This window comes from Klebsiella sp. GW_Kp182 (genome assembly GCF_040062275.1).
Lineage (GTDB): Bacteria > Pseudomonadota > Gammaproteobacteria > Enterobacterales > Enterobacteriaceae > Klebsiella > Klebsiella michiganensis.
The window spans coordinates 1-42,314 of sequence record NZ_JBEAFQ010000079.1; the positions used below are offsets into that span (position 1 = coordinate 1).

35 protein-coding genes and 1 pseudogene are annotated in these 42,314 nt (G+C 40.7%); 10 read left to right on the forward strand and 26 right to left on the reverse strand.

The annotated features are described in order from the left end of the window. The 7 genes and pseudogenes from ABLU88_RS28390 to ABLU88_RS28420 form a co-directional block, all read right to left on the reverse strand. Nucleotides 1–826: pseudogene (locus ABLU88_RS28390) on the reverse strand (hypothetical protein); the annotation flags it as partial. A gap of 62 nt (nucleotides 827–888) precedes the next feature. Further along, nucleotides 889–1,965, reverse strand: a complete 1,077-nt coding sequence (locus ABLU88_RS28395; protein ID WP_072046275.1) for a DUF3150 domain-containing protein — start codon at nucleotides 1,963–1,965, stop codon at nucleotides 889–891. A 91-nt stretch (nucleotides 1,966–2,056) separates the two neighbouring features. After that, nucleotides 2,057–3,109, reverse strand: a complete 1,053-nt coding sequence (locus tag ABLU88_RS28400) for an AAA family ATPase (RefSeq protein WP_348838857.1) — start codon at nucleotides 3,107–3,109, stop codon at nucleotides 2,057–2,059. Nucleotides 3,110–3,136: 27 nt separating this feature from the next. Beyond that, entirely contained in the window at nucleotides 3,137–3,958 is an 822-nt protein-coding gene (locus tag ABLU88_RS28405; protein ID WP_348838859.1) for a hypothetical protein, read from the reverse strand. A 61-nt stretch (nucleotides 3,959–4,019) separates the two neighbouring features. Beyond that, entirely contained in the window at nucleotides 4,020–4,373 is a 354-nt protein-coding gene (locus ABLU88_RS28410) for a hypothetical protein (protein ID WP_072046272.1), read from the reverse strand. Nucleotides 4,374–4,517: 144 nt separating this feature from the next. Then, nucleotides 4,518–5,495 (reverse strand): hypothetical protein, encoded by a 978-nt coding sequence (locus ABLU88_RS28415; protein WP_348838862.1) that lies wholly within the window; start codon nucleotides 5,493–5,495, stop codon nucleotides 4,518–4,520. 332 nt (nucleotides 5,496–5,827) lie between these two features. Next, a complete protein-coding gene (locus ABLU88_RS28420; protein ID WP_348838865.1) occupies nucleotides 5,828–7,627 on the reverse strand; it encodes an ATP-dependent helicase in 1,800 nt (599 codons plus the stop codon). 281 nt (nucleotides 7,628–7,908) lie between these two features. Between ABLU88_RS28420 and ABLU88_RS28425 the strand changes: the two genes are divergently transcribed. After that, a complete protein-coding gene (locus ABLU88_RS28425) occupies nucleotides 7,909–8,760 on the forward strand; it encodes a hypothetical protein (protein WP_117268378.1) in 852 nt (283 codons plus the stop codon). Nucleotides 8,761–8,789: 29 nt separating this feature from the next. Here the strand turns inward: ABLU88_RS28425 and traN are convergent, their stop codons facing one another. From traN to ABLU88_RS28465, 8 genes are all read right to left on the reverse strand, one after another. Beyond that, nucleotides 8,790–11,972, reverse strand: a complete 3,183-nt coding sequence (traN, locus tag ABLU88_RS28430; RefSeq protein WP_348838868.1) for a conjugal transfer protein TraN — start codon at nucleotides 11,970–11,972, stop codon at nucleotides 8,790–8,792. Between the two features lie 9 nt (nucleotides 11,973–11,981). Beyond that, on the reverse strand, nucleotides 11,982–13,019 hold the full coding sequence (gene trhU / locus ABLU88_RS28435) for an IncHI-type conjugal transfer protein TrhU (RefSeq protein WP_004026524.1): 1,038 nt from the start codon (nucleotides 13,017–13,019) through the stop codon (nucleotides 11,982–11,984). Continuing rightward, nucleotides 13,016–14,377 carry a TrbC family F-type conjugative pilus assembly protein gene (locus tag ABLU88_RS28440; protein WP_348838871.1) on the reverse strand — a complete coding sequence of 454 codons (1,362 nt, stop codon included), beginning with the start codon at nucleotides 14,375–14,377 and terminating at the stop codon, nucleotides 13,016–13,018. Before ABLU88_RS28440 ends, trhU begins: the two co-directional genes overlap by 4 nt. Further along, nucleotides 14,364–14,888 (reverse strand): signal peptidase I, encoded by a 525-nt coding sequence (gene lepB, locus ABLU88_RS28445; protein ID WP_348838874.1) that lies wholly within the window; start codon nucleotides 14,886–14,888, stop codon nucleotides 14,364–14,366. Before lepB ends, ABLU88_RS28440 begins: the two co-directional genes overlap by 14 nt. A 137-nt stretch (nucleotides 14,889–15,025) precedes the next feature. Then, a complete protein-coding gene (locus ABLU88_RS28450; protein WP_348838877.1) occupies nucleotides 15,026–19,267 on the reverse strand; it encodes an Ig-like domain-containing protein in 4,242 nt (1,413 codons plus the stop codon). Between the two features lie 127 nt (nucleotides 19,268–19,394). Next, nucleotides 19,395–19,931, reverse strand: a complete 537-nt coding sequence (locus ABLU88_RS28455) for a hypothetical protein (protein ID WP_032720870.1) — start codon at nucleotides 19,929–19,931, stop codon at nucleotides 19,395–19,397. Beyond that, complete coding sequence (locus tag ABLU88_RS28460) at nucleotides 19,919–20,212, reverse strand: hypothetical protein (protein ID WP_128206184.1); 294 nt, start codon at nucleotides 20,210–20,212, stop codon at nucleotides 19,919–19,921. Before ABLU88_RS28460 ends, ABLU88_RS28455 begins: the two co-directional genes overlap by 13 nt. A gap of 85 nt (nucleotides 20,213–20,297) precedes the next feature. After that, nucleotides 20,298–20,756: a hypothetical protein gene (locus ABLU88_RS28465; protein WP_032720872.1), complete on the reverse strand. Its 459-nt coding sequence runs from the start codon at nucleotides 20,754–20,756 to the stop codon at nucleotides 20,298–20,300. A gap of 685 nt (nucleotides 20,757–21,441) precedes the next feature. On the opposite strand from ABLU88_RS28465, the gene ABLU88_RS28470 reads away from it, so the two are divergent. From ABLU88_RS28470 to ABLU88_RS28485, 4 genes are read left to right on the forward strand one after another with little or no spacing between them, the layout of a single operon-like run. Next, complete coding sequence (locus ABLU88_RS28470) at nucleotides 21,442–22,245, forward strand: metallophosphoesterase (RefSeq protein WP_232692276.1); 804 nt, start codon at nucleotides 21,442–21,444, stop codon at nucleotides 22,243–22,245. Nucleotides 22,246–22,291: 46 nt separating this feature from the next. Continuing rightward, entirely contained in the window at nucleotides 22,292–22,951 is a 660-nt protein-coding gene (locus ABLU88_RS28475; RefSeq protein ID WP_348838881.1) for a hypothetical protein, read from the forward strand. Continuing rightward, nucleotides 22,938–23,438 (forward strand): hypothetical protein, encoded by a 501-nt coding sequence (locus ABLU88_RS28480; RefSeq protein WP_099745299.1) that lies wholly within the window; start codon nucleotides 22,938–22,940, stop codon nucleotides 23,436–23,438. The genes ABLU88_RS28475 and ABLU88_RS28480 overlap by 14 nt, the downstream gene beginning before the upstream one ends. Beyond that, nucleotides 23,410–23,826: a trhZ gene (locus tag ABLU88_RS28485; RefSeq protein ID WP_224459619.1), complete on the forward strand. Its 417-nt coding sequence runs from the start codon at nucleotides 23,410–23,412 to the stop codon at nucleotides 23,824–23,826. The genes ABLU88_RS28480 and ABLU88_RS28485 overlap by 29 nt, the downstream gene beginning before the upstream one ends. A gap of 26 nt (nucleotides 23,827–23,852) precedes the next feature. Here the strand turns inward: ABLU88_RS28485 and ABLU88_RS28490 are convergent, their stop codons facing one another. The 10 genes from ABLU88_RS28490 to ABLU88_RS28535 all read right to left on the reverse strand — a co-directional run bounded on the left by ABLU88_RS28490 (nucleotide 23,853) and on the right by ABLU88_RS28535 (nucleotide 33,352). Next, nucleotides 23,853–26,570, reverse strand: a complete 2,718-nt coding sequence (locus tag ABLU88_RS28490; protein ID WP_348838885.1) for a TraC family protein — start codon at nucleotides 26,568–26,570, stop codon at nucleotides 23,853–23,855. 44 nt (nucleotides 26,571–26,614) lie between these two features. Beyond that, nucleotides 26,615–27,352, reverse strand: a complete 738-nt coding sequence (locus ABLU88_RS28495; RefSeq protein ID WP_072046241.1) for a TraV family lipoprotein — start codon at nucleotides 27,350–27,352, stop codon at nucleotides 26,615–26,617. A 9-nt stretch (nucleotides 27,353–27,361) separates the two neighbouring features. After that, the gene (locus tag ABLU88_RS28500) at nucleotides 27,362–28,213 is read right to left on the reverse strand and encodes a DsbC family protein (RefSeq protein ID WP_116987719.1); all 852 of its coding nucleotides are present in this window, start codon (nucleotides 28,211–28,213) and stop codon (nucleotides 27,362–27,364) included. Between the two features lie 2 nt (nucleotides 28,214–28,215). Beyond that, nucleotides 28,216–28,680, reverse strand: coding sequence for a hypothetical protein (locus ABLU88_RS28505; RefSeq protein WP_099745302.1), 465 nt, complete (start codon nucleotides 28,678–28,680; stop codon nucleotides 28,216–28,218). 2 nt (nucleotides 28,681–28,682) lie between these two features. Beyond that, entirely contained in the window at nucleotides 28,683–30,056 is a 1,374-nt protein-coding gene (locus tag ABLU88_RS28510; RefSeq protein WP_348838888.1) for a TrbI/VirB10 family protein, read from the reverse strand. Further along, entirely contained in the window at nucleotides 30,016–30,534 is a 519-nt protein-coding gene (locus tag ABLU88_RS28515) for a hypothetical protein (protein WP_348838890.1), read from the reverse strand. Before ABLU88_RS28515 ends, ABLU88_RS28510 begins: the two co-directional genes overlap by 41 nt. Beyond that, nucleotides 30,531–31,700 carry a type-F conjugative transfer system secretin TraK gene (locus tag ABLU88_RS28520; RefSeq protein WP_348838892.1) on the reverse strand — a complete coding sequence of 390 codons (1,170 nt, stop codon included), beginning with the start codon at nucleotides 31,698–31,700 and terminating at the stop codon, nucleotides 30,531–30,533. The genes ABLU88_RS28515 and ABLU88_RS28520 overlap by 4 nt, the downstream gene beginning before the upstream one ends. Nucleotide 31,701: 1 nt before the next feature. Then, nucleotides 31,702–32,562, reverse strand: coding sequence for a TraE/TraK family type IV conjugative transfer system protein (locus ABLU88_RS28525; protein WP_348838894.1), 861 nt, complete (start codon nucleotides 32,560–32,562; stop codon nucleotides 31,702–31,704). Nucleotides 32,563–32,580: 18 nt separating this feature from the next. After that, entirely contained in the window at nucleotides 32,581–32,883 is a 303-nt protein-coding gene (locus tag ABLU88_RS28530) for a type IV conjugative transfer system protein TraL (RefSeq protein WP_117032865.1), read from the reverse strand. A 100-nt stretch (nucleotides 32,884–32,983) separates the two neighbouring features. Continuing rightward, on the reverse strand, nucleotides 32,984–33,352 hold the full coding sequence (locus ABLU88_RS28535; protein ID WP_072046247.1) for a pili assembly chaperone: 369 nt from the start codon (nucleotides 33,350–33,352) through the stop codon (nucleotides 32,984–32,986). Between the two features lie 1,265 nt (nucleotides 33,353–34,617). Between ABLU88_RS28535 and ABLU88_RS28540 the strand changes: the two genes are divergently transcribed. The 5 genes from ABLU88_RS28540 to ABLU88_RS28560 all read left to right on the forward strand — a co-directional run bounded on the left by ABLU88_RS28540 (nucleotide 34,618) and on the right by ABLU88_RS28560 (nucleotide 40,895). Beyond that, a complete protein-coding gene (locus ABLU88_RS28540) occupies nucleotides 34,618–35,286 on the forward strand; it encodes a hypothetical protein (protein ID WP_348838898.1) in 669 nt (222 codons plus the stop codon). A gap of 54 nt (nucleotides 35,287–35,340) precedes the next feature. Continuing rightward, nucleotides 35,341–36,105 (forward strand): hypothetical protein, encoded by a 765-nt coding sequence (locus ABLU88_RS28545; RefSeq protein WP_348838900.1) that lies wholly within the window; start codon nucleotides 35,341–35,343, stop codon nucleotides 36,103–36,105. A 127-nt stretch (nucleotides 36,106–36,232) separates the two neighbouring features. Further along, nucleotides 36,233–37,411 carry a DNA-binding protein gene (locus ABLU88_RS28550; RefSeq protein WP_348838902.1) on the forward strand — a complete coding sequence of 393 codons (1,179 nt, stop codon included), beginning with the start codon at nucleotides 36,233–36,235 and terminating at the stop codon, nucleotides 37,409–37,411. A 425-nt stretch (nucleotides 37,412–37,836) separates the two neighbouring features. Beyond that, the gene (locus tag ABLU88_RS28555) at nucleotides 37,837–38,295 is read left to right on the forward strand and encodes a hypothetical protein (protein WP_224459621.1); all 459 of its coding nucleotides are present in this window, start codon (nucleotides 37,837–37,839) and stop codon (nucleotides 38,293–38,295) included. 161 nt (nucleotides 38,296–38,456) lie between these two features. Next, nucleotides 38,457–40,895, forward strand: a complete 2,439-nt coding sequence (locus tag ABLU88_RS28560; protein ID WP_117268240.1) for an Ig-like domain-containing protein — start codon at nucleotides 38,457–38,459, stop codon at nucleotides 40,893–40,895. Between the two features lie 1,203 nt (nucleotides 40,896–42,098). Here the strand turns inward: ABLU88_RS28560 and ABLU88_RS28565 are convergent. Then, the coding region (locus tag ABLU88_RS28565) for a hypothetical protein (RefSeq protein WP_348838905.1) at nucleotides 42,099–42,314 on the reverse strand (216 nt) is incomplete at its 5' end.

Sequence of the window (42,314 nt, forward strand, 5' to 3'; positions counted from 1 at the left end):
AGTCGTCAGAGTCGTCAGAGTCGTCAGAGTCGTCAGAGTCGTCAGAGTCGTCAGATTTGCTTTGTTCTTCTTTATCTTTTAGATCATCACGTAACTTTTCTAGTTCTTCATATAGTTTCAATCCTAACTCACAAGCCCTAAGAGTTGAATCAACCCCAGTCGCTTCTAGAATTAAAGAATCAAAACGGTCTTTCATGTTGAAAAGAACAGTATCAGCAAGAGCAAAAAAATCATTCAATATATCAGGAATACCTTCTTGCCCAAGCTGATTAACACGAAGCTTGTTTAAAATATACATTTCAATATATGAAACGATATTAGAACCATCACCAGTCATATGCCCATCATTAACCATAAATGAATACATTTCAGCTAGCATTGCTTTTGAAAGTGGAAACTGTTTTCCAGTTTTCTCTTCCATCTGAATGTCCTCAAAGAGGTTAATAGATCGATGTAGCCTCTTTAGTTTTATTTCCGCTCTTCTCTCTTCATCTTTTGAAGAGAAACTAGCGATACCATCAGGCATTATACATTCGAAACCTGGAAGTTTTGATAAGTATTCATTTTCAAAAGTTACAGTAGTTTCAAGTTCTGTATAACGATTATGACCACCTTCATGACAGATCCAGCCGCTACATAGCTTCCAGTATTTGTCATTACTAAAGTCACCGTTTGGTAAAAAAATATTTTTAGTCCTCATGTTAATGCGTGGTGTTGCATGTGGACCCAAAAAAATTACATTGAGTTCAGGATCAGCACCAATCACACGAGCAAGATTATCTACAGCTAACTTACTACGAATAGAATTGTTTAGTTTAATAGTCATAAAACACCCATAGAATTAAATGGGCGCACCCAAGTGGGTTTGCCCACAAGGGATTAGAAGTTTCAAAAATTAAATGGAGTCGAGAAAATTACTTTTTTCTGGACTGCATCATTATTTGAGACCGGAGTTAACGGAGAAGTAGAGGTCTTAGCATGCATACCATTACTAGCAAAAGGATCAACGAATAGAGAACCAGTGTCATTAGCCAAATTGTCATCTAAATCGTTAAAACGATTTTTAATGTCGGCGATAAAACCAGTTACCAGATCGTCACCATCCATAATTTTATTCAAACGATTTGTATCACTTAACAGCAATAACCATTCGCGGAACAAACTCATGTGAAGGGGGGAATCCAAATTACCAGAAGGAAGATGGTTTAGTACGCTTTGGATAGAATCAGCAATTTTAGTTGCACGATCATCCAAAAACATAAAACTCACAACCTTATCTTTCAAATTTGACAATTTCTCTACGAAAGTCTGGTCAATTTTAGGCTTTGTGCAGGAAGCATAGATAGATTCAGCAGTCAGAGCAATATCCTGTATTAAACCAACTGAATAGCGATCACCTAAATCCTCTCCATCAATAGACATTGGTGTGAAAGGGATTGGATGGCTAATCTGGAAAAGAAACGATCTTTCGAAGTCATCTTTAGTCATACGTAATTTTTCAATTAAGTCTGCTAGTTTAGGACTTCTGTCTTTTTCCATCTGAATGTATTCCTCATAACGTTCTAGAGCATTCTGAATACCTTCCTTAAAATATTCTCGGACGGCCTCGACTTCAATTAAATACTCTTCCAGCTTAGATGTTGGGAGTATATTCATGGAGCTGAACGGAATGCAGTATTTACGTTTAAGATTACTCAATCTTGTATGAACAGCGCTTTTAAAGTTTAAAGCTTTAGTAGAAATCCATTGGACCTCGACCTTACTCACACTCGATTGGTCAGATACTTCATCTTCATCAAGAAACTGTCGTATTTCATTTGTTCTACGGCGACCCTGACAACCTTCGACATCTACCTTAATAATAACGGCACCATCTTGTAATTCAGGATTGCGGTCGATGAAACTCTTTACAGTGTTACTGATTTGAGTGGTATCAGCAATAGCAGCGATTTTGATATTAGCCATGATATTTCTCCAGTATGCACCGGAAAAATATCTCCCAAAGGGAAAATATTTCCCGGTGGGGGGGTAGGTATAATTAAAATAAACGTATCAATTACAATTGTGAAATTGAACGTGATACTTCTTCCGGGAAAAGTTGCTCAAGCAAAATTTCAGCTTTACTACATGCTTCAGAAGATAACTTAGAAGTGAATGCAATTTTAAACCCAACAGAAATTTCTTCATCAAGAACTTTGGAGGTTGAAATCCATGAAATCAATTCACGAATATCCATCACCAGTTCGTCATCTTTCAGATTGTTAAGTTCAAAAGCAACTTTTGCAAACATTCTTAAACATGAAGGTTTCAAATCAGGAAAATGAGCTTCAGCTGCACAATACATAGCTTGTTCATCAGGTCTAATCATCGGCAATATTAAAAAACGCTTAATAAATGCTGAGTCTTGAGACTGTGATGAAGCGAAACGCATATCCTCTCCACTCATGTTAGTGTTAGCTGTACCAATAAATCGGGTATAGCGATTTGCATAAATCAACTCGCCACCTTCTTTACCGGTTGCCCACGGTTTACGCTCAAGCGGCATATGAAGCTTAGCTGCCGTATCTGGGTTTATTTTATCTATCTCGTCAAGAAGAATGATATGCCCATCACGATAGCCTTGCACAAGGTCACTATAAACATACCGTGTATTTCCATTTTCTAGCGTTCTCATACCTTCAAGATCATCAATAGATAATTCATTATTGATTTGTTTGATGGTGATAGGCCAGTTCAGCATATGGCTGATATATAATGCTAACTCCGTTTTACCAGATCCAGATTCCCCTTGCAGGCAGATGCCAGCAGTTACTTCATTATTTAAAAGTAACTTCACCATACGGCGAAGAGTGACTGGGTTTGGACGATATTTACTGTTTAACGGAGCACGAAAAGGAGTAACTCTTTTGAAAATAGGTATAAAGTCATTCTCTCCAAAGCAGTCAACATTAAAGTGTTCGTTTGCACGGACAATAATGTATTCTTCTCCATCTTGGTATTCTATAGCCTTGGTTAACTCTTCAGGTTTGAAATATTTAATTTCTAAGTCAGAGTTAACATTCAAAGTTAGAACATTAGCATTGTTGTTAGCAGCAGTAGCGGGTGTCATATATAACTCCATTGGATATTTATGAAATTAAAAGTTTTTGATAATGGCTTTCGAAGTGCTGAAAAGTAATCCGTAATCAAATCCGTATACATGAGATATTACCTTGCATGCATCAGAATATAACCACTCAATATAATCAACAGCTTCGGTTTTAAGTACATAAGAATCGGTATTCTGATCCAATGTCCAGGCACCATTTTCACTTATATTTTCAAGGATAATCATTTGCTCATCGAAAATCTTTTTAAAGAGTTTCAATCTGTCAGCTATCGACCATTTAATGATCAATGATCTCCTTGTTTCACAGTATCTATCATCTAAAAAATCTGACCATTTTATCGGTCCTATAATAGGATGAGAAAATGTTAAGTTATCAGTTTCTAAAGATTTAATAAGTTTTTGTCTTGATTCTCTTGAGCATATCTCTAGAAGAAGTCGTGACTTAATAAAACCAATAATTTCATCTGGGTCATATCCAAACCGATGACACACAATTTGAAATTGTTTAGTACAATACCAATCTAACTCCAATTTTAGTTTTGGGGTTAAATATCGAAACCCATTGGCATCGATTTTATAAACCATCGATTGGTCTATATGGTATTGAACGGTTATAAAAGATGATTCCATTATCTTATAGAAGAACGTACATATATGTTCATCTGTCCAAATGAAATCGTCTAGCTCCTGGTAATCAGGGTTCAAAACATTGTTACCATGAACTTCATCGATTGAGTTTGATTCCACAGGTATATATACCTTTTCTTTAATTTCTTCATCCTCAAAGAAGAATCTGAAACTTAGTTGGTTTTCATTCCCAATCTTTCTTAATTTATTACTTAAATGCATGATAGGGTTCTCCATAGGAGAAACCCAAATGGGATTTCTCCCAATAGGGGGTTAAAAATTATTAACGTGTTAAAAACCTTGAACCGCCGAAACCTTCAATAGGCTTAGGAGCTCGGTGAATCAATTTCTGGGCCTGGACTCTTACAACTGTCAATTCACCAGAGTGAACTTTATCCGTAACCAGACAACCAGCTATCATCAGGTTATCGCCTCGAATAATCTCTTTAAACTCCTTATCATACAGGTCTTGAGGTATTTTCACTTGAATCGATGAAACTACCATTTCTATTTTACCACTTCTTTCCATTTCCTGTTTGTTATCAAGTATTAGCATAATAGTGTCATATTCATTACGAATAATAACCTTATTAACTTCACCGGAAATGCAAACAGTATTAATGTGATTTGTAAACATGTTAGGCCTCTTTCAAAAAATAAAAAGAGACCCAAAAGGAGTCTCTTTTTCTCCTTATGGATGTGTGATTAAACAAAAATTTGAAGATCATACCTTTTTATAAAGTACAACTTTTATAGTTGAACTCCATGAATAAGATAGGTATCAATTATAACTAATGAAATTCATAATAGTGGAGATTCCGAAATAGAGAATAGCAACACAAGCAGCACCTTTCAGTACTCTTGATACAGTATTATCATATTTCTGTCCAAAAGTATTATTTTCTCCAGCTTTAATTTCTTGAGCTTGATTTTTTTCCATAGCTGCTTTAGCTTTCAATTCATCATCTTTCAATGATGCTTCAAGTTTAAGCAGTCGTGGCATTAAATCTGCAACTACAAAATCAAAACCATTTACTTTGTGAATCATCATCTCGTTAAACGATAAGTCATAGTGTTTGTCTTGAAGCCCGAATTCACTCATCAAAGGCTTCAATTTACCATAAAGGTCATTGAGGTCCTCATGACGAGATTCAACGGTCTCAACAAAGTGCTGACGCTTATAAAAAACATGCACCTCATCAATAACAAGATCAAGCCATTGACTTACTTTAACAGCACCCAGCTTGGTCAGTTTATCTTTACCGAAGTGAAGAGACTCTGAAGTTACAATGGAGCTGATATTCAACTCAACAAGCTTTTCATCAAGAGATGATAAAAAAGCTTCGAGCGTTTTTTCACGTGGGATGTCGGGAAATTCTTCAAGAAGTTGTTCAGCCTCATCGAGGTTGATCTCATTAATGAAGACATCACCAACATTCACGCTGTAAATTACAGAACGTTCACAACCAACTAAATGCTTCAGTTTAGAACTTTCTTCAAGCGCCTTTAACTCAATTACACGGCTGACAGATTCTGTCATATACCAGATGTAACTCTTATCGTTATCGGTGCCTTTTTCTATTTTACAAATATCACTGCCAGTATTCGATGGTGGAATTTCTTCACCATAAAACGCTTTGGAATGAGCCATCAAAATTGAAGATTTATCAATTTTTCCAGCAGCCGGGCGTGATGGTTTGGCTGTGGTAGATTTTTTAGCACGAGTAGCAGTTGTAGCATTAGCTGTAGCAGTAGTCATTTTATATACCTTTAAGTTTATGATTAATTCATTAGAACCGTATGTCAGTTCTGTTTGAAATTGGCGAATGCCGTCATTTATCACCCTGAAGCAACAAACCGCCTGAGTTTATACTTTTCTGGCATTAGAAAGTCCGTAGAAAGTTACTTTTGAAAAAGCAAATCAGCTACGAGTTGTTGGAACACAGATGTGAGTTATCGCACCAGCGCCATTCTTTTGGAAAGAGGCTCTGGTGTCGAAACTCAAAATTGAGCTACCCATTTATGGATATCTTAGAAGGGATAAAGGTATTAAAAGTAAAGCTATTAAGAAATTTATACATCAACCTTGTATCATTGTAAACACATATCTTCACTTCCATCAATGATTGGTATTTCTTCAGATAACTCAACTACTTTCGGGAACGACTCAGTGATAAACTCTGATGGTTTTCCATGCCAGGTAATGTAAAGCTCAAGCTCTGCCCTTGTCATCCCAACAAAAAATAAACGGCGCTCCTCTTCTATTCCTTCATCACCGATAACTTTCGGTGAGGGTATTTGGTCGTGATTGCAGTTGATGATTAGAACTTTTTTCCATTCCAGTCCTTTGGAACCATGGAGCGTGCAGAGACAGATTCCGCTTTGCTCTGTTTCACTAGATTCCACTTTGTTACCCATGGTCATGCCAGCTGCAATATTTAGCATCTTAAGCCATCCATCTTTCATTGCCCAACGGTAACATGACATTAAAGAAATCCGCGTTACTGACGGATCACCTTTCGTATTGGACATCTTGTATCCGGCCATTTCTAACCATTCTTTAATTTTTTTAAAACGGTTTTCAATTTCTTCTTTGACTCGTGTATCAGTCATCATCGGTGTCATGTGCTTGTGTAGGGTTTTGGTAAGGACTGATGCATCAGGAGGTAAATCAGTTTGTTGAAAAGTAACTTTTTTGGAACTCATATGCTTCCACACAGTGTCCAAAACTTGTTCATCCTCATTGAGGAAAGATAGAACTCGTTTCATCAGACCGATGTTACCTGGCTGTCGAAAAAAGGAGAAAAGATGGAGAATGTTGCTTGGCTCTAATCCCTCCCAGAAGGATTTCCCCCCTATCCTCGTAACCGGAACTTCAAGATAACTTTCCATTTTGTCGAGTGTCGTGTTGTTTCGGCTTAAAATCGCCCAATCATAAGGGTTTTTCTCCACCAGCTCCTTGATCACATCAAATTGGTCGTCTGCGTTATCCGATCTTATAAAAGTTACTTTTCCTTTATCCCCATTTCTGCCTGACACGAGACTCTTTTCATAGCGGGCTTTGTTCTTTCTGATCACTGTATCAGCAAATTTAAGGATCAATGGTGCACACCTAAAACATTTGGTGAGGTGAAAAACGTTAGGATTATATGCTTTATCAAACTGACGAAAGATCTTAACTCCACCTGCATCTCTGAAACTGTATATTGTCTGGTCATCATCGCCAACTATTGTGGTGTTTATGCCCCTCTTTGCGTGCTCAGATATCCAGGTAAATTGAATACCATCTGTGTCCTGTACTTCATCAACAATCAGATGAGTAATACTTAAAGGCCTCATCTTATCGGCACTCAACATGCCCACTACATACTTTGAAAGTGAGTTAAAATCTGCAACATTATCCTTTTTGCAAAAGCTCATGTACTCGTTGTAGAACGCCACCTGGTCGCGTGTATATTTTATCCTGATAATGTCCGGGTTAAGCTCCCGGCCAATGCCGTCGATGAATGGCATTATGTCGTTCACACTTTCATGGTAGTTAAGATGTTTTTGTACACGGGATACCATCGCCATTTGTTTGTGTCCGATTAGAAGCCCTCCTTTCCAACCGGTCTGGTTTACCATTTTTTTTATAAAACCATGAAAGGTATCGACCTCAATACGGTTAATAAATCTCGGCTCTATCATTTTCTGGAGGCTATTTTTTAAAGAGTCTGTGGCCGCTCGGGTAAAGGTCACAAGGGATACTCTGGCCAAAGGATGACGTTGAAAAATGGCTTTTGTCCCCTCCTTCATAGTGAAAGATTTGCCACTACCAGGGCAAGCAATCACCATCGTGTTTTTATCCATATTCCGTATAACACGTTCTTGTTCTTCAGTACTTGATGACATCTTAACTCCCTCATGTTCCTGCATAAATCATGTCACATTCAGGATTTTTTTTTTGGAAATATAGGCTTTTTTGAGTTTTTTTTCATGTTTTTAAATCAATAACATTACATGCCCTTGTTTTTATCGGATGTTTATGAATTACCCATGAAACCTATGGTTGCTGTCATTACTTAAACTTTCATGGGTTTTTGTCTGGTATTTTTAATGGATTCTAAAATACCCCCTTGCACAGGAGTTTTATTATGAAATAATCGGTTTAAACAAACCACTGGGATGGATAAATGAAAAGAACCCTGACAGCTGTACTGGCCTGCTCTCTCCTTGCAGGATGCGCGACACAACCATCAAGTCCAGAAAACCGTATGTTCACCAAGATGCACGAAGTATACTGGCATGCTGATCCTCAGAAATCTGTTGCTGTTAATGCGTATTCTCTTGCCGGTGTACAAGTCAACGTAGAAGAGGCTGAGAATGCGTCTGGAGGCGTCGATGAGGGTATGGCTTCGAAAATGCTTCTGAACACTGCGACAGGTGCTATCACTGGTGGTCTCAAGGCAGGGATTGGAATGTTCACAGCTTCATTGTATAGCGAAGGTGATGCGGAATATATTCAGGTCATGCAATATGTGGTCTTTGTACCTAACGAAAAAAACTTACCGATCAACGATGATTCATTGGTAAAAGCGGGTGCTAAAACTATCATTGAGTCATTAAAAGATAAACCTCAAATCGGTGGCGCTACCTATGAAGCTCAAATGAAAGCATTGAGCGAATGTAAGATTAGCAAAGCTATTGTTGGTATGTGGGATAGTTGCGAGACAGCAAAAAATATACCTGGTTCTGGTAGCAATAAAACGCGCTTTTTCGATTTCCAGGTTATTAGACCTGCTACTGGTGATGAATTGAAAGAGATGAAACTGAATAAAGGCAATTATTCAGTGATTCGTTATATTGACTTTTTCCCTTTAGGGCTTGAATTTGATACAACCAATTTCCCGGGATTTACTTTGATGCCACAAACACCTAAAACAGCACCTGGTTATGCAAGTGTATCGATAAATGGGGGCGAGTATTATTTTATCAAAGGCAATATGGGGCATAAAGCATTCCCATTGAAAAAAGCAGTTAAATAAAAAAGGCCGGGTTTACCCGGCCTTTTGATTTAGTTTATTACATTACCTGTCGTAGGGTCCGAATATACAGACCCTACTTCACATATAGCAGGTCTTGGTAGATATGAACAGTCAACATTCTCTGCTTTAAGTGCCTGTACATTCTCCTCTCTTGCTTTTGTCATATTGACACTACCGCCCATTGAATCTAAAGCTCTCTCAGAGGGTAACTGAGCATTATCATTTTTATAAGGCCCCATATTGGCTACAGAGTTTTCTGTGAATGCCGCGTATTCATCAGGGACTTCTCCCGCTACAACTGCTGATTCAATATATTCAGTCATATCTATTTTATCCCAGTCAAGTTGCTGCACCTGTGAGATAGTTAATCCCACACAACCACTTTCTACTGGATTAATTCCTAACTGTGGATATGCCTGTTGCATTATTACTCTTGACAATAAAGAATTATAACAGCACATGTCGGTTGCTTTCTTAATGCACTTCTTAGTGAAACCAACGTTGAGATATTTAACACAACGATCTGTATCAATAACGAAACATGCACCTTGGTTTTTGTGAATTGATGCTTCCATTTCTTTTTGGTCACATGCCAATAGCATCTCTAATAACATTTTAGTTATTTGATATGCTGTATATATCCATCCGATTACGTTCAGGGCCAGCATAAAGTTTGTCACTGTCGATGAGAATACAGCTTGACCAGCCGCACTTCTGGTTTGATCAAAAACGAAGTCTCTTACAGCATCTGGCAACATATCGTAGGCCTTATTCATTAGCTGTTGCTTAATTGCAGCAAGGCCTCCTGTCTGTAAGCCGTCTTTCGTAAGCTCAGTAGCGGCCGCAGATCCTCCTCCTTCAATTGTGGAGGAGCCAATAAGTTTCGAGACGTTTCCTGCTATTGATTCATAAGCAGAAGTTAGTGGTTCTGTCACACGTTGCCACATTTGGCCCACGCTTGAAGATACACCGGAGGTCCATTGTCCGACAGCGTTCGTCATCGATGCCCACGTACCTGACTCACCACCAGTCCAGGTTGTCAGCTTGGCTGAAATTTTTTCCCAGTTTGTATTTCTGAGCATTGTCCCGGCTAAGATAATTGCCTCTAGTTTCCCAGCTGCACCTTGAGGAGCTTCACAACAATCTGTTTTTGCCAACCCGTTTACAAAGCCTACAGAACGGCCACACCATTGCTTCTCTCCGGAGAACACAATGCAACTGTTGGGGTCGTTAGGGTCACTACACATAGCATCACCCTGCATGTTCTGAACCATGCTGCTATAGGCTGCGACCTTACCGAAATCACTGTTTTGTTCATTCGCACCGGTATTACAAGTACCTCCTGAACATGGGATCATACCAACGCAGGTGTTTGCTTCGTTTGTTACTGTCACAGTCCTTGTGATTCCTTCATCACAGGTCCACTTTTGTTCGTACATGTAACACTGATTAGTAGCAGAATCGAACCATCCCTCAGCGCATGTTTGGTTGGACATAGTGCATGCAGAGTTTGTCGAGTATTTTGAACATGCATCAGGCATATTCTTTATCTGGTCATAGTTGTAACAAACCTCATTGCCATTCTCATCTTTAAGAATATTTCCTGATGCATCATACTGACATAATTTTTCTTTCCCTAAAGGATCGCAAAAATATCCTTCTAAATTAGTTTTCCAGGTTAAGTTACCTTGGTCTCCTTCATATAAAGGTGATGCATATTGCAATATCGATTGTGGTAAACGCTTAGTGCCTACATCAAGATCGGCAAAACGATCAAACCTGCAAAATGAACCTGTTTGTTTAACAACATCGTAGCAGCCTGGTGGGTCCTGTATATGTTTATCTTCAAGCTTGATATTTTCAAAAATTAGTTCTACTTCAAAGTACCCTTCACCGTTACCCCCGACCCATACAGTCGATGACATTTCAACTTCGTGGTCACTTTCTTTGTACACGGATTCTGAAACTTGGCTCGTTATATCAATAGGTTCACTTAATTTATTCGATTTATTTCTTTCCATACCATTACGTGGGGGGCCATAGCCAGGTTCGCGATATTCACCATCGATATGAGCAAAAATCTGCTTACCATCAAGATTGACTTGCATGTGGTCATCCCACTCAGCATTTACTATACTTGCTGATTTTAAGATAGCGTCCTGGTGGAAATGAAGGGTCATGCTGTTGTCATAAACACCAGCAGACCAGTAATCATTACCACGCTTCCCGAACCATACACGTATGCAATTATCGCCACATACGCTTAGGTCACCATTACCACCAGAGATGTAAACTGGTACACTAAAGTCGCGAGTAATAGTGCAACTACCATAATTATCTTTTTTAGGTGCATTGCAGTAATATTCCTTATAATCAGGAATATGTTTTTCTTTTGTTGTGGTAGTTGTCTGTGTTGAACAGTTTTGCAGCCATTGACCCGTTCCAGCTGCAGCGTTCGCTATTTCATTTCTGCCACTTGTAAACATTGGATCATTTGGCGAAATATTAGGAGCTGGATTGGATTTTGTTGCAGCCACCAGCGAACGATATGCTTGCCCATCATAACTATTTGCTGTGAATAATTGACTCTTACGAGTTTTTATATCGTTTATGAACCCTTTCTCGTCACCATAACTATCACCAGCATTAAACTGAACATCAGCATTATTTTGCTCAGAACTGTACATTTCAGCTGTATTGGTGCCAGTGATTGCGCCTCCTGGATTGGGGTTGTTACTTATTGTTATACTTCCATCTTCATTACGTGAAAGTAACTTTCCACCGTTTTCAGACCCTTTTATGTTTATACCATTACCGCTCATGTTGGGTAGCGATACCGTACCAGCTATGTCCGAACCATCGGTTTTGGCATAATTCAAAACATCATCATTTGTGAATGTTTTTCCACCATATTTACTCAGTTCCATTGACGAACTGTTGGTACTATCAAAACCATTTATTTTGTCGGTATAAGAAGGGTTTTCACTATTCTTATATTTTTCTAAAATGTCCTCTGTGGTTACTGTTGAAGTTCTGTTCGCTGCAGGATTAGAAAGATCAAAATTGTTTTCCAGTTGCTCATAAATTTCGTTTGCCGCATATACTTTCGGTGCCATCACAATATTGATAAGCGTGACATAATACGCCCAACTGAGCGTATTAGTTACGATTGACACAGCTACGGCTAAGGAAACAGCCCTTTTAAATATCATCTTGACCCCTTAACCCAGCCACCTTACGCAGCAATCGTTATAACGCCAAAGCATGTATACATAGTTATTTACACCTATACGTTTTCGTCCGCCCTTCCGTGTCGACCAGTCATGAACAGAATCACCAAGTCTATGACAACATTCCGGTCCTTCTGCTTCCGGAACGGGATACAGCATCGATAGCCTGTACTGTGATCTAGGCATGAAATAACTGAACCTGCGTTCGCACATAGCATCCTGGCCCATGGTTTTCATCAACATTCCTTGCCTGTGCAACTTGGTAATCATTCGTTGAGTTAATAATGAGGAAACCCGGACTGAATCGTCATTCGCAAAAACATGGCCGGTTAGCGGATAGAGGTTACCATCACAACCTGCACAAAAGTGGGCACTCAGATTGTCAGCCCCAGCAGTAACCTTCACACAGTCAGCTGCGCACCACATTGAAGCAATAGGATTTGCGAAAACAACTGCCTCAGGATTCAATACGAGTGTAAGCAGGTCATTTTCCCAGAGTGGATCAACTTCGCTAATGTAGGTAAGAGACGGGTCAATATAAGGCTCAGCGGTACAATCCCCCATAATGAGGAGCTTAAGCATCACTAGGATCGGAAACTCCCATAAGTGAACATCATAAAACCCTGCCTCATTACCCCCTTTGGGCCTGTTAGTTGCTCCTTTCCCCATATCGAAGCTTGAAGACTGAAGACTAACCCCTTCAAGGAATGGCGAACACCATGGTGACTGTACAACCTCTACTATTTTTACTGGTTGGAAAAACGACAGTTGCCATCCTACCTCTGGGACCCCATTTTGATCTGTGCAATAACATACGGGTTGTGACGGTGCAGCCCCTTCTGGTGAGGAGCCTACTCCCATAATGCGCATTGGAAAAATACAGCTCCAACAGATGTTTTTAATCAAACCTTTCCAAACACCGGCCGATTGACAGATTCCGCTACCCGTCTCAGCCCCAATCGCCATTCCTGGTAAAGCCAGGCTGAGCATGACAGCAGTGAATGCTGACAAAAGTAACTTTCGAATCATTGAGCCGCCTCTTTTTCTGATTGCTGATTTATACGCGTATACTCGCGTACATCTGCCTGAGCAAACTGCTGTACTTTGAAGTAGGTTCCTTCAACCGATATGATTGTAGGGGTGGACTTAATCAGGAACCGGCTAATGATTTCAGGGTTGATCTTGTACATCTGCCCATAGAACTGGCCGCGCAACTCCTCTAAATGCTTCCAGCCATCATCACGTTTGATTCGCGTAAAAATGGGCATAACTTTTCCTTCGCCGAAACGGTGACGAAACTGTATTTTGGCCCATGTCAGCTGCTCTGAATTCATTGGGTCAAAAACGATCATTGTCAGTTTCTGTGGAAATTGAGCAAGAGGATTACCCTTCTGCCCTGCAGCAGCAATGAGGTTACCTTGGTTATCTCTAATATCTTGGTTTACCTGAATAGTTGGGTCGATATACCAGATTTTATTCTCGTCAGATACCGGAAGGGACGCCATCCACTGATTTTGCCAAGTTGATTTTATAGCGTTCTTTTTAGCTGCCTCCCAGTCATATTTATTACTCCGCTCCTCAAGTTCCTGTACAATACTTTTCTCTTTTATAGGGAATGTTTGGGCGGAAACCGGGAAAGATGTTCTTTCTGGGTTTTCCTCGATCTGTTTCATGAAGTACTTGATGTTAATCGACCCACTAATTTTGTAGGTTTTATCATCTTTTCTATACACCATCGTTGGAACTTCTTTTACGCTATACTGGGTAAAACTTTCCGGATCGAGGGTGACTAAAGGTTCATTTTTTATTTTTGCTTTCGATATATAATCACGCAACACTACCTGCATCTGAATAAGATTTTCTACACCGTCCTTAAGCCCCCTGAACACCACGCGCGCATTGTTTTCTGATGCTGTTTTAATCAGGTCTATCAACACATAGTCTGGCATGCTGAATGAAGCAAATATTGTCAAACCATTATCAGTTGAAAGTTCTTCATTTTTGTTGTTATCTAATTTACGTTCGAAGTCCTGTGCAGTAATTCCCGATTTGCCAAACATTTTTTCAACGTTGGAAGACTGGGTTCGCATTGTCTCGTTTTTTGACTTGTTGATTGTGTCTGCCTCTTCAGAAAAGGCCTCTGTAGACTGATTCTTTTTTATGTCCTGCGCTATGTCACTCATTGTTTCCGCTTCACGCAGCTTACCTGTGTGTTCTATCACCGCACGTACACTGTCGGAAACAGAGCTGGGATTGTATCGAGGAGCTCCGACAATCGACTCTATGCTTTGAGTCTTTGCATGATCAATTAAGTCATCGGCATATGACAGAGATGTAGCTAACAAGCAGCTAAAAAGTAACTTTTTAATACATTCAGAAGATGGCATATGCTTTTCCTGTGATTGTCGTTTCTGGTATTGTTCCCCAAAAACGGGAATCCCATGAGTAATCGGTCTGGCCAACTACGAAAATGTGTCCAGCTGGAACCGTGATTTCACGATTCAGAAATTTCGGTTCAATATGGTATTTTTTGGCAATACGCCTTCCGTCAACCCGGAAAATACGGTCGCCGTTTTTAACGTATGTTTCTGTAATCTGGATTTTGTCCCCACCCTTACCAGCAACGATTTTTATTACCTTCTCCCCAGGTTTAATGAATCGAACATCTCTGTCCATGGTGAAGTTAATCATATCCCCAATTTCATAGCTCTTATCATATTTATCCACCATGTAATAATCAGCTGGAATACAGCCGTGCAGGAGTCCATGACCAAGAGTGAAACGGGAAAAGAACAGTTGCATTAATACCGAGATGATCACCAGGTGCAGAATCAGTGATTTATCAACTCGTAAAACACCTCTTCTATGCGGAGAAAGATATCTAAGGGACATCAACATGAGATGGGTCCTGAATGATTATTTCAGGATATTATGCCCGAAAGGAAGAGACCATTTGCTGAATAACAAGATGATTTTAATCATTTACCAAAAAAAATAGCCCCTGACTCAGGGGCTACACAAGAGAATGACTTATGTTAGTTATTCAACGTAATGAAACTTGTCGCTGAATCACCGCTGTCATCATAAGCCGTTATAGACACCACCAGCTTACCCTTATTTTGAGCTTTGGACAGTGTTGCAGTACTTCCGAACACACCACGAACCTGATCATTTACCTTCCAAACATAACTGGAAATCTTGCCGTCAGGATCACTGCATTTTGCAGTAAATGCCCAGCTCAGTTGCGTTTCAGTGTATGTCAGGTTACATGTAGGAGGCGTGTTCGGTATCACGTCAAAATCAACCACAACAACCCCTCTCTGACCCTGCGTACTGACAACGTCCATTTCCAGTTTATAACTACCTTCCATGATGTTCTCAAACGTCTGTGACCAGTAATTTTTGCCACCATCGACAGGCTTACCATTCAGCTTAAACGTTACATTGTCAATTGAGTCTGCCGAGTGGGCCAGCTTAACACTGGACCTCATGGATAGGTCCAGTGGGGCCCTCATGAACTTGTTAGAGTATTTCGGGGTAACGGTTATTTCCATCGGACTCTGTTCGTTCACGATAAAAGTGTAATCAACCCGGGCTTCATTGTTCCTGTTATCCTTCAGGACATACGTCAGCGTATGTGTACCTGATTTTGTTACCTGGAAGACTTTCGTCCCGTTATTGTCTCTGGACAGCGTCATCACATCTTTGTCGTATTGCCAGTCTTGGGTGAACTCGACCCCAGGGTAAGATACATCCACACCAGAGACTGATACGGTGAGTTCCGACGGTATCATGGTGTATTTCAGTTTTGTATTCAGGCGTGGTTCCGGGAATTTGTATACCCAAGATTTTACGCTGATTTTCCGTTTTGCTATGGTTCTGTCTTTTGCCTCCGGCATGTAGGCCTGATAGGTAAACGTTGCATACCCACGTTCATCTAACATGTCTTCGGTCAGGACGGTATCAAGAAGCCCCCCCTGTTTTACGCTGCCATCTGGGAGCACCCACTCCTCGACAACTTTAGCATCAGATGAGTACTCGATATTCGGGTTCGTGTATGTACCCTGCAAAGTAACTTTTTTACCTACCTCTACCTGCGAGTTCCCTTCAACCTTAACCGACAATTTCTTATGCTTAATGACTGTGACGCGGGCTCGGGTTTCTTTCCATGCAGATTTCCCGGCCATCTCGTCGGTTTCGGTATAGCGTACTTTTGCAAAGATATATTTGGGAACTACGGAGGACGTAATGATGTATTTTACCCCGCCCTCAGTCCATTCCTCACCATCCTCGGACCACTGAACTTCAACTGCACTACCCTGTACATCTTCATTGTTATCAGTCAGTGTCACCGGGATGCTATGCCCCTCAAGAACCTTACCAACCGATATAACAGGTTTAGGTTCCTGGTAAGCAACCACTGTAAGATTATCGGTATAAGAGACCTTGCCAGTGTATTTATTGGTCAGCTTGGCTCGGTAAAGCCACTTACCAACCTCTTTTTGTTTGATGCTTACGCTTCGAAGACCGGTCAAATCTTCAAGCGTATTCCAGGTTGATCCATTGTTACTAGACATCTGCCATTCTGTCGGACTCAGGGAGTCATAATCATCAGTACTTTTCGTTCTGAATGAGACCATTGCGGACAGAGGAACTCGGCCGACAATAAGCGATTTAGACAAACCACCCTCGAGGTCAGCACCTTTATAAACCCTGATACTAGTCGTTGAGGTCTCCCGTTTGAGTACAAAATCGTTGAACGGACTTCGTACCGTAGCCACAGCGATGATGCGGTGGCTACCCAGAGTCAGATCGTCCATGTTGAGCTCACCGGTCGCAATCCCCTCAGAGTTGACGGCCAGTTCGCCGGTCAGCGGAGTTCTCTCAGTTACCGAAACATCTTTACCGGTTTCTTCATCCGTCACCCATTTAGAAGTAACTTTGTAAACCACCACATCCCAGTTACCCATCGTGGATGCATCGTACAATGTACAGTTACAGCTGTTATTCCATTGGCCTATGTTTACCGAAACCGGTACTTTCAGGCTCGTCGCTGATTTACGCTCTGCAACTTTCATATAAGCACGAATGCTGAAGTTTGGAACAGTATAAACTTTGAGCACGCTGGATGACTTTATACTGGCTTCGTTTTCGTAGGACGCTTCGATGTTTACATTCGTTTGCGTCCATAATGGCGCTGCCGGTACTTTTATTCGTTCAGAATAAGTTACCGGCGTGTCGCCACCTGATTTATTCTTATAGGTTTTAGTTTCAGCGTCCTGGCCCTCAACCTTAGTTGTAAGGACAACGTTTGCCGGTACTGATTTTGCTAGCACCTTAGCTGCGTCCCCACCAGTGATATAAACAAGTGCTGTATCCTTACCAAGAGTCTCAACCGTTTTACTCATCTTGTAAGAAATTTCAGGTGCAAACGGTTCAACGGCTTTAACAGTTTTACGGTTATGAGTGGCAATGGCTTTAGAGCCCTTTGTATTAATTACATAGACGTTGTAGTCAAGTACGTTATCGCCAACTTTAGAGAAGTAACCTGTGAGGCCTGGAACTTTAGATTTTGAGTAAAATTCGAGACCAGATGGAACGTTGTTCCACTGAACATAACAGGCAGTTCCATAAACCGCTGTTCCGAACTGACTAAGGAACGTCTGAGCGTCTTCCTCAGTAGAAAAAATCTTACAGGTATTGCCAGATAGCTGGGTAACCAGTGAAGTGTAAGGACGGACGTAACCGTAAATCGTTGACGCAGATTCGATAGACTTCAGTGTGAAAGTCATCGGCATATAGGTGAAATCGATTGTATAGGTTTTGGATATACCATTAACGTTCTCAGCAACAACCGTCAAAGTATGGACTTTGTTAGTTTCGAGTGACGCCATCGGTTTTAACCGGTAGATCCCTTTGACGTTGGTGGGGGTGTATGAAGCCATGACATTATCAATGACAACGCTCTTGATATCGGCTACACCCTCTTCGCCCTGGAATGCAGCGATAACGATTTCATTCAGGAAGTACACCTGATCGCGCTTAACAAGCTCTGCGCCGTCCTTGAAAACGGAAACAGAAGGCTCATCAGACAGTATGAGTTTAGATTCCGGTTCGGTATAAGTGGAGTCATTACCCGCTGTATTCGAGACAGAATATGTTGCAATGTAAGAAGCGCTGGCCAGATCGCTTATATCAAAAAAATAGACAAATTTACCAGAAATTTCCTGATATCCGGCGACAGGCTGAAGTGTACGACGGGATGGGGTTGACCAAATTTTGTTAAAGTTGAGCTCCGTACCGTCATCTAAAGTAACTTTTGTCGTTGGAGAGAAACTACCGTCAGGAGCAAGCGTGAGGGACATTGCTGCTGGTTTCCACCAGTCATTGGTATCTGACCGGGCCGGAACCGAAACAGCGACAGCGATAGTCTGCGGAGCGACGTAGATATCTTTATCTCCGACCTTGAATGATCGAGCTTCTTTAGACACGTTCCAGAAAGTAGTGTCTATCGCTGGAGCGCGATAATCCCAGCTTAATCTCACCTTAGAGGTTACTGGTGGGGAGAAGTAATTATTGAACGAGTTTACGGTTACACCTACATCCCTGCTTCCGAAATCTGAACTCCCATCGCTGATGCCGACACTTCCGGTCGTTATGGAACATTTTGAGCCTCCTGCAGCAATGGCGCAGGAGGTACCAGAGCCGACAGAAGCGACCATATCGTAGTCTCGAGGTTCAACGGTGATATCAATATTTGAGAGTGTTTCGTTTTTAATGTATGACGTCAGCGTTGAACCGGAAGAACCGTTGCTCATTGACCCTTTTATAGAGGAGATCACAGGGGGAACAGGCGCAACAGTCTTGAAGTTGTACTCCCCTTCCTTGACTATGACTTTTTCACGTTCAGAACCCGAGTAGTAAACGATTTGCCAGGGTAGTTTGATCTCACCGGCGATGGCAGGAATGCCCTTCAGGGAGAAGCCATTAGCAATCGGCATGCCGGAATTATTAGGTAACCATTCAAACACACATTTCAGGCTACCAGCCGTACTTTTGACATTGGGATCAGAAGACACATCGCACCCTTCTGATACCGGAATGGCTGTAACCGTACTTTCTTTTACGAAAGCCGTATTTACTTGTGAACTGGTAGAAAATTTGACATCAGGTAATGACGTTTCTAGGGTACCGGAAACCATTATCGATTCTGCGTTTGAAAAAGCACTGAACACAGAACAGAACATCAGCAAAGAGATTTTATTAATTTTAGTCATGGAACGCTCTGTACGTAGTTATGCCATAGTTACATCTAATGTATCCTATGGACCGAGCGTATTTTCTTAATTAAGAGGAGTATCTTTTTTGAAATTCCAGGAAAACGGGAATGTACTGATAGAAAAGTTACTTTTGTAGTTGCGAATTGGCATTAAGACGCATGCACGTTAGAACCGTGTCTGATGGAACCCCTGGATTTCGGGCCAGTATGACAGACAAGAGGAAAAGACCTAAGCGAAGGCAAGCAGCTGGCTCAATACTAATTTTATGTATAAAGTTAATGCCTCGCTCATCTTTGTTGATTGCTACAACTCCCCCCTCCATCATCGCTGTGGGTTTACCGTCAAAAGTAACTTTTACGTTTTTGTATACTTGCTTATTATGGTGCTTTGTTTTTTTATCTTTCAGAACAGCCTCATGAGTAAGGCGAAGAAACGCCATGCATAGAGTGATCACTTCATCATCACTCAGCTTAGTTGAAAAGGCCTTTTGGCCAGTCCAGTCAAACGCGCCCGGCTTAGAAGCTAAAGGCCCCGCAAGGATAAGATTAACACTGCCATTTGTCTCAGAAAAATTCAGCTCAAGAGCAGCCTTGCCAGAATTAAAAACCTTTTCATTTCGGTAATTTTGATGTTGTGGATCTTCATTAATTAAATTTTCCACCAAATTTTTCCTTCGCCTTCGTTAATTAAATTTTTAATCAAACCAATGTAGGTATTCCCCCCAGATTGCTTCATCGCAAAGATATAAGCACTGGTCTCTAGCATTAGATAGTCTCCAGAGGGGGCACCAGGAGGAACCTCTGTAGAGCTAAGGCTTTTAGTGTACTCCTTTTTAACAATCGAAGGGACATTGTTAATCATTATTGTTTTTTCATCAACCACCTTAAAATTCATATTGGTTTCAGTTCCCGCCAGACTTACGGCGTGAACTGATTTTTGCATAAAGCTCGAGAGGCTAGGTTTATTCATAGTTTGAGAATAAATACTTAGCAGGATTATTAGTGGAACTATGAAGAAACTAGCCTTTTTAATACTCACTATCGTCATCGTCGTCAAATCCCCCTTGGGTCTGGCATGCAGTGATGTAAAGAAGTCTAAGTTGATGTAGGAAATTCTCTGCTGTTGCACCACCTACAAATGTTATCATTCTGTTAATTCTGATGCCTGCATCTTCAAGCTCAAACTCAGCTATTCCACAATCCGACATTATAGTCATCGTGTTTTCATCTGGGTCTTCATCAAGCGAAGGGGGTATAATAATGGATAAGATAACAGTATCAACTGGAGCTATTTCCCAATTGTGTTCTTCTCGAGCCATAGGAATTATCTGAATAAAATACCCATCCAAGATCAAAGAAAGTGGATTTCGCGTGTTGTCAGCAAACCCAAAACTATTGGTTGCTTCTTCGAAGTTTAAGCCTGAGCGCTCAATAATCTTGAGAAGTTCCTGCTTTCGTACCCCATGGTAAATCATGCCATCTGTCATCTGTAGTTACTCATGTGCTTTGATGGATAGTGTGTCGCTAAAAATCATACCAAAAACAAAGTATTCCTACCTCAGCTAGAGCGAGAAAAAAGTTAACCTTCGCACTGAACCTGTAGGTTTATCTAATCTTAGCTTAACATGTAAGCTACCGATTTCTGCACCCTTCGAAATTCTAAGGGCTCGTATTATTAACTTGTTCAACTAGATCATCAATCGAAAGGGACCTTTTACAACGCACCAAAAGTTACTTTTATCAAAACGAACCCTGTTTCGCTCGAATAAGAAACTTGATTGTGATTTGGATACAGGATCTTTAACTTTAGCATTCCGAAATGGCTTTGCGCTTGTATCGGAAGATGTCCATTTAAAACAATATGTTAAGACATTCGATTATGTGTTGGTCGACATGACTTTTCACTGTGTCTTCACCTACGAATGTGGAACTGAGGCAATGCAGCAACCTTGGCGAAAAAAGTGTTTGTCAACACAAGAGGTCAGGCCTCTGGTTGAATTTAAACCACACTTGTTACAATCCTACATGGGAATGTTTCTCATGAACAACCAAAAAAGTCACTTTCACATAAATCTAACAATGTTTTGAAAAAAAAATTGTAAAAATAGCATTTTGCCTCGCTGGCGGCCTCATCACATCCCTCGTAAAGGTATGATCTGGCAGAGGTGATAAATGACTATTCTTTCAAATCTAAGTATTGACCTTACCGATTTTACAGGACGGATTCTTATCGTCAGTGACCTATATGGACATTTTGAACTGTTGCTCAAAGGCCTTTCTAAGCTGACCCGATCGGGAGAAGAAGTGGTTATTATTACTACTGGTAATTTATTTGACTGGGGCCCTTCAGCCTGTCAGCTGCTTGAGGCTGTTGTTTACAAAAAGTTTGGAGACAGGAAAGTTCATTTTTTTACGGTTGTAGGTTTTCATGAATTGCTCATGACTGATGCCATTACTCAAAAGAACATTAAAACTTTCAGGTACTTTCCGGATACACATACCCGTAAACACTGGAGAAGTTTAGGTGGAAGCTGGCATGACTCTTACGATCAGATTTTGCTTGAACGTGATATTTACAAAATCGATTATCCACTGGTTATTAATCTTAAAACAAGGCTAGGAACATACATAATTGGTTCGTCAGATATCCCCCAGGATGGTAGGGACTGGAACACTATCATGGCAACCTTGAACAAGATGGATAATCTAAACCTAAGAATTATGGCAAGCAATATCACCAGGAGTCGGCATTACCTTGAATCAGGAAATTCAATTAAGGAAATATCGCTTGTTGTTTTAGGTGTACATCAACCTAAGCAAATTTACGGAATATTCAAAGGTGAAATAGAATTAGCAAAATCAACCTTGTGTCTGTTCCCTAACGATTGGGATGGATTATCAAATGCCCCAAAGAATTTCAAAATTCGATTTCTTGATATCACTAAAAGTGAACATGGGAGTTGCTATGACTTTTAAGAATCTAGCTAGTATTTGCTTATTGTTTCCAACTGCAGGCTACGTAATGGCAGACTCTCAAGTCCAGCTAAGTTCGGATGTTATGGTTGAACAGCGTTTGAAAAACATAGATGTCAAAACCAGTTATTTTAAAAACAAAATTGATGATACTAAATATATACGAATCACTAATCTGACAGTATCATTCCCATTAATCCTTTCCTTGCCTGAGATTAAATATTCTGTCATTGCTAAAAATGGCCACGGTACATTGCCATCTGATAGTAAAGATATGATTTGGGTAGAACCAGGAAGTAACGTAATACTGAAGATAAAAGAAGGTTCAAAATTCTATGATTTTGTTCCGATTGTCTACATTACAGGGAAAAATATCCCCAAAATACTTACTGTTTTACCAGGTAAAGAAATAATCGCAGCAAAAGAGACAATGGTAATTGACTATAAAAACCCGCCAACTCCAAAAAGGTTATCCAATAATGAAAGGATTGTTAACTTATCAAACTTTAACAATATAAACAAACTGAACAAAGGTTATTATAAGATTCAGGTAAACCAATTTACATCACTGAGTTTTGATAAGGAGGTTTTTATTATTGGACGAAACAACATGCTGGCTGGGTCACAATATTTTACTAAAAATATTATTGCCTACCCACGCGAAAAAATAATTATAAACATAAGTGGAGAAACTCATGTTAAAAAATAGTCTGATGTTTATGATGGCAGTTATTCTTACAGCTTGTCATCAGGTGCCTGGGTGGCATAAAACGCTACCAGCAATTAACTTTAACCCAGCAAAAACAATTGAAATGCCAGGGAAAGTTACAGGGAAATATTCTGTTCGCGTAGTCAATGCAGGTATCGATGTATATGTTATAATTGACAATGGTTATAATGAGTTTATGACTATAGATAAACTTTCCTTATACGGTAATCGTTGCGGATATGAGTCTCAGGAGGAGTTGCTCATTCCTCCCGCTGCAGTCAGTACATATATGGTACCTAATGTTGCATTATTAGGTCTGTGTTATACAGATGATATCAAGATGATTTTCATTAACAATAAATTCAATGGATTGTCCAAAGATAAGAAGGATACAACTGTCCCTGTTGAAGTGATGATGCAGTTTAAGCTTACTTCTGCTGAAGAAAAAGAGGAGTTTAATGATGTTATTTATAGCTCGTGGAATTAAAAAAGTTTGCTTAGCTGGATTCGCTATTATTCTGACAACAAGTGTTTCATGGGCCTTTACCTATACGATTGACTCAAATCCCCAAGGAGCTGTAGTCATTAATGTGATCACAAAGGAAAGAATGGGTTTCACACCAATTAAAGTGGAGATACCAGATACACAGGAAGGAAAAACATTTGGTATACTTTACAAAGACTACCGAAATGTTGCCCTCATGATATACAAACCAGCACCAACCGCAGAGAGAGCGTTTACAAATAGTCCGCCCGTTGTGGTCACTAGCGCTCTTCCTGGTGAATATCCCTTAAGTGTAAATATTGATGAAGTACGGGATAAAGTTGTTGTGGATTTGCGTCCAGTCATGTCACAACCTGTTACGTTACAATAAAAAAGGGGCTTATGCCCCTTTTCTCTTTAAGCAACCTGCCTTGTTTTCATGCCTAACTGTACGAGCTCTTCTTCGTAAACCCTGTCAATTGCTTCAGCATACGTATATCCGTCACTAACAAGGTTCCAAATTTTACGTCGGTCTGCCGGGTCTGTAGTAAAACAAAGCTCCATTTTACGATCAACATAAAGACGGACGATTTGTTGCACGTTCTCAAAACGAATCATAATCTCAGAAAAAACATACTTTACAGTCCTGATCATCTTCATCCGTTCATATTCTGATGCTGATGCGGAAATATATTTATTTTTTTCCATTGAATCAATCGCCTCTGGGCTCTGCTTCATAATAAATTTCCATGGTGAGTTGTTGGCTATCGCAACACCGATTGGCGACTTGTAGAAATCTTCGAAGCTCTGTGTAATACAAATCCCTGCACAGTTTGTTTTACGGAAACGACGCCATGCAGCTTCAAGGAATTTGGTAAAGAAGTTAACAGCAGCATCATCACTATTACTTTCGCCGATATACTCCCATGCTTCATCAAGTATGAACAAACGACGGCGTCCATCCTTCTTAATAAACATAGCATGCTGTGCAGCCTGGATTATCGACATTAACACAACCCACTGGAGATGTGGGGTGGGTTTAAGCTCTTCGAGTTCAAGTACGATAAAGCGGCTATCAAAATCAATCGGTGGCAATGACGTAGTAAACCTCCTTCCGTAAATGCCGCCTTCACACCAAGGACCAAGTTGAACGCCTATATCCTTAATTTCTTGCTTATCTTGTTTTATGCATTTTTTTGCAAATCCGGTGACTGAAGGAAGATATCCATCTTCCGGATGATTTGCTTCCTCGACAATCAGACGAAGCATTTCAGCTTCCTGTAAAGAGCTTATGTTACCATTACTTGAAGCCATTAACTTTATTTGATTCAGGACCATTATTGTTTGAGAAATAATGTCAGATTCTTTGCTTTCTTCTCCTGAATTTCCCGTTAATCCCTCTAAAGATTCATCTCCGGTGTATTTTCTCACCATGAAAGAGAAAGGGTTTAGGGAAAAGGTAGCGTCAACTCCAAAGTCAATAAACTGAGAGTCCTCAAATTGCTCTGCAAGCCCTTGATATGAACGTCCGATATCAACAACAAACACCTGAGCACCATCTGGTGACGCATTAAATTTGCCATTCAAGTCCAGAGGCGGATCGTATTTATCTGCCGTAAGCAGATCTCTAATATCATCAAAATGGTAAAGCGGATTTAAATGCTCGCCAGAACAAAGATAGTTGAGAATTATGTTGTTTGCTGCAAATGATTTACCTGCCCCTGATGTTGCCCCAACGCATACGTTGTAACTGGCTGAAGTCTCGAAAATATCAATCATAACCAACTGTCCCTCGCGGGTTACAAATGGGATGACTGGATTCGCAGAGTTTCCTTTCCACGGGCCAAAGATAGGGGCTAAGTGAGCCGCACCCGTATTCGTCATTACATCACCACGATCCATATCTCTAAATGTTGACGGATCATTACATAATGGTAGAGCCGACATGACGCCTGAGAAACAAATATAACTATCATCAGCCACAACAATTTTTTTCTCGCTGTAATAGTTAATCAGACTTTTTGCAGCTATTTTAACTTTTTCCAGTGTATTATCCATGACGATGAATGTCATGTAAGTTTGTAGTAATTTAGCTTTATCCTCCAGCTCTCTTGTCAATGCCGAATAATCCTTGTCCATATCGGCAAGGCGAGGAAGGTATTTTAAAACAATAGGTATTTTTGACTGATTATCTGTTATCGCTTTATAACGAAGATACTCTTTCTGTATTTTCTTTTGGTGAGGGAATTGTATACAGAAGTTGATAATAAAAGGTGAGAAAATGGTTTTGCTTCCTGTCATCCAGTCAACAACCAGCTCGTAAACAGCACCAAAGTTGACATATTCAGGGAATTTGGTCATCGACAAATGCTTAAAATATCGTTGCGCTGTTTCATCATCATCAGCAGACAATGACGCGAAATAATCCTCCCCCACCTCGTACTTCCTTCCAGGAATGTTGACCTGATTATTTAATGGCATTAATGTACTAGATTCCAGTCCACCATATTTCCATCTGGAGTCTTTCCCAGGGTTTAATATTTTATCAACACTGTACAACCATGTGTCAGCATTACCAACAATTGGTGACAGGGTTAAACCTTCTAGTTTAGATAGAAGGTCTTTAAAAAGGCCATCTAGTCGCATTGATTCGGACTCGCTCGGAGAAAAACCTTTAATAGGTATCCGAACCGTTACCCACAACTCGAAATTTCTAAGCTTCAAATCGTCGGCTTGAGTAATCTTAATCCCATCAGCAACTTTCAAAGGGTCATATTGACTTTTCGTAAGATAATCCAGTGAATATACGGTAAGAAGATCCGCTTTTTCATTATCCCTACCTCCCATTCTATTACCCCGGCGACGCAACCAACGGGACAATGATGTGTTGACATCAGGTAAAGCAGCCAATGTCATTTGCATAATGGACTCCGCAGGAAAATCCATTTTAAACAGATCCGTCAACAGATTTTGTTGGTTATCATACAATCCAGGTGATGGGTTGCAGACAAAAAAGAAACCTACAGCATTATCTTCCAGCAAAAAATAAGGTGCATCCACCATCCTGTCGACCACGGGAATGAAGTGCCCTAAGTTAAATCTTTCCAGTTCTTTTGCGAGACGTGAATTGTTCATACTGTTACCTTACATTCCGTGGAACACTATATTTATGCGAGTGGCTAGAAAGAACTACCGGTGACCCCATTTGCTGTTACACCTTTAGTGCTGCGCTGCTGCTGCTGCATGTTGTCACGAGCGCGGTCCTGAATTTCCAGTGGAACAATTCGCGCAGGATTATTTAATGCTGAATCACCGGCCACCCACGTTTGAGGTTTAACATTGACATAGACGTAGCCAGGGAGGTTCAGAGCGTCGTTATCGTCTGTGTAAGGGGCGATAAGAACACGCATAACTTTACCTTGCCTTAACACGGCCAGAGGCTCAGGAGCGATAACAGCTTGTCTGGTACCCTGTACCTGATACTGACGCTCTTGATATGAGCTCAGGGTTGGATTGACCGGTTTGCCATCAAATTCTGAATACAGTCCCTTTCCTGCTGGTACGCGCTGCTGCGACACGTAACTCGCTGTTGTCAGCGGTTTGACCGGCTGGGGAGTTCCGGAGAACAACGGCTTAGGGCCAGCACTAACCACCGGCTTCTGGGGGTACTGCACGCCCGGCGGTGGAGTTAACGTCGTCGGATATTTGCTATCTGCAATATCCTGCTTTCCCCCATCACCTTCCTTTTTTAAATACTTGAGGTCGTCATGATTGTTAGTGGCTTCCATAATTGCCCGAGGTCCCATACACAGAACACCTTTTTCAATACCAGGGCAGGAGCTCTCAGATTGACCTATGCAACCAGATAATGTAGATACCGCAGCAACAGACAAGAGTAATTTCGTGATGTTATTCATATGCATACCTTATTTATCAAAAGGATTTTTAAGCAATGGTTGTAAGTTCATTTTCAACCAGTTGTTATAATCAGTTGGTAATCCATTGCCCAATACTCCATCTTCACGAACTACAGATGGAATACCTTGAACGTTATAAATAGATGCCAGATATAAACCAGTCACGATAGGTTCTACTGAACAATCTTTAATATTTTCATGGGCGATAAGCCTGCTGTTTATATCTTTTGATTTACCTATTAACGACTGAAGGATATCGTAATTGGTAATTTTTCCAGCTTTAACAGAACACCACATTTGTTTGACTCGTTTCGCCGACTCGCCAGGGCTTGGTAATATAACAATATCGAAACGTACCCCTTCCCTCTGTTCATTCATCTTTTTCAGAAAGTCAATGCAATCTTGACAATCAAGTGAAATGAAGAGTACTGCCTGTCGTTTGAGGGATGGATTCCCGAACTGGATAGTAAAGGCATCCTCAGGTTTGAACGGGGCTTCGCTCAATGGTAAAAAGTAACTTTCTCGGATATCTGATATCGACTTAATCTGTTTTTTTCGGAGCACGTCGTAGACTTTACCTTCTGAAAAAGAATAGCGCCCCGTTGTGGTAACTAGAGTGAGTCCACTTCGCTGATCCTCAAATAAGAATATCCCACCTGTAGGTAAGTAAACTGCATCCTTTGGCTGGGAAGAACCTAGCTGGCTAAATAATCCCCGTGTTGACTGATTTAAAGCAAGACCATTTTCAGCAGCAGCGCGAGTTAAAGCCACAGCTTCAGCATCATATTTATCAGCGGCAGGTGAATGAGCTGAATTGAGTAGTGCTAAACACGCGAGCGACTTGAAAAGTAACTTTCTCATGATCACTGTTTACCCTCATAATATTTAGGGTCTATACCATATTCAGTTAGTTCCCTTTCTACATCGGATTCATTTATGTAAGCAATTTCATCTACTGTTGATGGCCGAGTAATAACGTAATTCATATCAAGAACAAGGAAATCACGAGCCCGGTATAGCGCCATCAACTTGCGAATATAAGGGATGTAACCGGAATTATTCCCATTGTGTGACTTTAAATACTGCTCATTCAAAGCCGAAGGATTAAGAACGGCTATTTTGACGCTCTTGTGAAACAGACCTACACCTACATCCATTTGTTTCCCAATATACACTGAAATACATACCAGGATAGCGACGACAATGATGATTTTAACGGCCTTTTCGACGAAAGAATAAGACAGAGAGAATGTCAGGCTTTTCTGTTCGCTTGCCACTTTTTCAAAATCAGCGTCATTTTGATCTTCATCTTTTACTGGTTGAGTCATGTTTATTTCGCCGATAAATTGGTTGGGATGGATGCACCACTTAGAACGACAAAAGTCGCATTAATACCCGGAGAAAGCTCCACAACTGGCCACTGCTGGTCTATGATGTGTGTATACCAGTCTGTCAGCTTGTTTAATCCTCCCGAGACCGCACCGCTTGCGCTCACAGCGCCAAGAGCACCAATATTTGGTCCTTGGTATTGTGCTTGTGAGTTAGGATCGATATTCAGCTGACTAACTTTGCTTGGGCTTAGTCCCTGCGCCAGCGCGCTAAGGCCACCTGCAAAGGCACTACCCATAATGGCGTTACCGTTTCGGGAGATAAGCGTACCTTTGATACCGGCTTTCCCGTCGATTTCACTAACTGCGTATGCCTCCAGTTTGATATCAAAGCTTTTCCCTTTGGAATTTACACAGCTCAGACTTGTTGTGCGGATATAGACTCGTTCAGAGGCCATATCTCCACGAGCGGTACCTAGTAGGTTGCAATCACGAAGATCCATTCTGTAGTTATTGGGTAAAAAAACATCGCGTTTAACCCTGAACGTTACTCCCAAAGGTTCCTCCTGAGACGATAATGATGTCGGCGCTTCCACACCTGTCACCAGAACCCCATACAGTTGAGACGTAGCAGGCAAATACTGGTCTTCAGCACGCTTTGAGTGACGAGCATTACTATCAACAGGCTTGGTACCATCGCCTGCGATCGCACCATTTCCAGGTCCACCTTTAAGAACGCGTTTTTGGTTGGCGTTAGTAATGTTCTTTTCAACAATTGGTGTCACTTCAAGGACACCGTTATTGGCAGTGGTAATGCTGTTGCTGGTAATTGTGCGTACCAACTGTGTGCGTTGAGGTGATATACCACCTGCAACAGGTATTTCTTGATTGCGATTCCCCTCTGCATTTCGGTTTAACTGATAAGCTGGATTTTGTTGCTGATTTTCATAGACAGGCTGGCCTACGCGGGTATCAAGACTACGACTACTCGCTGGTCCCTTTCCATTCTGCATATCGGAGATCTGTTGGTTGAGTTGCTTAATTTGGATTTTAAGTTCAGTTAGCTCACTGGAATTTTCGGCCTTATACTTTTCCATTTGCTTAACCTGATCAACCATGTTTTGTTGGTCTTTACGGTTTTCCTGCTGAACTGTTTGCAGAAAACGTTTCTGACCTTCTTCATCCATATTGACGATGGAAGATGTATCAAGCAGGTTAGTCACCGGCTTAATTTTTTTTGTTTTCTGGCTCGAATCATCTCCGCCCATAAGCGTGAGGGTCACCATCACAAGAGCCCCAAATGCTACGATAAGCAAAAAAGCCATTCGAATGGCTTTATTTTCTGCCCACAATTCCTTCAGCTTCAAAGTTTTCATTATGTTGACCTTTATTACTTGGGGGTAAATATCTCTTTACCCTCAATGACCTGACCTTTTCATCTATTTGCGGTACAGAGTAAGGTGGTTCAGCCCGCAAATTTTTGAAAACGTTATTTTCGAGATGCTCATAAAACTGACTTTCATTCTCCGGTTCAATTTGAGGCAACTCTATTGTCTGTTCATTGGTATTCTGCTCAATTAAGATGGTGTTTTTTTCATCAAAACTATCATCCTGTCTTGAAGCAAAGCTGTCCTTTCTTGTGATATCCTTTTCAGATAGCAATTTGTCAGAGTCATATACCTTAAAATCATCAAATTTAGGAGGGGAGGATTTTCGCACTGTATATTCCGATGGAACAATTTGTACCAACGCAGTACGTTCCTTTCCAAAATTTCCTATAAAAATTCCTACCCCTAAACCAACACTGAACAAAATGCCCAAAGTGAATATTGAAAAGTTACTTTTCTTTCTCATTCATTAATCAGACTTGGTCGTTTAGTTACACGTGACTCCCGTTCTTGGTAAAGTTTGTCACGAAGGATGTACAGCTCCGTTTTCTCACCGGGTTGCAGGAAAGCTTTATCAAAGATTGCTGTGGCGATCACACCTGGAGTAATGCATTTTTGGTCATCCACAACCGATGGATATGTCAGAGTGTTTTGTACAAGAATGACATCGACCAGTTCACGAGCACCAATAAGACGTTGTCCAAGTTTTGCATAAAAGTTAAAACGACAAGGTGATTTTTCGTTATTAGGTATAACTGAGAGTTTATCCAGCTGGAGTGCAAAACCCGTAGGTACTTCACCGTTAGCCACCGGATAAAGAATATCGATTATCCTTTGTTTGCGGTCATCTTGTGCGATTGATTTTTCGTCAAGCTCACCCGATTGTGCCTTTTCTAGAAGTTCTTTATTTGTGTTTGCAGCGATATGGCGATCACGTTCAATGGCCATGTTTTGCGTTAACTGTGTTTGAACACGAATCATTGCACCTGGCACATCTATAGGGATTAATGTCAGGTTATAAGTTGATTCTGGAACTCCTTCTTCGGACAACATGATGCCTATAGGCGCATCTTTTACGGTCGTTATAAAGACACTACCACCTTCAACATAGATGGTTGTATCTTCTGAGGGTGCCGTTGTAGAAACGCTCACGTTCTTAAACGTCGTCTGGATCCGGTTTTGCAAACCTAATGAAACAGGGAGAACAATGTTTCCGCCCGGAGGTACCGTGACGTTTTGCATTGGCTGATACCTTTTTTTTGCTTCATTTATTGCTTTCTGACCGGGCCCCTCAGAAGGCGTATTGTTTAACAAGGAATCGGTCATTGACCGAACCGCAGGTGATGATGCACTCGCCGGAGAAAGTCCGGGGGCTGCAGGTAGTGCAGTTGTCGGACGGTTCGTATTAACAGGCGGCTGATTGCTGTCAATTGGGGGTTGGTTTACAGCCACTGTGCCCGGAACTTGTTTAACTGCATTGGTCATAATATTCATAGCTTCGGCTGAATCTGGTGGTTCATCGAAAGCTTGTGTATTTACTGCTGACGCCGGAATACTGAACGGTTCATCAGCATGAACAAATGGAGCCAGCACGTTTAATGTGATTAATATTCCTAAGAGTTTTCTTTTCATATTATTGGGCTTCTGCTTCGTTCTGTTGCTTGTTCATGTCGGTATTTTCAGTGAACTCTTTTTCCAATACCTTCCCGTTAACTGTGACTTTTTTGATGTTCGGAGTTCCTGAGTACTGGTTTAGATAGAGGATTCGGGGTCGTCCACTTTTTACACTCAAAACCATCTCATACGTCCAACGCTCAGTTTGTTCCTTATCAGCGACGTTTAGGAATTTCGTTTTGCGAGTCCCCCAGACATAAAGAACATTATCACCCGGTAAAAAATTAACGTCCTCAGCAACAAAGGTTTGATCAACCTTCCGCGCAAGCATTAAATCCGAGGCTTTTTTCAGTTCAGCCTCTAACTCGGTTTGTTTAGATGCAGGAAACATCTTCAGAATATAACTGGTAACGAAATTCACATTTTTCGGGTTAATGTTACCCAATGTGGTTGCTATAAATAGACCCCATTGCGTCTTATATGACTCACTGGCCTTGCTTCCGGCAACGGATACTTCCTCAGTCATATCAGGGGGGATGGCAATGATCTCTGTTGTGGAAAAAAAGACCACTTTAATAACCAAAAGGCCAGCAATAACCGTTAACAATCTGTTATTTAAGATTAATTTTTTGTCACGTTGAATTAACTGACTGTAGGTCAGCTCAGCACCCGTTTTCTTCCCTTGTTTGGGAGGGGCGAGTTCTTTTGACAAATTAAGGATTGCCTTCTGACGCTGAATTTTATCAGTGCTGTAACTTTCAGTCTTTTCAGACTGAACATCGTCAGCTTCGTCATCCTTTGATTTATCAACCGTCTTCTTCTTAGGTACAAACCTGAAGAAGTTCATGACGTGTTCTAAAAGTGACTTTTTCTCGCTCATTACTTCTCCGGGGTTAATTTAGCTGTACAGCACTCTCATAAAGGGGTCAGAAAAATAACGACTCTGGAAAACCGTTTTTCCCGGAAGAAAACCATTCCACCAAAGTTTATGTTTCAGTCTCCCCCGAACTGAGCTTTCTTTAGCTTTGTTGTATGAGATCCAGTAAACAACTGCACTAACTGTGGCTATAGACATGCATTCAAAAATATTCCCGAATGCCAGGAGCCCCATAACAACGCCTATCTGCTTCGCATCAAAAAACAGAATCAGCAAGGGTAAATTTATCCGGTATGGAAATCGGTATGTGTAGTTATTTTCCATTCAATTAGCACCATTAGTCATCTTGCTCTCTATTGTACAGGTAATAAAAAGGGGACTTTCGTCCCCTAATTGTTGTTTTGCCCGTTTAGCAAAATTTTTTTTACAGCGCTACACCAGCATCCAGGAAACCGGTGATGATTTTTTCACCGTTAGCCAGAATCATCATCATAAGGAATGATACCAGTGCCAGGCCCGGGTTCGGACGTCCGATAGAGAAGTAGAATGCAGAGATCAGCATACATGCTGCCAAGGCCTTCCCAGGCGCGCCACTTAACGCTTCTGACAGTTGGGTCCAAATTTCACCCAGGGCACCGTCATCACCGCCCGCCAGCGCAATCGATGAGAACAATGCAGCGCACAACAGCGCTACAAATACCTGGAACATTTTATTGCTGACCATATTACGCAGGCTTTCAGCCAGATTGAAGTTAGCAGTAGTACCGCTCATAGCCATTGATTTCTGGATCATTGTGTAACTCCTGAATGCGAAAATTGTATGTGTGTTCTGGTGACTAACCAGCAATTTGAGAATACCCTGGGTTAATTTTTTATTTTCAATCTATGGGACAAATTTTTTTAACAAAAACGTGAAAACGCTAAAGTTATAAAGGTTACTTTTACAATGAGTTTTTCTTAACGGTATGTCATTACCAAATAGCTACAAATTCCTGTTCTGTTTTCCTCACTACTCTCAATTAAAGTGAAGCTGTTGATTTTTAGTCACTTTTGTCTCTCTGCTTATTCAGCTTATATCCAGCTAATGGATCAAGGTGCCCTAGGAAAAGTCACTTTTTTGTCCATGTAACAACAGTTTTCGCATTCATAAAAGTAACTTTTGAAACCGGGAAACCTCGATGTCCTATAAAAAAGTGACTCTCGAGCTCCAACTTAATGTTCACTTGTGGAGCGACTACAATCAGGGAGCAAAGAAAAGTCACTTTTTGTAAGTGACACAATTCAGGTGCTAATAATCATCTACTGGCTTAGCTACCATAAATAGTGGGTTCTACGATGTGGTGTACAAATCCACCAAAAATGGGCCTAAAATGTAGAGAAAATGGAGGAAATTTGAATAAATTGTAAGTCTTATAACTTATTGAAATCTAGTATTTTAGTATCGTTTTTAGAATAATTATCTAAAAGGTATCGGTTACACTTACAAGGCCGGAACATAATCAGCTATAGAAGGCAAAAATTGCGCTCTTACCCTCTTCCCAATAGCCATTTCTAAATGTAAATTTAGGAGAATTCTTATGTTTGTCATGAAAGGAATATCATGAAAAGTCGGATGGTAGAGGTCGCTGGTTTAAAACTTAAAATTTCCTTACATAACAATATTTTATCTTTGAGTTGCAATATTGACGGGCTCAGTGTTTACAATACTTGTCGTATTATTCGCAACTCAAAACTAACCGAATCTGAGATTTTCGCAAAAATTGACGCTGATTGGGTTAGCAAGGTCTTCTCCCTAAATATCAGGCAGATAAACAACATCGTCCATTCCAATGTCAGCGTAATACCTGTACTTACTCAACCTAAACAGGTAAACGTATCGGCTGGAGCAATGGTGTCCTGTTTCAAGAATTTCTGATTAATAGTTTACATTCTAAAGGGATAATCGGAAGTACTTCCGCCCTGTGCTAATTAAAGCAGCTAGTTCTTTTGCTGGAAAAATACCCCCTTACCTAGCGCTCTTTTCCTGATAGGATTAGAGTATCTGTGAGGGAGGTAAATATGTGGATCACAAAAGATAACGAAATTATCTCAGACGCTGAGCCGGATTCAGACGGTTTTCTAGAAGTAAGCCGTCCATGCCCCGACTGTTTAGGTTCAGGTATTAACTGCCTCCAGTGTGCTGGTTCTGGTTCATTGCCACCTGTTATGGAAAAAGTTTTTCCTGTGTATGAGTGGGTAGCTAAAAACTCTCTGAAGATGCCGTTTAAATCCCCTGAACAAACCCTTATTAAACAATTTCTGAACACTATATTGGCTACTCCCAATCAGGATAAAAGTAATCTATACGCAGCACTTGTCCAAAAATTGGATAAAAGTTACTTTCCTACAAAGTTGCAATATCGATGTCTGAAACCTGCTGTGTCAAGAACAAGTTCAGCAGCTAAAATTCAAGTACGGCCGTTTAATGCCAAAATCGGGACTAGTTTGTATTTGGTTTTCACCGTAATTAAAATTCAAGTGCTCACTAGAAAATGTTCCTCCGAGAATTTTTCTTCCTTACTTTTAGAAACCTCTGACCACCGGCATTTTATTGCTTATGATTCTCATCCATCAGGGCTTAAGGTTGGGGACATTATTGATTGCAAGGTTCGAGTTGTTAACCGCCTCTGGATTAATAACATGAGTATATTGCAGGTGAAAATGGTCTCATCTTCTCTGATCAAATGATTGTGGTTACCAAACAGAAATCGTAAGTCTTTAATGGGGCAATACATACTCGTTATGAATCTTAAAAAGAATTTCAAAGAGATAGGGCTTTTACAGGATTTTTTTAGAAAAAACCATAAATCTTCCTTTAATTGTAATCAAAAAAAAGTTGAGATCACTTCCAGTGATATCACCCCACTTCTCGTAAAAGGTAAAAGTGACTTTCCTCAGGGTACGATTTCATTATCCGGCCCGGTGATGCATTTGCGTTATCAACCTTTGTGGTTTGCCATTTTGTTGGGTTTGAACGCGAGACAACCAATCCATAAAGAATTTCAGTTCAAAATTTCACTTATTGATATTCTAGAAAAGTCGTGGCGTGTTTGTCAGGGATTAGGTATTCGGCAAGTCAACTATACACTCGCTGAAGTTTCATACTTTTTGTTGTTACTCATAGAGTTCAGGTTCGAGATTCAAACAAATAATACCTATAAGACCTGTTCGGTTTTTACTGAAATCAGTCACGACATAGAATTGCAGTCTATTAGCATGGCTTATGTTAGTATCAATCCTAAAGTGGTGGATAAACTATGGGAGCTGACTAATTCGGTGTCTGTTTTTTTGACGACACTCTTTTTCGCCAAACGATCTGAGCTATACAACCTCCTGCAAAAGTTACTTTCAAAAACTGACCCTGTTTCTCTTAGCGACATTGCACCTGCAACGAATCAACACGTACAGTTGTTGCGCCATTACGGCTTCGTCACCTACACAAAAAAGAAGCAATTACTTGATATTCATAGTGTTAGCGTTTTGATTGAAGGACTCAACCCATTGTGAACAACCGCTAAAAGTAACTTTTTTAAAAAATTTACCAAACTGGCTTTTTAGACCACATAGTGAGAAATTTTTACAAAATAATACTGTACAGTCTAATTTCAGGATTGAATCAGTCATAGGTAAGAATATGAAACAAGCAGCTGACTTTTTTATCTCTACAGAGCGGAACGGGCGGCTAGTCAAAAATTTGCGTGAATTTAGTGACGCAAATCCTGACATTTGCCATAAAGCGGTTAATGGTCAACCGTTTATGATCGACCCAAGGGCATTAGTGTTAGTTCCAAACTGGAACTGCCGTGAGATGGGACTGGGGGAGGCATATTACAAATTACCTAAACCAGCCGAGCATATTCAGAACCTTAAGAAAGCATTTCTTAATGGGGCAGATATTGACCCTATAACTGTCGTTATTGTTGACGGAAAACCGCTTGTACGACAGGGGAACTGTCGTACACGAGCTGCGCTCTTGGCTCAACAAGAATCAGGTCTCCCCATTCTGGTAAGATTACGTGAATTCCAGGGGGATGAGATAGAGCAGGAATGGCATTCGCTTGATGGGGCTAAATCTCTCCCCCTTTGCCCCGTAGGTCGCGGAATTGCCTATAGCAGACTGGTAAATGATGCGGGGATGTCTGTCGAACAGGTTGCACAACGGGAAAACATTTCTGAAATGGCTGTTCGTCAAATCATTTCTCTGTCATCAATCGATGACGAGCTAAAGACGTTGATTAGCCAGGATGTTATCTCTTACACACTCTGTCTGGAATTAATTCGTGATCTTGGCGAAAAGGAAGCTCTTGAAAAGATTCGGGCCGACCTAAACGCCAAGATAAAGGTAATTAATAATTCAACAGAGACTGATTCCCTTCCTCTGAATGTTGCCGAAATAATTAAGTCACATGGTAGCCCTAAGGCAGTCAGGGTCACAAAATCTTCTCTGGGAGTGCAACCAATTCCAAGAAAACTGGCTCAAAAACTCGCGGCCAGTACTAAAGAAGTTTACAACAGATTACGAGCCTCCCTTCCTTCTGCGTTTGATCTTGAACAGATTGGCCCTAACGAAAAAATACATATTGAAATTGACAGACATTTAATAGAACTTATATTTAATTCAGGGGATTCTATTCGTGACCATGAGGCTAAGCTCGAGCGTAAAACAACAAAGGGAAAACTTTCAAATTCTTCTCCTTCAGAAGTATCTGATGTAAACACTGATACAATGCCAGCTAATGATCCTCTGGAGGAACCATCTTCAGAAAATCAGGAAATAGAATTTTCACTACTGAATTTTCATTCCGCTGTTTGATATTTAACAACGAATTAATTTTAATGATAGAGGTTAGGTTATGACTGAATGTACAAACAATGAGATGCAAGGGATACCACCTTTTCCTGAAAATGGGGAACCTGTTGCAGTACTAGTTCCCCCGGTAATTATGAATAATTTTCCGGTAGCTAATCCGGAAGAAGATTAGCCATTTTTACGTTATAAACTCCGTCATTAAAATAAGGGGCAACTCCAAAGCCCCTTAATCTCTATAATTCAGCTATATATACTTACCTATTCTTATAAACACTGAAAAAAGTCATATTTTTTGTAATTAGTGAATGTTTATGATGGTTGTAAATTTAATACCCTCTCCCGCCCCTCTTCTATAAAAAAATAGGGTCTGTACAAGCCTTTTTCATTTGATTTAATGGAGACATACACAACGGGATGGGAGTTTTTCCATGACACATTCAAATGAACAATGGTTTTCAGTGGACGGTCAATTAATTGATGAAAAGCTTGTTTTCAATATCAATGAATTAAACGGCTCTGCTAGGTATGAAAAAAACTATACTTGCTCTTATTGTAAAGGTTCAGGCCGTCATCGTATCAGTTATGCAAATTCTTTAGGTAAATGTACCTCGTGTAAAGGTACAGGTAAACAAGGTAGTTTGATCAAAGAGTGTTTCACGCTGCAAATGCTTTTCAAAAAGAACTATTTAGCTGCTAAAAAGGTTGTTTCTTCAAGCTCCTGGCGTCAGAATCACGCTAATAACTTATCTGCACTGGAGAAACAAATCATTTCTTCAAGCAACAAAAACCCCTTCCTTAAAAGTCTTACGCTTACCATTCAAAGTGGTCGTCATCTTTCAATTAAGCAAATTGCTGTAGCAGAACGTATCCTTTCCCAACTAAACTGATCCTAATTGTTTCAATGTCACTATCAAAAGATGGTGACATTTTTTTTCATTAGTCCTCTTATGTCGGAAACACAAAAATTTTGCATGATACTATTCTCGTATTGACCTATGAGTGTCTTTGAAAAGTAACTTTCGTGGCTTCTCACATAAAAAGGTTTCCTATGCGTTTTTCACTAATCTTCCATAGTTCTGCTTTAGCTTTGACCCTCTCAATGGCCACAAGCTTGTTTTCCATCGTGCACGCCCGGGTTTATGAGTACACCTTCACTGATATCCATGATGCTCAAAAGACTGTCCCAGAAAGTGCGCCATATATTAATCCACATGGAAAATTTAATGCTCTCCTCATTGGTGGCCTAGACCAACAAATCCGATTAACCATTTCTCGCGATGCTGATAAAAGTGCTGTATTTAGCACAACTACCAGTGTCATCACGGTTGATGACAGGATATCTTCCACTAGTGGAAATATCTTTTACGGTAAGACTGTCACTATCCCACCTATCAGCGATGGACGTTACACCATAAAATCCGAAATCCTAGATTCAAAATCGGCCGTAGTTTCAATAACATCCCATCCCGTTATAATAGACACGGTAGGACCTACGTCTGATAATTTCTCAGTGCCATGGATTCCAGGGTATAACATGGTTGTAACTGGGCCGCGTTGGGAACTCGGTCAAGGTCAAGAATCTGCCATTAATCTTGCAATTAAGAATATCAATGATCTATCTGGTTTTGATAAAGCGATAGTTCAAATAATAAAACCTGATGGCTCAATACAATCCAGCTATACAATGACATATGACGAGGGGTCTAGAGCAGCTACAGCCCCTATTACTAAAGGTGGAGGAACGATAGCCAAAGCAGCTTGGATGCCTGTCTCTGATGCTGATGTTGAGTATCGGTTCAGAGCTTTCCTCTATGATAAAGCTGGAAATATTACCCAAGTACCCGACCAAAACTTTGTTTTTGATTCTTCTGCAGGTGAATATGAGCTATTTGCAGTTGCCGATCCCAACTCTTCCACTAGTGTGGTTCCCGGCTTTGCATCTGGCTACATTAAATATACCGCAGGGATGACTATTAATACAAACCCTGTTACTTTTGTATATAAAATACCTAAGCAAAATTATAGAGCTTATAATAAAGCTGGTTTGTCATTCGGATCTTTACTTTATGAAGATACAGGGTATGTATATATTAAACAATCCACACCAGTTGGAACATCATTTACAATTCATAATGGATACCAGTACGGTGGAGGTAACGCTTCATATAATGTTAAGTTAAGTTCAACCGCTCCAAAATCACCTTCAATTAAATCTTACGCAACAAAATTTTCAACAATTGGCGAATTTTCCGCTGGTACAATGAAATTCACGAATAAAGATCTACCTGGTGAGTATCAAAGTGCAACTGTGTTCGTTGATCCAAGAGACTATGTGCAGTCATTTTATAACATTACACAAGGCTACGAAGTTTGTACTATTCAACCCGGTGAAAGTTCTTGTACCGGTCCATTTTCATATACAATAAATAAAGGAAATGGCTATATAGCTCATTATTTTATAGTTCGTAATCAAGACAAGACGCTAACATCCAATCAATTTGAAATTCGTAGCATTTGGAATACCGATTTAATTCCTAAGATAACAGGATATGATTACAAAGAAGAGAATAAGTCTGTCCTTGTTTATGTTTCACAACCCGGTAATGGCAATTGGCGTGATGTCTTGATGCTCTCAAGGGTTGAGATACTCGATACAATTTCTAATACGGTTCTTCTGACGGGCACAAAAGTTGCAATGTCTGGAGAGGATTATACTTATTCCTTTGATTTATCAGCTATACCCGAAGGGAAGTATGATTTAACTTTTAGTGCTACTGATACATTTAACAACAGTTCTCAGTTGCCGTTCCGATCTCTTGTTATCGATAACTCCCCTCCTTCAATTTCCTTTTCGTATGAAGGCAAACCACTATTATCAGAAAGTACTGTGTATGGATTAGAAAACATCTCAGTAAATGTATCGGATGCTTTAAGCAAGTCCAAGGTCTATCAAATGGTTCTTCAAGGTGGACCCGCATCAGATGATGTTGAATTAGGATTTACTCAAAACACTGATGGTTCATACACACCACTTTATCCTCGTTTGTTTCCTTCACTTGATGAGAAAACTGATAAATACACCCTCTTGGTGAAAGCGATAGATGATGCAGGTAATCAGTCATCAAAATCTATCCGTTTTGCATATTACCCTAAGAATCTCATTGTTCTTGATAAACTAAATACCCTTGCGGTTAACAAACCGTTAAACCTTTCTTCAGGCGAACCACTGGCTGTACTCAAAGCAAGTCAGTTACGGCGTAATGATGGTTCTTTAGCAAAAGGGGTCCAGACAGCTTTAATTACTGTTAGGGGAGACTCTGCATTTCCCATCAGTGTTATTGGTAATATTGTAGCTCCTGGTGAAACGAAGGAAATTCAAATCGATTTAGGTTCTGTAGGTAATGACGTTGTTGTCCCTATATTCCCTGGTGTATCTGGCGTTGTCGGTGCCTCCGGTTTTATAGTCGAATTCCCTCAACTTAAATAAATCAACCATCACTTAAAAAACCAGCTCATGGCTGGTTTTTTTATCATTTCAGACATCATTATATGGTTGGCCACTATTTTTTTAGCCCCCTCCCCTTTTCTCATTTCTTGCAAAATCCCTATGTAGTCATCTTTAATTTGGTCCCCTCTTAGCCCTGCCTATTTCTATAATTATTACATGAGCGATCTCAAGTACCTGATGTAACAATATATAGGATATATCCGCCATACGAAGTTTTCAGACTTGAGTCTTCGCAGATTCAATCTGACAAATACTTAAAAATAACCTCGTTTTTCGCTGCCGTCTCCCTGGAGCCTCAGGAGATTCCTGAGGCCCCGCTGTTTATAATCATCCCTGTTGTTGCCAATTATCTTCCCAGGCCCTTAGCTGGTTCCTGAGGGCCCACAGGATCAAAACAACCCCATTGTTCGCAGTCGGCTCCCCAGTTCCTCTGTTAATTCCTGAGGTCCCTCAGGATCAAAGCAAACCATACTCCCTCAAATCTCATCAGATAGCTGAAGCCCTGCAGGTGTATAACAACCCCTTTGTTCGCAATTAGCTCCGGGGTCCCAGCTGATTCCTGAGGATTAACAGGACCAAAACAACCCCATTGTTCGCAGTCGGCTCCCCAGTTCCTCTGTTAATTCGTGAGGACGTGCAGGATCAAAGCAAACATTCTCCCGTAAGCCTCATAAGATAGATGCAGCCCTGGAGGTAAAAAACAACGCCGATGCATGTATGCAATTATCTACCCGGGCCCCAGCTGATCCCTGATGACCAGCAGGACCCAAACCAACCCCGTTGTTCGCAGTCGGTTGCCTATTTCTTCCATTGATTCCTGAGGTCCCTCAGGCTCAAAGCAAACCATTCTCCCTCAAACCTCATCAGATAGCTGAAGCCTTGTAGGTTTATAACAACCCCGTTGTTCGCAATTAGCTCCAGGTTCCCAGCTGATTCCTCAGGATTAACAGGACCAAAACAACCCCGTTGTTCGCAGTCGGCTCCCCAGTTCCTCTGTTAATTCCTGAGGTCCCTCAGGCTCAAAGCAAAGCATTCGGCCTCAAGCCTCACCAGATAGCTGAAGCCCTGCATGTGTATAACAACACCGTTGTTCGCAATTAGCTCCAGGTTCCCAGCTGATTCCTCAGGATTAACAGGACCAAAACAACCCCGTTGTTCGCAGTCGGCTCCCCAGTTCCTCTGTTAATTCCTGAGGTCCCTCAGGCTCAAAGCAAAGCATTCGGCCTCAAGCCTCATCAGATAGCTGAAGCCCTGCAGGTGTATAACAACACCGTTGTTCAGAATTAGCTCCCGGTTCCTCAGCTGATTCCTGAGGTCCCTCAGGCTCAAAACAAACCATACTCCCTCAAGCCTCATCAGATAGCTGAAGCCCTGCAGGTGTATAACAACACCGTTGTT

Excerpts from the sequence above, each read along its gene's own strand:
- ABLU88_RS28400 (WP_348838857.1), bottom strand. The coding sequence starts at position 3,109 with ATGACACCCGCTACTGCTGCTAACAACAATGCTAATGTTCTAACTTTG.
- ABLU88_RS28440 (WP_348838871.1), bottom strand. The coding sequence starts at position 14,377 with ATGCCATCTTCTGAATGTATTAAAAAGTTACTTTTTAGCTGCTTGTTA.
- ABLU88_RS28490 (WP_348838885.1), bottom strand. The coding sequence starts at position 26,570 with ATGAACAATTCACGTCTCGCAAAAGAACTGGAAAGATTTAACTTAGGG.
- ABLU88_RS28415 (WP_348838862.1), bottom strand. The coding sequence starts at position 5,495 with ATGACTACTGCTACAGCTAATGCTACAACTGCTACTCGTGCTAAAAAA.
- ABLU88_RS28555 (WP_224459621.1), top strand. The coding sequence starts at position 37,837 with ATGACACATTCAAATGAACAATGGTTTTCAGTGGACGGTCAATTAATT.
- ABLU88_RS28485 (WP_224459619.1), top strand. The coding sequence starts at position 23,410 with ATGATGTTATTTATAGCTCGTGGAATTAAAAAAGTTTGCTTAGCTGGA.
- ABLU88_RS28515 (WP_348838890.1), bottom strand. The coding sequence starts at position 30,534 with ATGAGAAAGAAAAGTAACTTTTCAATATTCACTTTGGGCATTTTGTTC.
- ABLU88_RS28405 (WP_348838859.1), bottom strand. The coding sequence starts at position 3,958 with ATGCATTTAAGTAATAAATTAAGAAAGATTGGGAATGAAAACCAACTA.
- ABLU88_RS28480 (WP_099745299.1), top strand. The coding sequence starts at position 22,938 with ATGTTAAAAAATAGTCTGATGTTTATGATGGCAGTTATTCTTACAGCT.
- ABLU88_RS28465 (WP_032720872.1), bottom strand. The coding sequence starts at position 20,756 with ATGACAGATGGCATGATTTACCATGGGGTACGAAAGCAGGAACTTCTC.
- ABLU88_RS28550 (WP_348838902.1), top strand. The coding sequence starts at position 36,233 with ATGAAACAAGCAGCTGACTTTTTTATCTCTACAGAGCGGAACGGGCGG.
- ABLU88_RS28500 (WP_116987719.1), bottom strand. The coding sequence starts at position 28,213 with ATGAGAAAGTTACTTTTCAAGTCGCTCGCGTGTTTAGCACTACTCAAT.
- ABLU88_RS28460 (WP_128206184.1), bottom strand. The coding sequence starts at position 20,212 with ATGCAAAAATCAGTTCACGCCGTAAGTCTGGCGGGAACTGAAACCAAT.
- ABLU88_RS28530 (WP_117032865.1), bottom strand. The coding sequence starts at position 32,883 with ATGGAAAATAACTACACATACCGATTTCCATACCGGATAAATTTACCC.
- ABLU88_RS28540 (WP_348838898.1), top strand. The coding sequence starts at position 34,618 with ATGTGGATCACAAAAGATAACGAAATTATCTCAGACGCTGAGCCGGAT.
- ABLU88_RS28525 (WP_348838894.1), bottom strand. The coding sequence starts at position 32,562 with ATGAGCGAGAAAAAGTCACTTTTAGAACACGTCATGAACTTCTTCAGG.
- ABLU88_RS28545 (WP_348838900.1), top strand. The coding sequence starts at position 35,341 with ATGAATCTTAAAAAGAATTTCAAAGAGATAGGGCTTTTACAGGATTTT.
- ABLU88_RS28535 (WP_072046247.1), bottom strand. The coding sequence starts at position 33,352 with ATGATCCAGAAATCAATGGCTATGAGCGGTACTACTGCTAACTTCAAT.
- ABLU88_RS28395 (WP_072046275.1), bottom strand. The coding sequence starts at position 1,965 with ATGGCTAATATCAAAATCGCTGCTATTGCTGATACCACTCAAATCAGT.
- ABLU88_RS28420 (WP_348838865.1), bottom strand. The coding sequence starts at position 7,627 with ATGTCATCAAGTACTGAAGAACAAGAACGTGTTATACGGAATATGGAT.
- ABLU88_RS28450 (WP_348838877.1), bottom strand. The coding sequence starts at position 19,267 with ATGACTAAAATTAATAAAATCTCTTTGCTGATGTTCTGTTCTGTGTTC.
- ABLU88_RS28520 (WP_348838892.1), bottom strand. The coding sequence starts at position 31,700 with ATGAAAAGAAAACTCTTAGGAATATTAATCACATTAAACGTGCTGGCT.
- ABLU88_RS28560 (WP_117268240.1), top strand. The coding sequence starts at position 38,457 with ATGCGTTTTTCACTAATCTTCCATAGTTCTGCTTTAGCTTTGACCCTC.
- ABLU88_RS28505 (WP_099745302.1), bottom strand. The coding sequence starts at position 28,680 with ATGACTCAACCAGTAAAAGATGAAGATCAAAATGACGCTGATTTTGAA.
- ABLU88_RS28470 (WP_232692276.1), top strand. The coding sequence starts at position 21,442 with ATGACTATTCTTTCAAATCTAAGTATTGACCTTACCGATTTTACAGGA.
- lepB (WP_348838874.1), bottom strand. The coding sequence starts at position 14,888 with ATGTTGATGTCCCTTAGATATCTTTCTCCGCATAGAAGAGGTGTTTTA.
- ABLU88_RS28425 (WP_117268378.1), top strand. The coding sequence starts at position 7,909 with ATGAAAAGAACCCTGACAGCTGTACTGGCCTGCTCTCTCCTTGCAGGA.
- ABLU88_RS28510 (WP_348838888.1), bottom strand. The coding sequence starts at position 30,056 with ATGAAAACTTTGAAGCTGAAGGAATTGTGGGCAGAAAATAAAGCCATT.
- ABLU88_RS28495 (WP_072046241.1), bottom strand. The coding sequence starts at position 27,352 with ATGAATAACATCACGAAATTACTCTTGTCTGTTGCTGCGGTATCTACA.
- ABLU88_RS28475 (WP_348838881.1), top strand. The coding sequence starts at position 22,292 with ATGGCAGACTCTCAAGTCCAGCTAAGTTCGGATGTTATGGTTGAACAG.
- trhU (WP_004026524.1), bottom strand. The coding sequence starts at position 13,019 with ATGATTCGAAAGTTACTTTTGTCAGCATTCACTGCTGTCATGCTCAGC.
- traN (WP_348838868.1), bottom strand. The coding sequence starts at position 11,972 with ATGATATTTAAAAGGGCTGTTTCCTTAGCCGTAGCTGTGTCAATCGTA.
- ABLU88_RS28410 (WP_072046272.1), bottom strand. The coding sequence starts at position 4,373 with ATGTTTACAAATCACATTAATACTGTTTGCATTTCCGGTGAAGTTAAT.